Here is a 57,671-nt window from a genome sequence, read left to right on the forward strand (position 1 = left end):
CGATCGCCATCACGTCGTTGTCGTAGATCACCGCGGTCGGCCGCCGCGCGGAGCTGAGCAGCCGCCGGGTGGCCCGGGCGCCCTCCTCGCCGGTGTAGTCGGACGGCACCGTGACGATCTCCCCGGACAGGCCGAGGCGCGCGCCGACCGCGAGGAACGCCTCCGTGCGCGCCCGCGTGTGCTCCAGCTCCGGCAGGCCGCCGACCCGGGCGATGCGCCGGTGGCCGAGCGCGACCAGGTACTCCACGGTCTCGGCCAGCGCGGCGGTCTCGTCGGACCAGACGCCGGGCAGCGCGCCGGTGCCGTCCGGCCCGCCGATCACCACCGCGGGCAGTTGCAGCCGCTCCAGCTCGGGCACGCGCCGGTCGTCCACCCGCAGGTCGCAGAGGAGCACGCCGTCCACCCGCCGCTCACCCCACCAGCGCCGGTAGACCGCGATCTCCGCGTCCGGGTGCGCGACGACCTGCAGGGTGAGCGCGTACGACCGGGCGGACAGCTCGGCCTCCACGCCGCTGATCAGCTCCATGAAGAACGGCTCGATGCCGAGCGTGCGGGCCGGCCGGCAGAGCGCCAGCCCGACCGCGCCGGCGCTGGCGCCGGAGAGCGCGCGGGCCGCGCTGCTCGGGCTGAAGCCGATCTCGTCAGCGATGTCCAGGATTCGCCGCCGGGTGGCGTCGGAGACGCCGGGCTGCCCGTTCAGCGCGTACGAGACCGCGCCCTTGGACACGCCGGCCCGGCGTGCGATGTCCGCGATGGTGGGTCGCTTCACGGCTGTTGAGCTTGCCCGGTTAAGTGCACGCCCGTCAATGCGTCCTACTGGTGGTATTGGCGACCTTCGCTGCGTTCAATACGGTGGCGTCGCTTACGCGCTTCAGTAACCCCCATCGATATTCGCCCGCTCGATCGGAGGCACCCGTGCACAGACGGTCACTGGTTGCGGCGGCCGCGGCGGCGATGCTCCTCGCCGCCGGCTGCACCACCACCGGCACCGCCACCACCCCGCAGCAGGACGCGGCCGGCCCGGCCGAGCTGCTGTTCTGGAACACCGGCAGTGACGAGCAGGCGGCCGCGATGCAGGTCGCCGCGGATCGCTACAAGGAGCTGCACCCGGACGTCACGATCAAGGTGCAGGCGATCGCCTGGGACGACGGCCGGGCGAAGGTGCTGACCGCCGCCACCTCGCGCAGCGGGCCGGACATCGTCTCCGGCGGCCTCTCCTGGGGCATCGAGCTCGGCGAGCTCGGCGGCATGATCGACCTGAACCGGTACGACGTGACCGCCGCCCGGCAGCAGACCCGCCCCGAGCTGTGGAGCTCGATCACCTCGCCCGGCGGCGCGGTCTACGGCATCCCGATGGACATGACGCTGTACGTCTTCTACTACCGCCCCGACCTGCTCCAGCGGGCCGGCCTCGGCGGCCCGCCCACGACCTGGGCCGAGTTGTTCACCGCCGTGGACCGGCTCAAGGCGTCCGGCGTGCCGACGCCGCTGGTCGAGGAGTGGGGCACGTTCGAGTGGCTGCCCTGGTTCAACTACCTGAAGCAGGCCGGCGGCTCGCTCTACTCGCCGGACTGCACGGAGGTCACGATCGCCTCGGACGCGGCCGTGACCGCAACCACCGCCTGGGCCGACCAGTACCGCAGGTACGGCGTGCCGAAGGCCACCGTCGACGTCGGCGCCGGGCTGGCCAAGGGGGAGTACGCGATGGCGATCGGCGCGTCGTACCTGGCCGGCGGCTTCGACTCCGGGCACCCGGAGCTGAAGGGCAAGTGGCAGACCGCGCCGCTGCCCACCGGACCGGCCGGCGCCGGCTCGTTCGTCGGCGGCAAGATCGTCGGTGCCATGTCGTACACGAAGTACCCGCAGGCCGCGGCCGACTTCGTGAAGTGGCTCTACACGGACGAGGCGGTGGAGATCCTCCAGCGCGAGGTGTTCACCCGCGGCGGCGAACTCTACATCTCCCCGCGCCCGGAGCTGCTGGCCAAGGCCAACGCGAGCGACAACCTCAAGCAGACGCTCCAGGCCACGCTCGGCACGGTGACCGGCCCGCCCAACTGCAAGGGCTGGGAGACCAGCGGCGCCGAGGTCAGCAAGCGGCTGCAGGCGGTGGTCAACGACGGCGCGGACCCGCGGGCCGCGCTGACCGAGGCCGCCCAGATCATGCGGGACAACCTCGGCTGAGGTTCCGGTTCGGGCCGCCGGCCGGCACCGGCCGGCGGCCCCGCGTCGCGAGGGAGGGACCGTACCCATGACGGCCGTGCTGACCGAGCCGCCGCTGACCAACGGCCGGACGGCGAGCCGCCGCCGGGCGCGGCTGCGCCGGGCCGTACCCGGATATCTCATGCTCCTGCCGTTCGCCGGGCTGTTCCTCGGCTTCCTGATCTGGCCACTGCTCAACGCGCTGTACTTCGCGTTCACCGACTTCAACGGCGTGCGCCCGCCCTCCTGGGTCGGCACGGAGAACTTCCGCCGGCTCTGGCTGGACGATCCGCGCTTCCGGAAGGCGCTGGTCAATTCGCTGATCTACGTGGCGCTCGCGGTCACGCTGACCACGGCCGCGGCGCTCACGCTCGCGCTGGCGTTCCGCGGCACGTCGTGGCGCGACCGGGTGATGCGCACGATCTTCTTCCTGCCGTCCGTCACGTCCACCATCGCGGTCATGCTGATCTGGCGCTGGATCTTCTCCGGCGAGCGGTTCGGGCTGGCCAACACGGTGCTGTCCTGGTTCGGCGCGGAGCCGGTGTCGTGGCTGTCCACGCCGCGCTGGACCATCCCGCTGCTGGTGCTGATGGCGGTCTGGGGCGGCTGCGGGTACGGCATGGTCATCTTCGTCTCCGGGCTGAACGCGATCCCGGAGGAGCTCTACGAGGCCGCGCGGCTGGACGGCGCGGGCGGGTGGCAGCAGTTCCGCTACGTCACGCTCCCGCAGCTGCGCCCGGTCACCACCTACGTGGTGATCACCGGCCTGATCGGCGCGTTCCAGGTGTTCGAGGCCGTCTACATCGTGTTCCGCGCGGTGAGCAGCGTCGGCGGCGTGCAGGACGGCGGCCTGATGCTGGTGCCGTACCTCTACGACATGGGGTTCACGAAGTTCCAGCTCGGCTACGCGTCCGCGATCGCGTGGACGCTCTTCCTGATCATCTTCGTGATCAGCATGATCCAGTTGCGGGTCACCCGCGCGCTGAGGGAGCTGTGATGACCCGACTTCGGGGCGAGCTGCTGCGCCTGCCGCTCTACCTGGCCGGCCTCACCATGCTGGTGCCGTTCTACTGGATGGCGTCGGCCGCGTTCAAGCCGGTGCCGGAGCTGACCAGGAACCCGCCGAGCTTCGTGCCGGGCGACCCGACGCTGGACGCGTTCTACGAGCCGGCCTGGGACCCGGGCGTGCGCGCGGACCAGCTCGTCGCCGGGCTGTTCCAACGCTACCAGGACGTACCCGGCGGCTTCCTGCGGTTCATGGGGAACAGCCTGTTCGTCGCGGCCGCGATCACGGTGCTGTCGCTGCTGATCGCGGCGCTGGCCGCGTACGCGCTGACCAAGATGGACCTGCCCGGCCGCCGGGTGATCTTCGTGGTCGTGGTGGCGTCCATGATGATCCCCTGGCAGGTCACGCTGGTGCCGAACTACCTGATCGTGCGCAACCTGGAGTGGCTCAACACCTACCAGGGCTACATCGTCCCGGCGCTGGCCAAGGCGTTCGTGGTGTTCTTCCTGGTGCAGTACATGCGCTCGATCCCGGACGACCTGGTGCACGCGGCGCGGGTGGACGGCGCGGGCGAGTTCCGCATCTGGTGGCGCGTGGTGATGCCGCTGATGCGCCCGGCGCTGGCCGCCATGGCGATCTTCGTGGTCCTGGCCGAGTGGAACAACTTCCTCTGGCCACTGATCATCGTGCAGGACGACACGATGGCCAACGTGCCGGTCGCGCTCTCCCGGCTGAACGCCTCGAACGCCTTCAATCCCCACAACATGGCCGTGATCATGGCAGCATCGCTGTTGACGTCGCTGCCGACGGTGATCTTCTTCCTGGCCTTCCAGAAGCACTTCACCCGGGGCATCGCACTCTCCGGCATCAAGGGATGAGGCACATGGGTTCGTACCGCGCGCTGCACGACGGCTGGACGCTGACCGGGGCCGGGCACTCCGTGGACGCGAGCGTCCCCGGCTGTGTGCACACCGACCTGCTCGCCGCCGGCGTGATCGACGATCCGTACCTGGACGACAACGAGCTCCGCCAGGAGTGGATCGGCCGCACCGACTGGGTCTACGAGACCACGTTCGACTGGCGGCCCGATCCGCTGGTGCCCCGCGCCGACCTGGTCTGCGACGGCCTGGACACGATCGCGGTGCTGACGCTCAACGGCACCGAGATCGGCCGGACCGCGAACATGCACCGCGGCTACCGGTTCGACGTCGCCGACCGTCTCGTGCCGGGGGAGAACACGCTGCGCGTCGCGTTCACCTCCGCCAGGAACCACGCGGAGGCGGAGCGCGACCGGCTCGGCGACCGGCCGAACGCGTACCCGGAGCCGTTCAACTTCATCCGCAAGATGGCCTGCAGCTTCGGCTGGGACTGGGGGCCCACGCTGATCACGGCCGGCATCTGGCGGCCGATCGGCCTGCACACCTGGGCCGGCGGCCGGCTCGCCCGGGTCCGGCCGCTGGTCACGCTCACCGAGGACGGCGACGGCCGGATCGAGTTGCACGTGGACGTGGAGCGGGCGAGCGCGGACCCGCTGGTCCTGACCGCCGCCGTGGCCGGCGTCCGGGTCGAGCACACCCTGCAACCCGGCGAGGGTACGGCCGTGCTGGTCCTCGACGTGCCCGCGCCCGCGCGGTGGTGGCCGCACAGCCTCGGTGACCAGCCGCTGCACCCGGTGGACGTGGCGCTCACCACCACCGGCGGCACCTCGCTGGACGAGTGGCACCGCCGGGTCGGCTTCCGCGACGCGTGCCTGGACACCACGGACGGCGCGTTCACGCTGGTCGTCAACGACGTGCCGGTCTTCGCCCGGGGGGTGAACTGGATCCCGGACGACGCGCTGGTCACCCGGATCACCCGCACCCGGCTGGCGGAGCGGCTGGGCCAGGCCGTCGAGGCGAACGTCGACACGATCCGGGTCTGGGGCGGCGGCCTCTACGAGTCGGACGAGTTCTACGAACTCTGCAACGAGCTCGGCCTGCTGGTGCTCCAGGACTTCCCGTTCGCCTGCGCGGCGTACCCGGAGGAGGAGCCGCACGCGAGCGAGGTGGCCGCCGAGGCCCGGGAGAACGTGGTCCGGCTCGCCCCGCACCCCAGCCTGGTGGCCTGGACCGGCAACAACGAGAACATCTGGGGCTGGCACGACTGGGACTGGCAGCCCGCGCTCGGCGACCGCACCTGGGGCGCCGGCTACTACTTCGACCTGCTCCCGGGCATCGTCGCGGAGCTGGACCCGACCCGGCCGTACTGGCCGGGCAGCCCCTGGTCCGGCGACCACGACACGCACCCGAACGAGCCGTCCCGCGGCACCATGCACATCTGGGACGTGTGGAACCGCGTCGACTACTCGCACTACCGCGACCACCGGCCGAGGTTCGTGGCCGAGTTCGGGTTCCAGGCGCCGCCCGCGTACGCCACGCTGCGCCGCGCGATCAGTGACGACCCGCTGACGCCGGAGTCGCCCGGGCTCGCGCACCACCAGAAGGCGGCCGACGGGAACGTCAAGCTCCGGCGCGGCCTCGACGACCACCTCCCGGCGCCCCGCGACTTCGACGACTGGCACTTCCTCACCCAGGTCAACCAGGCGCGGGCGATCACGCTGGGCGTCGAGCACTTCCGCTCGCTGCGTCCGTACTGCATGGGATCGGTGGTCTGGCAGCTCAACGACTGCTGGCCGGTCACCTCGTGGTCCGCGATCGACGGCGACGGGCGCCGCAAACCGCTCTGGTACGCGCTGCGCCGCGCCTACGCGGACCGGCTGCTCACGGTGCAGCCGCGCGAGCACGGACCGGCCGTGGTCGCGGTCAACGACGGCCGCACGCCGTGGACCGGCGAGATCGAGGTGACCCGCCGCGCCCTGGACGGCACGATCCTGGCCGAGGCGGTCTTCCCGCTGGACCTGCCCGCGCACGCCGCGACCACCGTCCCGCTCCCGCCGGACCTCGCCACCCCCGGCGACCCGTCCGCGGAAATCGTCGTGGCGTCGGCCGGCGACACCCGGTCCCTCTGGTTCCCCGCCGAGGACAAAGAGATCAACTTCCCGGTCCCGCGGTACGACGCCGAGGTCACCGCGTTCGACGGCGGCTACGACGTGACGGTCACCGCGCGTACCCTGCTGCGGGACCTGACGCTGCTCGCCGACCGCCTCGATCCCGGCGCCGTGGCGGACCGGGCGCTGGTTACGCTCCTACCCGGTGAGACCACCACGTTCCGGGTACGGACCGACGCCACGCGCGACGCCGACGCGCTGACCGCGAGGCCGGTGCTGCGCTGCGTGAACGACGTCCGGCCCGGAAAGGCACCCGCACCATGACCACATCCGTCCCGGGACCGGTACTCGCGATCGACGTCGGCGGCACCAAGCTCGCCGCCGCCGTGGTCGACCCCGACGGCACGCTCCGCGACCGGGCGGTGGTGCCCACCCCGGCGTCGGACGATCCGGACAAGGTCGGCGGCGCGCTGGTCACGCTCGCGCACCAGGTCGCCGCCGCCGGCCCGGCCCCCGCGCTGCGCGGCATCGGCGTCGGCTCGGCCGGCCCGCTCGACCCGTACGCGGGCACGGTCAGCCCGGTCAACATCGGCGCCTGGCGCGGCTACCGGATCCTGGACGCGCTGCGCGACGTGCTCCCTGGCCGTCCCGCCTACCTGGGCGGCGACGGCCAGTGCATGGCGCTCGGCGAGTACCGCTGGGGCGGCTACACCTCGGCCGCGTTCCTCGGCATCGTGGTCTCCACCGGCGTCGGCGGCGGCCTGGTCCTGGACGGCCGCGTCTACCAGGGCCCGACCGGCAACGCCGGGCACATCGGCCACATCCCGGTCTCGCTGGACGGCCCCGACTGCCCGTGCGGCGGCCGCGGCTGCGTCGAGGTGCTCGGCAGCGGCACCTCGATCGTCCGGTGGGCGCTGGCCAACGGCTGGCAGCCCACGCAGCCCACCCCGGACGCGCGCCTGCTGGCCGCGGACGCGCGCGCCGGCCACCCGGTCGCGCTCGAGGCGTTCCAGCGGTCCGGCCGCGCGGTCGGCGCCGGCATCGTGGCCACGGCCGGCCTGTTCGACCTGGACGACGTGGTGATCGGCGGCGGCGTGGCGAACGTCGGCGACCTGCTCTTCGAGCCGGTCGACGCCGCGATCTCCGCGCTGGCCGGGCTCGCCTACATCAAGCGGGTACGCGTCCACCGCAGCACGCTCGGCGGCGACGCCGGGCTGCTCGGCGCCGCGGCGCTGGTCATGTCACACCTGTAGCGGGCTTCCGCTCCTCCCGGTGGCTGAGTTAGGTTAGCCATGCCTTACGTGCAGACATCGGGAGGAACCGTGACCCAGACCGCCGACCCCGTGACGACGGTCCGCCCCTGGCGCTTCTTCATCGCCGAGGTGTGCCGCGTCGAACGGCTCAGCCCCAGCTTCCTGCGCGTCACGCTCACCGGCGACGACCTCGACCGCTTCGCCTCCACCGGCTACGACCAGCGATTCAAGCTCCTCCCGCCGCTCCCCGGGACCGGCTTCGACACGCTACCCACCGGCGAGGACTGGTACGGCGAGTGGCGCGCCCTCCCCGAAGCCCGGCGCAACCCGATCCGCACCTACACCATCCGCGCCGTCCGCCCCGCCCTCCGCGAAGTCGACGTCGACATGGTCCTGCACGGCGACCACGGCCCCGCCTCCCGCTGGGCCCTCAACGCCCGCCCGGGCTCCCCGATCGCCCTCCTCGGCCCCAACGCCGACCACCCCGGCCCGCACGGCGGCTTCGACTTCCGCCCCCCGGCCCACGCCGACTTCCTCCTCCTCGGCGGCGACGAGACAGCCGCCCCCGCCATCGCCGCCATCCTGGAACAACTCCCGCCCGACACCCGCGGCGAAGCCTTCATCGAGGTCCCCCTCACCGGCGACCACTTCCCGGTCACCACCCCCGCCGGCGTGACCCTCACCTGGCTCCCCCGCGACGGCGCCGCCCACGGCACCCACCTCATCCCCGCCGTCGAGGCCGCCACCGCCCGCATCCTCGGCGACTCCCCGGCACCCCCGGCGGACCTGGAAGACGTGGACGTCGACCACGAGATGCTCTGGGAAGTCCCGGTCGACGCGACCGGCGCCCCCTTGACCGACGCCAGCCGTCTGTACGCATGGCTGGCCGGGGAAGCGGGCGTCATCAAGACGCTCCGCCGCCACCTCGTCGCGGGATGCGCGGTGGACCGGCGGGCGGTCGCCTTCATGGGCTACTGGCGCCTCGGCCGCGCCGAGGGCAGCTAACCCTCCCACCGATCCCGTCGCCCGGGGCGAGCGTTCTCCGCGGGCGCGCGATCGTGGCGATCCCGCCGGTCGGCGCCGGCTGTCTCTGTTGCGTCGGTAGCTGCCTCCGGACTTCGGCCTCACGACGGGACGAGGCGTCCTGCTTTCCATTACCCAGCCCGGCCGATCGGCCGATCGGGCGCTCCGCGCCCGAAATTTCGGTGTTTAGCAGGTGGCCTCGCCTGCAGGTGCCGGGGATCAAGTGGCTGCCTCCGGCGGGTCTCGGGCTCCGGGGAATGGGCGTGCGTTTCGGCCGGGGAAGGATTCGTCGGCCCCGCTGGCTTTCGCGGGTGGCGGGGTTGCGTGTCGTGGGCCTGGATGCCCCGTCTGCCGTCGTCCCGGGACAAGCCGAGCAGATCATCGGCAGGGCCGCCAGCTTGGTGACCTGGGCTGCGGTTGGTGGGTGGTGGCGGCCCTGCCGATGATCTGCACCCCAAGGGCGGGTCGACGGCAGACGGGGCATCCAGGCGGTTGCGGTATGCGCGCTCCGCGCGCCAGATGCCGGATCGGACGTGACCGGTTATCGATCTTGCGTCGAGCATTAAAGATGCGTAGAGCACGTTATGAGGACCTCATAACGTGCTCTACGCATCTTTAGTCAAGATCCGCGCGTCTCGCCCGGGCGCCTTAATATGATATTTCGGGTTCTCGCCGCATGGTGCCTGCCGACACCGGCGCCTGCCGCGCCCGCGCTTGCCGGCGCCTGCCGCGCTCGCGCTTGCCGGCGCCTGCCGCACCCGCGGCTGCCGGCGCCTGCCGCACCGGCGGCTGCTGCGCCGCGCCTGCCGGTACCGGTGCCTGCCGCGCCGACCCGCCGCACCGGCGGCTGCGGCGCCGACCCGCCGGTACCGGTGCCTGCCGCCGCGTCCACCGCCACCGGCGCCTGCCGTCCCAGGCACGCCGGTACCGGCGCCTGCCGGTACCGGTGCCTGCCGCCACCGGCGCCTGCTGCGCCGCGTCGCTGTATCGGCGACCTGCCGTGCCGACCCGCCGGTACCGGTGCCTGCCGCCGTGCCACCGCCACCCGCGCCCACGGGCACCGGTGCCTGCCGCGCCGAGCCGCGTCCCGCGGTCTACACCGCCCGGTGACCCAGCCCAACGCGCGTCAGGGACAACCGGCACCACCGGAGTCGGAGGCCGCGGCCCGGCAGGAAGGCGGCACGAGAACGCCCCGGTTCCGCCGCAAGGAATCATGCGGCGGAACCGGGGCGCGAAGCCGGTGAAAGACTTCGGGTCAGGGAACCCGTCGGTAGGCCCCGTCCGAGGCGGACGTCGCCATCGACGCGTACGCGCGCAGCGCCGCCGACACCGGGCGGTCGCGGTTCACCGGCGTGTACGGCCGATCCCGCTTCTCCTGGGCGATCCGCCTCGCCTCCAGGACGTCATCGGCAACATTGAGCCGGATTGACCGGCCCGGGATGTCGATGACGATCTCGTCCCCGTCCTCGACCAGGGCGATCAAACCGCCCGATGCCGCCTCCGGCGACACGTGCCCGATGGACAGGCCCGACGTACCACCGGAGAAACGGCCGTCCGTGATGAGTGCGCACGCCCGTCCGAGGCCGCGCCCCTTCAGGAACGACGTCGGGTACAGCATCTCCTGCATCCCCGGGCCGCCGCGCGGGCCCTCGTAGCGGATCACCACGACGTCGCCGGCCACGACCTGCTTGCCGAGGATGCCGGTCACCGCGTCGTCCTGGGACTCGAAGACGCGGGCCGGTCCGGAGAACTTCCACACCTCCTCCGGCACGCCGGCGGTCTTGACCACGCAGCCGTCGGGGGCGATGTTGCCGAACAGGATGGCCAGGCCGCCATCGGCCGTGTACGCGTGGTTGAGGTCCCGGATGCAGCCCTCGGCCGCGTCCGTGTCCAGCGTCGACCAGCGGTTCTCGGTGGAGAACGGCTGGGTGGTACGGACCCCGCCGGGCGCCGCGTGGAACAGCTCGACCGCCTCCGGGCGGGGGGAGCCGCCGCGCACGTCCCAGTCGTCGAGCCAGGACTGCAGGGAGGGGGAGTGCACCGAGTGCACGGAGGTGTGCAGCAGGCCGGCGCGGTTGAGTTCGCCCAGGATGGCGGGGATGCCGCCGGCCCGGTGGACGTCCTCCATGTGGTATTTCTGGCTGTTCGGCGCGACCTTGGCCAGGCAGGGGACGCGGCGGGAGACCTCGTCGATGTCGGCGACGCCGAAGTCGAGCTCGGCCTCGCGCGCGGCGGCCAGCAGGTGCAGGATCGTGTTGGTGGAGCCGCCCATGGCGACGTCCAGCGCGACCGCGTTCTCGAAGGCCTCGCGGCTGGCGATGGCGCGGGGCAGCAGCGACGTGTCCTCGCCGTCGTAGTAGCGCTTGGCGATGTCCACGATCAGGCGGCCGGCCTCGACGAACAGGTCCTTGCGGGCGGCGTGCGTGGCGAGCGTGGAGCCGTTGCCGGGCAGCGCCAGGCCGATCGCCTCGGTCAGGCAGTTCATCGAGTTCGCCGTGAACATGCCGGAGCAGGAGCCGCAGGTCGGGCACGCGGAGCGCTCGATCGTGTCCAGCTGCTCGTCGGTGACGGCGTCGTTGACGGACGCCACCATGGCGTCGATCAGGTCGAGCTTGGAGTGGACGACGCCCTCGACCGCGACGGTCTTGCCGGCCTCCATCGGGCCGCCGGAGACGAACACGGTCGGGATGTTGAGGCGCAGCGCGGCCAGCAGCATGCCTGGCGTGATCTTGTCGCAGTTCGAGATGCAGACGAGCGCGTCCGCGCAGTGCGCGTTGACCATGTACTCGACCGCGTCGGCGATCAGCTCGCGGCTGGGCAGCGAGTAGAGCATGCCGGCGTGGCCCATGGCGATGCCGTCGTCGACCGCGATGGTGTTGAACTCGCGCCCCACGCCGCCGGCCTCGGCCACCGCGTCGGCGACGAGGCCGCCGAGGTCCTTGAGGTGGACGTGACCCGGTACGAACTGCGTGAAGCTGTTCGCGATGGCGACGATCGGCTTGCCGAAGTCGTCGTCGGTCATTCCGGTGGCCCGCCAGAGAGCGCGGGCGCCGGCCATGGTTCGGCCGTGCGTAGAGGTCCTTGACCGCAGCTGGGGCATGACCCCCAGTGTTGCACCGGTGTAAACGCCATGGCAGCGTTAGGCGCCCCTTACGTCCACCACGCGGGACGACGTGGCGCGGCACACCCGGCAACCCGCAAACGAGTGACCGGAAAAACACGCTTCGCACACGGTGTCCCCCACGTGAAGCATTTATCCGGCACAGTGAATGCGTGCACCTACCCCCTGGTGTCTGGATCGCCGCTCTCGCCGCCGCGCTGTCGGCCGTACCGGCCTCGGTCATGCTCGTCTCGTCCGCCCGCCGTCGCGACGGCCGCCGCCGGCACGCGCACCATCTGCTGGCCGCCGGCAGCGCGCTGATCGCGCTGGCCGCGGTGGCCGGGCTGGGCGTGGCGCTGACCGCGTACGGCCCGGACGCGGCACGCCTGATCGCGTTCGGCATGGTGGCCGGGGCGGTGACGCTGCTGGCCGGGATGCTGATGCTGCCCGGCGCCGCGGACACCGGGACCACGGCGCTGCAACACCTGCTGGACGGGCTGGCGATCGCCGGCTCGATCTGGTTCCTGGGCTGGGTGCTGGTGACCGAGCCGACCCGGATCCTGGGCGGCAGCACGCCGTACCCGTGCTGGTCCTCGATGTTGCCCCTGGCGGTCGGCGTGCTGGCGCTGGGCCTGACCACGATGGTGTCCGTGCGCATGCCGCGGCCGCGGGGCGGTTCGGTGGGCGTGGGTGCCGGCATCACCGCGGCCGGGCTGGCCGGGGCCGGCGTGTCGGTCGGCGTGTGCCAGGGGTGGGCCGGCCTGGTGCTGGCGTGTGCGCTGGTGCTGCCGGCCGGGCTGACCGTGATCGCGCTGGCCGCGCGCGCCACCGACCGGGAGCCGGAGCCGGTCGAGGTGGACACCACGCGGCGCGGTGCCGGGTTCGTGTTCCTGCCGATGGTGCTGCTCACCGGCGCCGCGGCCTATCAGGCCCTGATGACCGGCTCCATCGGTACGGTCGGCGTGCTGGCCGGCGGCCTGGTGCTGGTCGGGCTGGTCGGCCGGCAGTACCTCGCGCTGCGCGACGTGCGGCGCGGCGCGCAGCGGCTGCGCGAGCGGGAGGCGCACTTCCGCGGCCTGGCGCACACCGACCCGCTCACCGGCCTGGCGAATCGGCGCGGCATGCTGCGCGTGCTGCACCAGGAGGTGTTCTCCGGCGACGCCGGCCCGTGCGTGCTGCTCGGCATCGACATGGACGGCTTCAAGAGCGTCAACGATCTCCGCGGGCACGACGTCGGCGACGAGGTGCTGCTGGAGGTGGGCGGCCGGCTGCGCATGCACCTGCGGCCCGGCGACGCGGTGGCGCGGCTCGGCGGCGACGAGTTCGCGGTGCTGATGTGGGCCACCGAGGACGAGGCGGAGGCGGGCGCGCTGCGGCTGCTGGAGGCGCTCGGCGCGCCGTACGAGCAGGGCGGCGGCGTGGTGTTCCTGTCCGCCAGCATCGGGCTCGCGTCCGCGGCGTCGGCCGGCGACGTGGAGACGCTGATGCGCAACGCGGACCTGGCGCTCCGCTACGCGAAGATGAAGGGCAAGAGCCGGGTCGAGCGGTACGAGCCGGCCTACGACCACCTGCTGCGCCGCCGCACCACGCTGGAGCACGAGCTGCGCGGCGCGATCGACCGCGACGAGTTGCGGGTGGTGTTCCAGCCGGTGGTGTCGCTGCCCTCGGCCCGCCCGGTCGGCGCGGAGACGCTGCTGCGCTGGACGCATCCGCGGCTGGGCGCGGTCGGGCCGGACGAGTTCATCCCGGCCGCGGAGGAGTCCGAGCTGATCGCGCAGCTCGGCCGGTGGGTGCTGGACCAGGCCTGCCGCCGGCTCGCCGAGTGGCTGGCCGACGGCCACGACGTGTGGGTCTCGGTCAACGTGTCACCGCGCGAACTGCACGCGCCGGAGTACGTGGCGCGGGTGGCCGAGGCGCTGCACACGCACCGGGTGCCGCCGCAGCGGCTGGTGCTGGAGGTGACCGAGCACGCGGTCGCGACCGACCTGGACGAGCTGTGCCGCCGGCTGCGTGCGCTGCGGGACACCGGTGTCCGGATCGCGCTGGACGACTTCGGCGCCGGCTACTCGTCGCTGGGCCAGCTCCGGGACCTGCCGGTGGACATCCTCAAGATCGATCGCAAGCTGGTGGTGGCGTCCGAGCCGCTGGTCGACGTGGTGGTCCGGCTGGGGCACCGGCTCGGCCTGGAGGTGCTGGCCGAGGGGATCAGCACGCCCGGTCACCTGGCCGTGGTGGAGGCGTCCGGGTGCCGCTTCGGCCAGGGCTTCCTGTTCGGCGGCGGCGTCCCGGCCGAGCACCTGGAGGCCCAGCTCAAAGCCGTCTCGCCCGGGCGGCTGGTCCCGGCCGGCGCCGGGCACGGGCGGATGGCCATAACCGCAGGTCAGATCGCTCCCGCGGTGGACGACGACGCCTCGTCCGGGTGAAACGGCCGACTCCGTGAACCAATATGTGGGATAGGTTGACTCAGCGCGTGAGATGAGCGAAGCTGTCCCCATGTCCCTGCGCCAGACCGCCTCGTTCGCGATCACCCGCGACCTTCGGTCCTCTCGAGTACTTACCTGAGCGCACTCCCCTCGATTTGGGAGTGCGCTGGCCCCGTGTGAAGTTCGCACGAGGGCCGTTTTTATTGGCCAGGACTTGAGCCTGCCAAGCGACCAGGCGCCTTCGGGCGGTTTCACCACATTCGAGAATTCAGCAGCACCGAAGGTCCGAAAGGTCCGAGCAGCCATGACCAGACCCACGCCCGAGACTCTCGCCCACCGAGCCCACAGCGCGTTCGCCGCGTCGTCCTCGGCGGCCACGTCCGCCACCCCGGCCGCGCCGGCCGTCGCCCCGATCCAGGTCACCGGCGCCGGCTCGCTCGTCAAGTCGCTCGAGGCGCTCGGCGTGGACGTCGCGTTCGGCATCCCCGGCGGTGCGATCCTGCCGGCGTACGACCCGCTCTACGACTCGAAGGTCCGGCACATCCTGGTCCGGCACGAGCAGGGCGCCGGCCACGCCGCCACCGGTTACGCGCAGGCCACCGGCAAGGTCGGCGTCTGCATCGCCACCTCCGGCCCCGGCGCGACGAACCTGGTGACGCCGATCGCCGACGCGTACATGGACTCGGTGCCGATCGTCGCGATCACCGGGCAGGTCGGCCGGCCGTACATCGGGACGGACGCCTTCCAGGAGGCGGACATCCAGGGCATCACGCTGCCGATCACGAAGCACAACTACCTGATCCAGCGCGCGGAGGAGATCCCGCGGATTCTGGCCGAGGCGTTCCACCTGGCGATCACCGGCCGCCCCGGCCCGGTGCTGGTGGACATCCCGAAGGACATCCTCCAGGCGCAGACCACGTTCAGCTGGCCGCCCACGCTGGAGCTGCCCGGCTACCGGCCCACGCTGCACCCGCACGGCAAGCAGATCCGCGAGGCCGCGCGGCTGATGACCGGCGCGCGCCGCCCGGTGCTCTACGTCGGCGGCGGCGTGCTCAAGGCGCACGCCACGGAGAGCCTGCTCAAGCTGGCGGAGCAGACCGGCATCCCGGTCGTCACCACGCTGATGGCGCGCGGCGCGTTCCCGGACTCGCACCCGCAGCACATGGGCATGCCGGGCATGCACGGCACGGTCTCCGCGGTCTACGCGCTGCAGAAGTCGGACCTGCTGGTCGCGCTGGGCGCCCGGTTCGACGACCGGGTGACCGGCGACCTGGCCTCGTTCGCGCCGGACGCGGCCGTGGTGCACGCGGACATCGACCCGGCCGAGATCGGCAAGAACCGGGCCGCGGACGTGCCGATCGTCGGCGACGCGCGGCACGTCATCGACGAGCTGATCACCGCGATCGCCGCGGAGCACGCGGCCGGCCGGACCGGCGACTACTCCGCCTGGCGGGCCACGCTGGACGGGGTGCGCGAGCGCTACCCGCTGGGCTACGAGGAGCCGGAGGACGGCACGCTCTCCCCGCAGTACGTGATCAAGCGGATCGGCGAGATCGCCGGCCCGGACGCGATCTACGCGGCCGGCGTGGGCCAGCACCAGATGTGGGCGTCGCAGTTCATCTCCTACGAGAAGCCGTACACCTGGCTCAACTCCGGCGGCGCCGGGACCATGGGGTACGCGGTGCCCGCCGCGATGGGCGCGAAGACCGGCAAGCCGGACACCGTGGTGTGGGCGATCGACGGTGACGGCTGCTTCCAGATGACGAACCAGGAGCTGGCCACCTGCGCGCTGGAGGGCATCCCGATCAAGGTCGCCGTGATCAACAACGGCAACCTGGGCATGGTCCGGCAGTGGCAGACGCTCTTCTACGAGCAGCGCTACTCCAACACCGAGCTGGGTACGCACAAGCACCGCATCCCGGACTTCGTGAAGCTGGCCGACGCGCTCGGCTGCGTGGGCCTGCGCTGCGAGTCCGCGGCCGACGTGGACCGGGTGATCCAGGAGGCCATGGCGATCAACGACCGCCCGGTGGTCATCGACTTCGTGGTCGGCAAGGACGCCATGGTCTGGCCGATGGTCCCGGCCGGCACCAGCAACGACGAGATCCTGTTCGCCCGGGACATGCGCCCGGACTTCCCCGACGACGCGGTCTGAGAGGCACCTCCAGTCATGACCAAGCACACGCTCTCCGTGCTCGTGGAGAACAAGCCCGGCGTCCTGGCGCGGGTGGCCGGTCTCTTCTCCCGTCGCGGCTTCAACATCGACTCGCTGGCCGTCGGCGAGACCGAGCACCCCGAGGTCTCCCGGATCACCATCGTGGTCAACGCGGACGAGTCGCCGCTGGAGCAGGTCACCAAGCAGCTCAACAAGCTGGTGAACGTGCTGAAGATCGTGGAGCTGGATCCGGCCACCGCGGTCCAGCGCGAGCTGCTCCTGGTGAAGGTGCGCGCCGACCGTACCGTCCGATCACAGATCCTCGAGACGGCGACGCTGTTCCGCGCGCGCGTGGTGGACGTCGCACCGGACACCCTCACGATCGAGGCGACCGGCACGGCGGACAAGCTGGACGCGCTGCTGCGCGACCTCGAGCCGTTCGGCATCAAGGAGATGGTCCAGTCCGGGCTGGTCGCGATCGGCCGCGGATCCCGGTCCATCACCACCGGTCCGGCGTTACGCGCCGCCTGAGTGCTTTTCAATCCACAACCGGCTCCGGCCGTACGAAAGGGAAGTTGATGTCCGCAGAGGTCTTCTACGACGACGACGCCGACCTGTCGATCATCCAGGGCAAGAAGGTCGCCGTCCTCGGGTACGGCAGCCAGGGCCACGCCCACTCCCTGTCCCTCCGGGACTCGGGCGTCGAGGTCGTCATCGGCCTGCCGGAGGGCTCCAAGAGCCGTCCCAAGGTCGAGGAGCAGGGCCTGAAGGTGCTCACCCCGGCCGAGGCCTCCGCCTGGGCCGACGTGATCATGGTGCTCGCGCCGGACACCGTGCAGCGCAAGCTCTACGCCGAGTCGATCGCGCCGAACCTGACCGCGGGCAAGGCGCTGTTCTTCGGCCACGGCTTGAACATCCGGTTCGAGCTGATCAAGCCGCCGGCCGACGTGGACGTCGCGATGGTCGCGCCGAAGGGCCCGGGTCACCTGGTCCGCCGCCAGTACGTGGACGGCAAGGGCGTTCCGGCGCTGGTCGCGGTGGAGCAGGACGCGACCGGCGGCGCGCTCGCGCTGGCGCTCTCCTACGCGAAGGCGATCGGCGGCACCCGCGCCGGCGTCATCAGGACCACGTTCAAGGAGGAGACCGAGACCGACCTGTTCGGCGAGCAGGCGGTGCTCTGCGGCGGCGCCACCGCGCTGGTGCAGACCGGTTTCGAGGTGCTGACCGAGGCGGGGTACGCGCCGGAGATCGCCTACTTCGAGTGCCTGCACGAGCTGAAGCTGATCGTCGACCTGATGTACGAGGGCGGCATCGCGCGGATGCGGTACAGCATCTCGGACACGGCCGAGTTCGGTGACTACACCCGCGGTCCGCGCGTGATCAACTCGTCCACCAAGGAGGAGATGAAGAAGATCCTCTCCGAGATCCAGTCCGGGCAGTTCACCCGCGAGCTGATCGAGGACGACGACGCCGGCCGCCCGGCCTTCAACAAGTACCGCGAGCAGGCCGCGGCCCACCCGATCGAGGAGACCGGCCGCAAGCTGCGCGACATGATGAGCTGGGTCGACCGCCCGATCACCGAGACCGCCTGATTCCGGCGGTCGTGGAAGCGCGCCGGGGGCGACCCCGGCGCGCTTTTTCGTGTCCGGATTGACAGGCTTCTCTACTAAAGATTTTTCACCCGCCGGAACGGTGTAACGCGGGCGTAACCTCACAAGATCGGTGTCTATCGATCATGCGAGGTGTCATGAGGCCCGTCGTGGTCGTCGCGGAGGAGCTCGCCCCCGCGGCCCTGACCCAGTTGGACCAGGACTTCGACGTGCGGCACGTGGACGGCACCGACCGTCGCGAGCTGCTCGCCGCGCTCCGGGACGCGCAGGCGGTCGTCATCCGCAGCGCCACCCGGATCGACGAGGAGGCGATCGAGGCGGCGCCCGGGCTGCGCGTGGTCGCCCGGGCCGGCGTGGGACTGGACAACGTGGACGTCCCGGCCGCCACCGCACACGGCGTGATGGTGGTGAACGCACCCACGTCGAACATCGTCTCCGCCGCCGAGCAGGCCGTGGCGCTGCTGCTGGCCGTGGCCCGGCACACCGCGAGCGCGAGCGCGGCGCTGAAGGCGGGGGAGTGGCGGCGCTCGCGGTACACCGGCGTCGAGGTGTCCGGCAAGACGGTCGGCGTGGTCGGGCTCGGGCGGATCGGCGTGCTGTTCGCGCAGCGGATGGCCGCGTTCGGCACCCGGCTGATCGCCTACGACCCGTACGTGCAGCCCGCCCGCGCGGCCGCGCTCGGCGTGCGCCTGGTCTCGCTGGACGACCTGCTCGCCGAGTCCGACTTCATCTCCGTGCACCTGCCGCGCACGCCGGAGACCGTGGGCCTGATCGGCGCGCGCGAGCTGGCGCTGGTCAAGCCCGGCGTGCGGATCATCAACGCGGCGCGCGGCGGCCTGATCGACGAGCAGGCGCTGGCCGACGCGCTGGCCGAGGGCCGGGTGGCCGGCGCCGGCGTGGACGTCTACGCGAAGGAGCCGTGCACGTCGTCGCCGCTGTTCGCGCACGAGAGCGTGGTCGCCACCCCGCACCTCGGCGCGTCCACCGTGGAGGCCCAGGACAAGGCCGGGCTGGCGGTGGCGCGCAGCGTGCGGCTGGCGCTGCACGGCGAGTTCGTGCCGGACGCGGTGAACGTGCAGGCCGGCGGCGTGGTCGACGAGGACGTGCGGCCGCTGCTGCCGCTGGCGGAGAAGCTCGGCACCGTCTTCACCGCGGTGGCCGGGACGGTGGCGGCGAGCGTGACCGTGGACGTGCGCGGCGCGGTGAGCACGCGCGAGGTGCTGCGGCTGGCCGTGACCAAGGGCCTGTTCGCCGCCGTGACGCCGGAGCGGGTCACCTACGTCAACGCGCCGATGCTGGCCGCCGCGCGCGGCGTCTACGTCACCCTCGGCGAGTCCTCGAAGAACGACGAGCACACGGACGGGCCGTACGAGGTGACGGTGCGCGGCGTGCTCCCGGACGGCCGCGCGCTGAGCGTCTCCGGCACCGTGACCGGCGGCGCGCGCGAGATCCGGAAGATCACCGAGGTGGACGGTTACCGGACCGAGCTGACCGCGGACGGCATCCTGCTGTTCTTCACGTACGTGGACCGGCCCGGCGTGGTCGGCACGGTCGGCTCCATCCTCGGCCGCGCCGGCGTGAACATCGCCGGCATGCAGGTGGCGCGGCGCGCGGCCGGTGGCGAGGCGCTGATGACGCTGATGGTCGACTCGGCCGTCGGCGTGGAGCTGCTCACCGCGGCCGCGGACGCGATCGGCGCCGCCGCCGCGAGCGCGGCGGACCTGCGCGACGACGCCTGAGCGGGCTCAGTGAGGGGGGTACGCCGTGGCCTGCGGCGGATAGACCGATCCGCCCTGGACGTCCAGGAGCATGAGATTGTGCGCGCCGGCCAGCTGCTCGATCAGCAGCAGCACCTCGTCCGGGCACGTCTCCACCAGCTTCATCTCCACGTGGTCACGCGCCACGTGCAGCGGCTTCGTGACGAACGGCGAGGCGTTGCTGGCCGCGCCACGGTCCGGATATCGGGCCGTCAGGTCGGCGTAGAAGGCATTGATGCGCCGGTCGGGTGCGCCCGCGGCGTGGATGCCCGCGACACACCTCTTATGACCGGCCGTCACGTCGGCAGGCTCACCGGTCCGGTCAAGCGCCCAGACCACCAGGTCGAAACTCACCGGGGAAGAATGCCATCCGTTCCACCATCGGTCATCTCGGCCCCGACCGACACGCTGAGCCGCGCTGCTTCCACCCGCCGGCGGGCCTTGTCACGCCCACCGATATCGCTATAGCGTATTTGATTGGTCACACAGGGCGATCGCCTGGCCGGGGCGGCCGCCCATGGGGACCCGTCTTCGGGTGACGGTGTCCCCGGTGTGACCGCCCCGGGTGCGTTCTCCGCGACCTCTGCACGGACCACCACCCGACACCGGTCGGCCCTCGCAGTTCGTTGCCGAGTCCCGCGAGGGCCTGCCCAAACCCCCGGCTCCGCCCGCCACCTCACAGGCGGCCGGTGCGGTCCAGTGCGCGGTACCCGTCCGCCGTGGGGAACCAGCTCAGCGCGGTCGGGCCGGCCGCGTAGAGCGCGATGGCGTAACCGTTGGCGGCGGACAGCTCCGGGCCGACGACCGTGGTCAGCGCGAAGCCCTCGGCCTGCCGCCCGGTGTGCGGGTCGACGACGTGGTCCCGGCGGCCGGCCGCGCCCGTGGTGGCGACCGCGCCGGAGGTCAGCTCCAGCGTCTCGATCACGCGGCGGCCGTCGTACGGGTCGCGCACCGCGATCTTCCACGGCCGCCCGGCCGGCGAGTGGCCGCGCACCGTCACGTCCGCGCCCGCGTGGATCGCGTAGTTCTCGATCCCGGACGCGCGCAGCCGGGCCGCGGCCCGCTCCACCGACCAGCCCTTGACCAGGCCGCTCGGGTCGAAGCCGCCCGGCACCGCCCACGCGTCGAACCAGCCGTCCGTGGCCGCGCGCATCAGGATGCACCGGTCGACCAGGTCGGCGAGCGGCGCGTACAGCTCCGCGGAGATCTCGCCGCGGCGGAACCGGGAGACCAGGCTGCGCTCGCGCAGCGGGCCGAACGTGGTGTCCAGCGCGCGCAACTCCGCGACCGCGTCGGCGAGCGCCTCGCCCGCGCCGCGCCGGTCCATCGCCGGCGGCGCCGTGAAGCAGAAGCCGAACTGGTTCGCCCCGACCTGGACCTGGTGGCGGACCACGATCCCCTCGGTGCGGGCCCGGCCCAGGCCGAGCGCCCCCCGCATCCCGCTGACGACTGTGGTGGTCGTGGTCATGACGTGGTCCCCCGTCGGTGAACGACTGTGTCCAATGATCACCGTAGGCTCGGCGCCTGAACCCCAGATGGCCGCAGCCTATTAGTTTGCTGTGCGTTACCGAACCGGATGCTGGGACTGCCGTACCGATAAACGGGACGTGGGCGTAAGGTCGGCACAGTTCACGACGGTGTGGTGAGGAGTGCAGGCGTGGCACGGATCGCGGTGGTCGGCGGCGACGGCATCGGCCCGGAGGTGACCGCTCAGGCGATCAAGGTCATTCGGGCGGTCCTGCCGGACGTCGAGACCGTCGACTACGACCTCGGCGCCACGCGCTACCACCGCACCGGCGAGGTGCTGCCCGACTCCGTCCGCGACGAACTGGCCGGGTTCGACGCGATCCTGCTCGGCGCCGTCGGCGACCCGAGCGTGCCGCCGGGCGTGCTGGAGCGCGGCCTGCTGCTCAAGATGCGCTTCGACTTCGATCAGTACGTGAACCTCCGCCCCTCCAAGCTCTGGCCCGGCACCACCGGCCCGCTCGGCGCGGTCAAGCCCGGCGAGATCGACTTCGTGGTCGTCCGCGAGGGCACCGAGGGGCTCTACGCCGGCGCCGGCGGAGTCCTGCACCGGGGCACGCCCGCCGAGGTCGCCACGGAGGAGAGCCTCAACACCCGGCACGGCGTCGAGCGCGTCATCCGCGACGCGTTCGCCCGCGCGCAGCGCCGCGAGCGCCGCAAGGTCACGCTGGTGCACAAGACCAATGTGCTCACCCACGCCGGCGGCCTCTGGGCCCGCACGTTCGAGGCCGTCAAGGCCGACTTCCCGGACGTCACCACGGAATACCAGCACGTCGACGCGGCCGCCATGTTCATGGTCACCGCGCCCGCGCGGTACGACGTGGTGGTGACCGACAACCTCTTCGGTGACATCCTCACCGACATCGCGGCGGCCGTCACCGGCGGCATCGGGCTCGCGGCCAGCGGCTGCATCAACCCGGAGCGCCGCTTCCCGTCCATGTTCGAGCCGGTGCACGGCTCGGCGCCGGACATCGCGGGCAAGGGCGTCGCCGACCCGGTCGCCGCCGTGCTCTCCGCGTCGCTGCTGCTCGACCACCTCGGGCACGCCGACGCGGCCGCCCGAGTAACCGGGGCGGTCGCCGCCGAGCTGGCCGCCCGCACACCGGGGGCCCCGCTGCGCACCGCCGACATCGGTGACCGGCTGGCCGCCGCCGCTGCCTCCTGACAGCGCACGTTCCATCCGGTCGTACCCTTCGTGGGGTCGTTCCGGAGCAGTCCACGGCCCTGCGTATCCCCGTGAACGACCGTTCGGGGTAAGTTTCAGCAAACCGTGGATATGGAGGTTCCAGCGCTATGAGCGGTGGTGACAAGCTCGACTTCGAGATTCGTCCGAATCCCGCCCCGGTAGCCGCCGCCGATCGCGCCGCACTGCTGGCGAATCCGGGCTTCGGGCGCATCTTCACCGACCACATGGTCACCGTGCGGTACGCCGAGGGCAAGGGCTGGTACGACGCCCGCGTCGAGGCCCGCGCGCCGATCCCGATGGACCCGGCCTCGGCCGTGCTGCACTACGCCCAGGAGATCTTCGAGGGCTTGAAGGCGTACACCACGGCCGACGGCGGCGTCTCGATGTTCCGCCCGGACGCGAACGCGCGCCGCTTCAACCTGTCCGCCGACCGGATGTCCATGCCCGCGCTGCCCGAGGCCGCGTTCCTCGACTCGCTGCGCGAACTGGTCACCATCGACCGCGACTGGATCCCGACGGACGCGGACGGCAGCCTCTACCTGCGCCCGTTCATGTACGCCAGCGAGGTCTTCCTCGGCGTCCGCCCCGCCCGCGAGTACCTGTACCTGGTGATCGCGTCCCCGGTCGGCGCGTACTTCTCCGGCGGCATCAAACCGGTCACGGTCTGGGTCTCGCCCGACTACACGCGCGCCGCCCCCGGCGGCACCGGCGCCGCCAAGTGCGGCGGCAACTACGCCGCCTCGCTCGCCGCCCAGGCCGAGGCCATCGAGGCCGGCTGCGACCAGGTCGTCTTCCTGGACGCGGTCGAGCAGAAGTACGTGGACGAACTCGGCGGCATGAACATCTTCTTCGTCCTCGACGACGGCACACTGGTCACGCCGCCGCTGACCGGCACCATCCTGCCCGGCATCACCCGCGAGTCGGTGATCACGCTCGCCCGCGAGGCCGGCCACGAGGTCGTCGAGCGCCCGATCAGCTTCGACGAGTGGCGCTCCGGCGCCGAGTCCGGCCGCATCCGCGAGGCCTTCGCCTGCGGCACCGCCGCCGTCATCACCCCGATCGGCACCGCCCGCTTCCCCGCCGGCGAGTTCACCATCGGCGGCGGCGACTCCGGCGACATCACCATGTCCCTCCGCCGCCAGCTCGTCGACATCCAGCGCGGCTCCATCCCCGACACCCACGGCTGGATCCACAAGATCCTCTGACCCCTTCGAGCCCCCCGGAGGGCGCTCCCACCTCGGCAGCGCCCTCCGGCCATCTCCACCGCCCCCGGCGGCCCCCGTCGGCTGTTTCTGCCGCCCCCCGGCGGTGCCCGCCGGCTATGTCTGGCGCGGTGGCGGTGTCCGTGGGCTGTGTCTGGCGCCTGTGGCGGTGTCCGTGGGCTGTGTCTGGCGCCTGTGGCGGTGTCCGTGGGCTGTGTCTGGCGCCTGTGGCGGTGTCCGTGGGCTGTGTCTGGCGCCTGTGGCGGTGTCCGTGGGCTGTGTCTGGCGCCTGTGGCGGTGTCCGTGGGCTGTGTCTGGCGCCTGTAGCGGTGTCCGTCGGCTGTGTCTGGCGCGTCTGGCGGTGTCCGTGGGCTGTGTCTGGCGCCTGTAGCGGTGTCCGTCGGCTGTGTCTGGCGCGTCTGGCGGTGCCCGCCGGCTGTGTCTGCCGCCTTTGGCGGCGTCTTCCGGCTGTGTCCGCCGCCCCGCAGTGGTGTGCGGTTGTATCTCTCGCGTCCCGTCGGCGGTGTGCGGCTGTGTCCGCCGCCCCCGCCGTGGCCTGCGGCTTTGTCTCCGCGCCTGCAGGCGGCGGCCTGCGGTTGTGACCGCCGCCGCGCCGGTGGCATGCAACGTGTCCGCCGCCCTCAGCGGCGCGATCTTCTCTTCCTGTCGCGCGGGCATCGGCTTAACGCCTCGCGTATGCCGAGGCGGCGGGCGCCCCGCCGGGGTCACCGTCCGCGATCTCGTCTATGCGCGCCCTGCGGGCCGTATCTGGCGGCTAGACCTCCGGCGGCGTGTCCCAGAACCGCTGCGGATCGGCTGCTTGAGCGGGCGGTTCTGAACAGCGCGGTCTCTCCCGAGGCGTCGGGCGCTCCGCGCCCGAAATTTCGCCATATTGCGGGCTGGACAGGTTATCCATTGCGACTTTGTGAGGCTCAGGCACGTAATTCTCGCCGAATAAGGTGCCTGAGCCTCACAAAGTGAGCGATGACGCTGGACGAGGTTCACGTCCGCCCAACGCCGGAGTCAGCGCATACCGCTACATCATGAAATATCCGGCGCGAAGCGCCGGCGAAGCCCGGTATTCGACGGACTGCTGAGCCGCAGTGTCTTGCAAAGCCAGCCGCCACGAGCGCTGCGCCGGACCCCGCCGACAGACCTCCGCCGCGCCTTGCCGGTCCGCTGACCCTTGCCGGTCCGCTGGCCCTTGCCGGTCCGCTGGCCCTTGCCGGTCCGCTGGCCCTTGCCGGTCCGCTGGCCCTTGCCGGTCCGCTGGCCCTTGCCGACCCTTGCCGGTCCGCTGGCCCTTGCCGGTCTGCCGGCCTGCCGGTCCGCTGGTCCTTGCCGGTCCGCTGGCCCTTGCCGACCCTTGCCGGTCCGCTGGTCCTTGCCGGCCCGCTCGCCCTTGCCGACCCTTGCCGGCCCGCCGGCCCCGCCAGGCCCCCGCCGGTCAGATGTGCTGGCCGCCCGAGGCCTCGATGCGCTGCCCCGTCATCCACCCCGTGGCGCCGGTGAGCAGTGCCACCACCACTCCCGCCACGTCTTCCGGCCGCCCGATGCGGCCCATGCGGGTGTGGGCGCCGATCGCCGCCCCCACGTGCTCGTCCAGCAGCAGGCCGCCGCCGAATTCCGTGGCGATGGCGCCCGGTGCGACGACGTTGGCGGAGATGCCGCGCGGCGCGACCTCCGCGGCGAGGTAGCGGGTGAAGACCTCGACCGCGCCCTTCATCGCACCGTACGCGGAGTAGTAGCCCTGGTCGACGAAGCGGGCCAGGCCGGTGGAGAAGTTGAGGATGCGGCCGCCGTCCGCGAGCAGCGGCAGCAGCTTCTGGGTCAGGAAGAACACGCCGCGGAAGTGCACCGCGAACACCTCGTCCACCAGGTCGACCGTGGTGTCCGCGATGGTCGCGCCGGGGCCGGTGCCCGCGTTGTTCAGCAGGTGGTCGAAGCTGTCGCGGTCCCAGGTGGCGCGCAGCGCGTCGCGCACCGCGGCCGCGAAGTCGTCGAACGCGCCGATCTCCCGCGTGTCCAGCGGGATCGCGACCGCGGTACGGCCGCGCCGCGCGACCTCCGCCACGACCTCGTCCACGGCGGACTTCGCGGGCGTGCGGTAGGTCAGGATGAGGTCGACGCCGGCGTCGGCCAGCGCCAGCGCGTACGCACGGCCGAGACCGCGGTTGCCGCCGGTGATCAGGGCGATTTTGGACATGGTGGTCCCCTCGAACGGTGATAACGGGAGCTACAGGCCGACGGCCGACAGGAGCGCGAGCTTCTCGTAGCTCGGGCTGCCCGGCACGGCCGTGAACACCAGTAGCGTCTGGGACTGGCCGGGGTCGACCAGCGTCTGGCAGTGCACCTCGATGATCCCGAGCTCGGGATGGGCGATCCGCTTCGCGTCGAGGTGCGTGGCGGTGACGTCGTGCACCGCCCAGATCTCACGGAATTCGTCGCTGACCGCGAGCAGCGCGTCGACGAACTCGGCCGCGCGGGAGGCGCGGCCGTCGCGGGTGAACGCGGCGCGCAGCTGGGCGGTGAAGACCCGCCCGTGCAGCGCGTGGTCCTCGGCCGGGTAGTAGCGCCGCGCCTCCGGCTCCGTGAACCAGCGGTAGACCGTGGCGCGGGCCCGCCCGGTCCACCGGGAGTCGTCGCCGAGCAGCGCGATCGCGGGCCGGTTCTGCAGCAGCGTCTCGCCGAGCCCGTTGAACACCATCGCCGGTGTGTCGGCGAGCCGGTCCAGGATTCGCATCAGCCCGGGCGTGACGTGGTCGGTGTGCACGGTACGGCGCGGCGTCGCGTGCCCGGCCAGCCGGAACAGGTGGTCGCGCTCGTCCAGCGTGAGCCGCAGCCCGCGCGCGACCGCCGCCAGCATCTGCTCGGACGGCACCGGCCCGCGCTGCTGTTCGATCCGCGCGTAGTAGTCGGCCGACATCCCGCACAGTGCCGCGATCTCCTCGCGGCGCAGCCCGCCGGTACGCCGGCGCGGTCCACGCTGCAACCCCACGTCCTCGGGTTGCAGCGCCTCCCGGCGGGTGCGGAGGAAGTCGGCCAGTTGGGCGCGATCGGTCATGACACCAGCATGACCTGGAGTCACGCCCCGGATTAAGGGCCTACGTATCCAGGGACGACCTGTCCGTGGAATCGTCCGTGAGCAGGTGGGCCCGCATCGCGGCGACGGCGCCGGGAGAGACGCCGGCGTGCTGGGCGTAGGCCTCGATCGAGCCGTGGCGGTCGCGCAGCTCGGTGAGGAACGCGGCGATCGTGTCCGGGTGGGAGCCGAAGAACGGCGTCGGGTACGCGTCCGTGCCGGCCCAGGTGCTCCGCACGTACGCGGAGAACCGCTCGGACGCCTCCGTGCTCAGGCTGTAGTCGGCGATGATGTCGTCGTCGGAGACGCCGAGCAGGCCGAGCGTCAGCGCGATCACGATGCCGGTGCGGTCCTTGCCGGCCACGCAGTGCACCACCACGGGCGCGGACGACTCCTCGGCGATCAGGTTGAGCGCCTGCCCCCAGCCCTGGGCCCCGGTGGTGACCATGTCGCGGTAGCGGTCGGCCATCCAGCGCGCGTTGGTCAGGCCACTGCCCTCGAACGGCGTCTCGTCCCACTCCGCGTGCTCCGGGTGGATGTGGTGGTACTCCAGGCCGAAGTGCTCCGGCACACGCCCGTCGCGGGTCACCTCGTACGGCCGGCGCAGGTCGATCACGGACTTGATGCCCAGCTCGCGGAACGCGGCCTCGTCCGCGGCGTCCAGCCGGTGCAGCGAGTCGGAGCGGAACAGGCGGCGCCAGCGGACCGTGCGGCCGTCCAGCCCGGCGTAGCCGCCGACGTCACGGAAGTTGAAGGTGGCCGAGAACGGATAGCTGCGGGTCGTCTCCACCCGCGGAGGATAACGGCCGGTGGAGCTGCAGCTCCACCGGCCGTTGGTCACACGCGCCGCTCTCAGATGCGCGGCGGCGCGATCCCGCCCGGCGTCCCGTACGAGTCGCCGTAGTAGCTACCGAGCTTGTCCCGGTACGCGGGGTCGCCGTGCCGCTCGTCGTCGTACTCGGGAGCGGCCTTGATCTGATCCTTGGTGCGGTCCACGTAGACCTTGTGGTCGTCGTGGTCCACGTTGTTGACCACGCCGGCCGGCAGCAGGACCTTCTTGCCGAAGATCCACGGCCCGGTGTCGACCACCAGGTAACCGGCACCGACCTCGGTGCTGGCCGAGTCGACCTTGCCGATGTGGCCGTCGGTCGCCTCGACCTTGTAACCGGACAGCGCCGCGCCGGTCACGCCGGAGTCCTCGCGGTAGTCCCACGGGCTCCAGCCCTCGGCGCGCGACTGTGCCAGCCCACCCGGGTCCGGGGTGCGATACGTACCCGTCTCCGGACTGGTGGCGGGGTCGTACGCGTGCTGCGGCGTCTGAGGCGTAGGGCCAGTCATGATGGCTTTCCTCCTCGTCATCGACCCTGTGTTGCCCTGTCACGGATCGACATACCCCGCTGCGCCGGGCTCTAACCAAGCGCCTCCACGGCGTCGCGGGTGACCGCGGCCGCGTGCACGACGGCGGCGATCCGCAGCGCCTCGTGCACGTCCTGCGCGGTCAGCCCCGCGCGGCGTACCCCCTGGTCATGGTTGTGCAGACAGACCTCGCAGCCGGCGATGGCGGAGACGGCGAGGCACCACAGCTCGAAGTCGGCCTTGGTGACGCCGGCGGCGGCGAGCGCGGGCGTCGTGATCGCGCGCATGCGCAGCCGGGCCGGCCGGCGCGCGCCGCCGAGCAGGTGCGTGGCGCGGTAGTGCACGTTGTTCATCGCCATGATCGACGCGGCGGCCTTCGCCTGCTCCACCGCGGGCGGCGCCAGCCGCGCGGCCGCCTCCGCCGCGAACACCCGGATCACGGTCGCGTTCCGGGCCGCGATCGCGCAGGCCAGTGCCGCACCCCAGACCCGCGCCTCGGTCAGCGGCGTGTCCAGCAGCACGCGGCCGAGATTCACCCGCAGATCATCCGCGTACGGCGGAAGCGTCTCACGCAGCTCAGAAAGGTTCACCCTGATCGCCCGTCCCGGATTGTGGGTTTCTGCCACCGAGGAGTGGACAGCGGTGGCAAGCTTGCCACCGTGACGTACTCCGCCCTGATTATTGGCACCTAGCGCACCGGCATCCCCTCGCCGAGTGCGCAGACCTCCCGCGACCGCGGGGGGTCTTTTTGTTGGTCCGAACAAAAAGAAGGTATGGCCATGGAATTCCAGGTGTTCGACACGACGCTCCGCGACGGCGCGCAGCGCGAGGGGATCAGCTTCTCGGTCGCCGACAAGCTCGCGGTCGCCCGGCTGCTCGACGAGTTCGGCGTCGGCTTCATCGAGGGCGGCTGGCCGGGCGCGATGCCCAAGGACACCGAGTTCTTCCGCAGAGCCCGGGACGAACTGGACCTCACGCACGCGAAGCTGGTCGCGTTCGGCTCCACCCGCAAGGCCGGCGTCGACGTCGCGGACGACCCGCAGATCCGGGCGCTGCTCGACTCGGAGGCGCCGGTCGTCTGCCTGGTCGCCAAGTCGGACATCCGGCACGTCGAGCGCGCGCTGCGCACCACCGGGGACGAGAACCTCGCGATGGTACGGGACAGCGTCGCCCACTTCGTCGCCAACGGCCGCCGCGTCTTCCTCGACTGCGAGCACTTCTTCGACGGCTACCGGTTCGACCCGGACTACACCGCGTCCGTGGTGCGCGCCGCGCTGGACGCCGGCGCCGAGGTCGTGGTCATGTGCGACACGAACGGCGGCATGCTCCCGTCCCGGGTCACCGCCGCGATCTCGGACCTCACCGCCCGGCTCGGCATCGGCGCCGCCCGGCTCGGCATCCACTGCCAGAACGACACCTCCTGCGCGGTCGCGAACACGATCGCCGCGGTCGAGGCCGGCGTGAAGCACTTCCAGTGCACCGCCAACGGCTACGGCGAGCGCCCCGGCAACGCCGACCTGTTCGCCGTGGTCAGCAACCTGCAACTCAAGCTCGGGCTGCCGGTCCTACCGGACGGCTGCCTGGAGAAGGCGGTGCGCGTCGCGCACGGCATCGCCGAGATCGCCAACATCGCCCCCGACACCCACCAGGCCTACGTCGGGGCCGCCGCCTTCGCCCACAAGGCGGGGCTGCACGCGAGCGCGATCAAAGTGGACCCGGTGCTCTACAACCACGTCGACCCGGCCGTGGTCGGCAACGACATGCGCATCCTGGTCACCGAGATGGCCGGCCGGGCCAGCATCGAGCTCAAGTCACGCGAGCTCGGTGTCGACCTGGCCGGCCAGCCGGAGGCGCTGTCCCGGGTCACCAAGCGGGTCAAGGAACTGGAGGCGGACGGCTGGAGTTTCGAGGCCGCCGACGCCTCGTTCGAGCTGCTGGTCCGCTCCGAACTCCCCGGCGCCGAGCCGGCCCGCCCGTTCTCCCTCGAGTCGTACCGGGTGATCGTCGAACACCGCGAGGACGGCGCGGTCATCTCCGAGGCCACCGTGAAACTCCGCGTCGGCGACCGCCGGGTGATCGCCACCGCCGAGGGCAACGGCCCGGTCAACGCGCTCGACGAGGCACTGCGCCAGGCCCTGTCCGCCCACTACCCCGCGCTGGCCACGTTCGAGCTCGCCGACTACAAGGTCCGCATCCTGGAGGGCTCCCACGGCACCTCCGCCGTCACCCGCGTCCTGGTCGGCACCAAGGCCGCCGCCGACGGCGGCTGGACCACGGTCGGCGTCCACGAGAACGTCGTCGAGGCCTCCTGGCACGCCCTCGTCGACGCCCTCACCTACGGCGTCAACCACGCCACCGCGTCACTCACCCGCTGACGATCGCTCCACCGCTTCCGGCGCGGCCCGGTTCCGCACGTCCCGCAGACACCGCGCCGCTCCGGAAGCGGTCCCGCACCCGCTTTCCGCTTCCGGCGTGGCTGGATTCCGCGTCTCCCGGTGGCGCTGTGCAGGCTCCGGGACGAACGACCCGGACCCCGATTCTCCGCTTCCGGCGTGGCTGAGTTCCGCACGTTCCCGTGGGCGCCGTGCCGGCTCCTGGGACAACGACCCCGGCCCCGGTTTTCCCGCTTCCGGCGTGGTCGCGGTCCGCATGCTCCCGCGGGCAAACCTCGCCGCGGGCTCCGACTCCGCTGGCGCTCCGCTCCGCTCGCGGCGACGGAGCCGGTTCCGGCGTGGCCGGGAAAACCCACGGGCCGACGCCGTGGGCCGGGCCACGTCACGCGTGGCGGCCGCTCCGCTAGCGGAACGCCGCCACGCGAACCGCCCGCCGCCTCTGTGCGGGCTCCGTTCCGCGGAACGGAGCCCGCACATATCGCGGCCGGCGAGTACCGGTTCCGCGTTCCCCGCCGGGAAGGCAGGGTCGCGCGGGCCGGCGCCCACGCGGTCCGCTCACTTTGTGAGGCTCAGGCACGTTATTCGGCGCGAATTACGTGCCTGAGCCTCACAAAGCCACAGTGGACGATCATCTGCTGCCCTCGATATGCCGAAATTTCGGGCGCGGAGCGCCCGAAGCAGGGCCAATCGCGGACCGGCACTTAGCCCGGGGGATTGGGACTAGCGGAGATCAGGGCCCGGCGGTGCCAAGACCGGGCCCGGGGCCGGGCCGGGACCGGGCCGGAACCGGGGCCGGGCCGGAAGCCGGGCCGGGGCCCGAAGCCGGGCCGGGGCCGGGCCGGAAGCGGGGCCGCGGCCGGGGCCGGGCCGGAAGCGGGGCCGGTCTTGGCACCGCCCCCGGCGCCGCTACCCCGCGCGCGGCAGGGACAGTTCCGCGAAGACCGGGCGGTGGTCGGAGCCCGGCAGGTCCAAAATTTCCATGGACTCCACCCGGATGCGTTCGTCGACCAGCACATGGTCCAGTTGGACCGGGGGGATCGGGGAGCCGTCGTACGGCCAGGTGCCGGTCAGGCCCTTGCCGGTGGCGTCGGCCGCGTCGCGGTAGCCGGAGGCGATCAGGTCGCGCAGTGGGGAGTGGTCCAGCGTGGAGTTGAAGTCGCCGAGCAGGATCCGTGGCGGGCCGTCCGGCGTGGCGCGGGGCTCGTTGTGCAGGTCCACGCGCCAGTCGTCCAGCACCGGCGCGCCCCAGGGTGCCATCGGGTGCACGGACTCGGCCACCACCGGTACGGCGCCGGGCACGGTCAGCGTGCCGTACGCCTGGGTGAATTCTGACGGGTGCTCGCGTACCCCGGCGTCGGTCATCGGATACCGGGAGTAGAGCGCGGACCCGGCCGCCGAGAAGATCGGGTTGAGTTGCCGGTACGGCAGGATCGCCGCCAGCCCGCGCGACTCCAGGCCCGCCTCCACCTCCGGAGTGAACTCCTGGATCGCCAGCACGTCCACCTGGTGCCCGCGGATCAGCTCCATCAGCGCGTCCAGGTCGGCGCCGCCGCCGAGCACGTTCGTGGCCATCACGCGCAGCGCGGGGCCGCCGCCCGCGCCGCGGTCCGGGTCGGGCAGCGCGCGGGGCAGCACCATCGCGGTGAGCGCCACCGCGGCCAGCACCGCGAGGCCGGCCGCCCACCAACGGCGCAGCGCCAGCGTGAGCGCGGCGACGACCAGGGTGCCGCCGGTGACGTACGGCGTGAACGCGATCAGCTGGATGATCGGCCCGTAGTCGAGGCCGAGCGCGCGCACCAGCGCCCACACCGCGCACGGTACCGCCGCGACCCAGCAGAGCGTGGTCAGCAGCGAGGTCTTCCGGGAAAGATCCACACTCATGTCCGGGACGGTATCGGCGCGGGGCACAGGTCCGCCACGAAACGCCGGTGTGCGTAATGCGACGCAACGATCGCCGCGCGCGGAACGTCAGCCGGCCAGCGCGCGCACCCGCGCGACCAGGTCGGCCAGCGCGAACGGCTTGCTGAGGTACGCCGCCTCGCCGGGACGCTGCTCCGGGCTCTGCCGCGCGGTGAGGAACAGCACCGCGGGCGGCGCCTCCGACGCGCGCATCTCGTCCGCGACGCCCGGCACGGTCAGGCCGAGCACCACCACGTCCGGGCGGGCGGAGGCGGCCGCGGCGACCGCGCGTACCCGGTCCGGCGCGGTGAGCACCTCGAAACCGGCGGCGCGCAGCGTCATCGAGAGCAGCCGCCGGACGTTCGCGTCGTCGTCGGCCACCAGGACCCGGCCGGACGCGCCGGCCCGTGCGTCTGCTGTGGAGCCCATGCGAGGGACCCTGTCAAACGAGGCTGCGGTGGTGATGAAGCCATGCTGAGAGACGGCTGTGAGGGGTGGGAACCGGGCCGGTTCCCACCCCGCACGGGTGAATCAGGCGTCGACGACCTCACCCAGACCGGTGGCGACCAGGTCGTCGCGGATCAGCGCCGCGTCGCCCTCCACCACCATGGTCAGGCCCTCCGGGTGCAGGTGCGTGGCCGCGGCCGCGGAGACCTCGTCCACGGTGGCGGAGAGCAGCGACTCGCGCAGCCGCGGGTAGTAGTCGTCCGGCAGCCCGTGCACGACCAGCGTGGTCAGCGCGCCGGCGATCGCGCCCGGCGTCTGCATCTCCACCGAGAGCTGCCCGGCCCGCCAGGAGCGCGCCACCGCCAGTTCGTCCTCGGTGACGCCGCCGGACCGGGTACGGGACATCTCGCCGATCGTGTCGACCAGCGCCGGGGCGGTGAACTTCGTCTGCACGCCCGCGCTGATCAGCAGCCGCCCGAAGCGCCGGGCCAGCCCGAAGTCGCCGCGGATGCCGTACGTGTACCCGCGCACCTCCCGGATCAGGTGGTTCAGCCGGGACGTGAACGCGCCGCCGAGCACCGTGCCGGTGAGCGTCATCGGCACGTAGTCCGGGTGCGCGCGGTGCGGCGCCCGGTGCCCGAGCCGCAGCGTGGACTGCACCGAGCCGGGCCGGTCCACCAGCAGGATGCGCCGCGAGTCCGCGACCGGAACGTCCAGCGGCCCGTCCGAGGAGAACGGCGCCGGCGTGGTGCCGGCGAACGCGGTCGCGGCCAGTGCGTCCAGGTCGAGCACGTCCAGGTCGCCGACCACGATCAGCACGCCGGGCCGGGTCAGCCAGGTGCGGTGGAACGCCAGCACGTCGTCCACGGTCACGGCCGCGACCGACTCCGGGTCGCCGTGCAGCGGCCGGCCGTAGCGGTGGCCCGCGCCGAACAGGTCCGCGCGCAGCGCCGCGTCCGCGCGCGGGCCGGGCGAGGCCCAGTCCATCTTCAGGCCGGTGACCTCGTCGTCGCGGACCCGCTCCACGTCCTCCGGGCGCAGCGCGGGCGTGCGGGCCGCCTCCGCGACCAGCTCCAGCGCGCGCGGCAGCAGGTGTGCGGGCGCGGACGTGCCGACCAGGAACGTGTCCCAGTCGGCCGAGGTGGACAGCTCCGCGCCGAGCCCCTCCAGCGCCAGCGCGTACGCGGTGGCGTCCCGCGTGGCGGTGCCCTCCTCCAGCGCCTTGGCGACCACCGACGCGAGGCCCTCGCGGCCGGCCGGCTCGTGCCCGGCGCCGCCGTCGAGCAGCAGCGTCGCCACGGACAGCGCCTGCCCGGGCAGGTGCGCGGCGATCACCCGGCCGCCGGCGACCTCGCGCCGGACGATGCGGGGGAACACGTACGGCCGGGGCGCGCCGGTCCCCGGGCGCTCGGAAACCAGCGTCACTTGTCGTTCTCCTCTGCGGGCTCGGAAGGCAGGTAGACCAGCGTGACCCGGCTGCCCGCGGTCAGCGTGGCCGCCGCGGCGGCGAGCTCGTCGCGCGTGACGGAGAGCCAGGACGGCAGCTGGTCGCGGATGGCCGCCGGGTCGCCGAGCTGCGTGGCGTACCGGCCGAGGAGGTCGGAGCGGCCGCCCGCGGTGGAGACCTGGCGCCACCACTGCGTGGTGAGCAGCGCCTTGGCGCGCTCGATCTCCTCGTCCGTGATGTCGCCGGCGGCCAGCTCGTCGAGCACGCCGGTCAGGCCGGCCTCCAGCGCGTCCGCGTCCACGCCGTCCTTCGCGGTGGCCGAGACGATCAGCGGCGCGGGCGCGTGGGCCAGGTCCACGCCGTACGCGCCGACGTTGTCCGGCTGGGCGAGCCGCGCCTCGTCGACGAGCCGCCGGTAGAGGCGGCTGCCGCGGCCGTTGCCGAGCACGCCGGCCAGCACGGTGATCACGTCGTACTCCCGGGTGCCGAACGGCGCGGTGCGGTGCGACAGGTAGAACCGCGGCGCGGGCACGTCCGAGCGGACCACCTCGCGGGCCGGCTCGGGCAGGCCGCCGGGCAGCGCGGAGTCCGGCGGCGGCGGGACCTCGCCCGCCTCGATCGCGCCGAAGTACTTCTCCGCCAGCGCGAACACCTCGGCGGCGCCGGCGTCGCCGGTGACGGTCAGCACCGCGTTGTTCGGCCGGTAGTAGGTGGTGTGGAACGCCTGGAACGTGGCCAGGTCCGCCGCGTTCAGGTCCTCCATCGATCCGATCGTGGAGTGGTGGTACGGGTGGCCCGCCGGGTAGAGCAGCGGCAGCAGGCGCAGCCACGCGTCGCCGTAGGGCACGTTCTCGTACCGCTGGCGGCGCTCGTTCTTCACCACCTCGCGCTGGTTGTCCAGGGTCTCCTGGGTGAGCGCCGGCACCAGGCCGCCCATCCGGTCGGCCTCCAGCCAGAGCGCCAGCTCCAGGTGCTCGGCCGGCACGGTCTCGAAGTAGTTGGTCCGGTCCGGGTTCGTGGTGGCGTTGAGCGAGCCGCCGGAACCCTGGATCAGCTTCATGTGCTCGGTCTTCGCCACGTGCGCCGACCCCTCGAACATCAGGTGCTCGAAGAGGTGCGCGAAACCGGTCTGGCCCTCCGGCTCGTGGCGTGAACCGACGTCGTACCAGAGGTTCACGGCGACCACGGGTGCGGAGCGGTCCTCACTGACCACCACCCGCAGGCCGTTGCCCAGCCGGGTGGTCTCGATGGGCCACGGATATCCGGTGCCGGTTCCACCGGGCGCGTTCGCTGACGGCACGCAGCCTCCCTCTCACAGTCGGGGCAGGCTTCCCAGTATCCCCGCCGATCGTCCGTGGAGAGGGTCAACCGCCGGGGGTACGCGCAGGGCGTACCCCCGGGTGATCCTGGTCTCTAGACGCGGCCGTATCCGGCGCCCGCCCGGACCAGTGCGGGCACGGACGAGGGCGCGTCGAGCGTGTACGCGTAGTACGTGGACGGCTCGACCACGCTGCCGGACGTCTCCAGCGGGCCGGAGTTGACCAGCGTGTTGTTGCGCGCGACGGCCCGGCCGGGGCCGGAGTCGGCATAGCCGCTGGCGGAGAAGAGCGGGTACGGCACGTTCTCGAAGTAGTTGCCCTCCACCACCAGGCCGGCGTTCTCGGTGGACGCGGCGCCGTAGAGCTCGTTGTTCAGGAAGTAGTTGTTGTAGACGTGCACCGGCTCGCCGAAGCGCACGCGCGGGTGCCGCTGCCGGCTGTTGTCGAACCAGTTGTGGTGGATGCTCACCCTCAGGTGCCCCACGTCCGTGCCGGCCGCCCCGTCCGAGTGGCTGATCAGCATGCTCTTGTCCGAGTGGTCGAAGTGGTTCCACGAGACGGTGACGAAGTCGGCGCCGCGCACGACGTCGATCGACCCGTCCACGGCGTCACGGAACGTGTTGTGGTCGATCCAGACGTGGTGCGACTCCTGGCCGACGTTGATCGCGTCGTCCTCCGCGTTGGTGAACAGCAGGTTCCGGACGATCACGTTGTACGACCGGTAGAGGTCCAGGCCGCCGCCGTTGATCCGGCCGTTCGTACCGATGCCGATGATGGTCTTGTTCGGCCGGACGCCCTGCTTGCTGCTGATCTCGATGAGCCCGTTCACCTGGATGACCAGCGGGCCCACGGTGTCGATGTACTCCAGGAACTGGTCCGCGTGCGTCGCGGTGACGACGGTGCCGCCCGCGCCGCCGGTGGTGCCGGTGCCCAGCGAGGCGAAGCCGGTGGGCGCTGACTCGGCCGCGTGCGCGGCGCCCGGGAGCGCGAGGCCCGGTAGCGCGGCGGCGATCGGGGTGGCCGCGGCGGCGGTCAGAAGGGTGCGGCGTCGCATGGTCTGCCTCTCGGTCGGGTGACGGCACGGCGGTGCGCCGGGCCGATCCGCGGGTGGCAGACCCCTCGGTGTCTTCCGCGGGACGTTACGGGGCGCGACTGATAGATGTCAATCGATGAAAAGCCGATGCGTGGAATCCGTCTAGATCTTGCCCACGCCCGCGCCGGCGGAGACGATCGCGGGGACGTCGGCCGCCGGGTCGAGGCGGTACGAGTAGTACGTGGACGGCTCGACGACCGTGCCGCGCGTCTCGATCTCGTGGTTGACGTCGACCAGGATGTTGCCGCGCGCCACCAGCCGGCCCAGATCGCCGCTGAAGTCGACGCGGCCCGGGTTGTTCACGCTCTCGAAGTAGTTGTTCTCCACCACCAGGCCGGCGTTCATCGCGGAGACGATGCAGTAGCTGGCGTTGCGGCAGTAGTTGTTGAACACGTGCACCGGCTCGCCGAACCGCACCCGCGGATTGCGCTGGTCGGAGCCGTCGAAGAAGTTGTGGTGGTACGTGACCCGCAGCCGCCCGACGTCCTGCGCCGCGTTCTCGTCGTCGTGCCCGAGCAGCATGGTCTTGTCGTGGTCGTGCGTGCGGTTCCAGCTCACCGTGATGAAGTCGGAGCCGCGCTTGATGTCGACCAGGCCGTCGTCCCCACAGCACAGGTCGTTGTGGTCGATCCACACGTGGTGCGTGAACATCTGCACGTTGATCGCGTCGTCGGTGGCACCGCTGAACCGCAGGTTCCGGATGATCACGTTGTGCACCGCGTCGGCCGGCGGGGAGGTCACGTCGTCGTCCACCGGCAGCCCGATGTTCAGCCCGCCGCCGCGGATCTCGGCCGTGGCGCCCAGCCCGATCAGCGTCTTGTCCGAGGTCACCTGGTGCATGCCGTCCGAGCTGCCGGTGGGCAGCGTGATCGCACCCTGGACCTGGATCGTGTACGGCCCGGTGCGCGACAGGTAGTCGATCAGCGTGTCCGCGGTGCCGACCGTGACCGTCGGGCCGCCGGCGCCGCCGGTGGTGCCGTTCTGCCCGAGCGCGTTCACGGACGCGAACCCGATGGGCGAGGACTCCGCCATGGGTACGGGCCCGGCGTGGGCGCCACCGGTCGTGGCGACGAGGAACGCGGCCGTGACGAGCGCGACGACCGGCCGGAGACGTGTTCTGGACATGGGTCTGCCTTCCGTGCGAGCGGAGGCTCAGGTGGCAGACCCTGAGACGGAACCCGAATCTAAGCCGGGTCGTCGATCCGTGTCAATCGATGCGAAAACTGTCGTACCCCGGTGTTTGACTGCGGACATGATTCTCGTACTGGGGCCCGGCGGCACGGTCGGGCGACGTGTGGTGGCGCGGCTGCGCGCCACCGGTTCCGAGGTGCGGCCGGCGTCCCGGTCCGCGCCGTCCCGTTTCGACTGGTCCGCGCCGGCGACGTGGGAGCCCGCGGTCACCGGCGCGAGCGCGATGTTCCTGATGGCACCGGACGGCGTGCCCGTCGATCCGGAGCTGGTCGCGCTGGCCGCCCGGTCCGGCGTGCGGCGCGTCGTGCTGCTCTCCAGCCGCTCGATCGACGTGATGGGCGACGACCGGCTGCTCGCGGCCGAGCGCGCCGTCCGCGACGGCGGCACCGAGTGGACCGTCGTGCGCGCCGACTGGTTCGACCAGAATTTCGACGAGGGCTTCCTCCGCCCGGCCGTGGCGGCGGGCACGGTGGCGATCCCGGTCGGCGGCGTGCGCCAGACGTTCGTGGACGCCGGTGACATCGCCGCCGTCGCGGTCGCCGCGCTCACCGGTGACGGCCACGCGGGCGCGACCTACGAGGTGACCGGCCCGGAGGCGCTCTCGTTCGGCGAGGCCTGTGCGATCGTCGCCACGGCCTCCGGCCGCGAGGTGCGCTTCGACGGTACGGAGGGGGCGTACCGTGCCGCGATGTCCTCCTTCGGCGTTCCCGCCGATCAGATCGCGCGAGACGTGGCCGCGTTCGCCGCGCTGGCCGCCCAGGGCGACTCCGTTCCGCTGGACACGGTGGAGCGCGTCACCGGCCGCCCACCGAAGCGCTTCGCGGACTACGCGGCCGACGCCGGGTGGTGAGCCGGCAGCGCGTCGATCGCGGCGATCAGGCGTTCGCGCAGCGGCCGGGCCCGCGCGGCGAAGCTCCGCTGCGCGGCGGCGTACTCGGCACGGCCCTCCGGCGTCTCGATCCGCACCGGCGGGTAGCCGAGCGCCGCCAGGTCGTACGGGCTGGCCCGCATGTCCAGGCTCCGCACGTCGCAGGCCAGCTCGAACGCGTCCGCCACCAGCTCCGACTCCACCAGCGGGCCGAGTTTGTAGGCCCACTTGTAGACGTCCATGTTCGCGTGCAGGCAGCCGGGCTGCTCCAGCTCGGTCTGCCGCTCGCGGGTCGGCTGCAGCACGTTCAGCGGACGGGCCGGTGCGGTGAAGAACCGGAACGCGTCGAAGTGGCTGCACCGCACGCCGCGCTCCTCCACCAGGGCCGCGGTGTCGTCCGGCGACAGGCGCAGCGGCCACGCGTTGTGCCGCACCTCCTCCTGCGTCTGCCGGTAGACCATGGCCCACTCGTGCATGCCGAAGCAGCCGAACTGCGCCGGCCGTGCCGCGGTCGCGGCCAGCAGCGCCCGGATCCACGCCACCGACTCGCCGCGCTTGGCCAGGAACGCGTCGTGGTCGAAGGCCGGCCCGCTCTCCAGCGTCACGCCGTAGCCGGGATGCCAGCGCCGCAGCTGCGCCGGCCGCAGCGAGTAGTACGAGAACAGGAAGTCCAGCACCGGGTGCTTGACGCCACGGCGGCGCCGCTCGAGGTGCGGCACGATCCACGCGTCGACGCGCGCCTCGTGCGCGGCCTCCCGGGCGCGCCAGGTCCGCTCGTCGAGAAGGGGCATCCATCAAGCGTAGGACGATGGGTTGCATGATGATGAGACGGGCCGTGGCGGCCGACCTCCCGGCGATCGTGGAGTTGCTGGCCGACGACGAGCAGGGGCGGAAGCGGGAGACGGTGGCAGACCTCACTCCGTACCGCCGGGCCTTCGAGCTCCTGGACGCCGATCCGGCGCAACTGCTGGTGGTGGCGGAACTCGACGGTGTGATCGTGGGCACGCTGCACCTGACGGTCATCCCCGGCTTGGCGCACCGCGGCCGCACCCGCGGGCTGGTCGAGGCGGTGCGGATCGCGTCGGACCGGCGTGGCCAGGGGCTGGGCGCCGAGCTGATGCGCTGGACCGTCGACGAGGCGAAGCGGCGCGGGTGCTCGCTGGTGCAGCTCACCTCGCACGGCCGGCGCACGGCGGCGCACCGCTTCTACGAACGGCTCGGCTTCACGCCCAGCCACGTCGGTTTCAAGCTGGAGATTTAGGCTCGACGGCATGCGCTTTGCTCGTTTCGTTCACGCCGGTGGGGTGTCGTTCGGAGTGGTCGAGGGCGAGGCCGGCGCCGGCCTCGCCGGACTGACCGTCGCCGAGATCGACCGGACCCCCTTCGAGCCGGTCACGTTCACCGGAAAGCGGTGGGCCGTCGCCGACGTCCACCTGCTCGCCCCGATCTTCTCCAGCAAGGTGATCGGCATCGGCCGCAACTACGCCGATCACGCCGCCGAGCTGGGGAACGCGGTTCCCAAGGAGCCGCTGATGTTCCTCAAGCCGTCGTCGTCCGTGATCGGACCGAACGACACGATCCGCCTGCCCGTGCAGTCCCAGCAGGTCGAGCACGAGGCCGAGCTGGCCGTGGTGATCGGCGGCACCGGCCCGGTCAGCCGGATCGACCGCCGTGACGCCGACAAGGTCATCTTCGGCTACACCTGCGCGAACGACGTCACCGCCCGTGACCTCCAGAAGAACGACGTGCAGTTCACCCGCGCCAAGGGCTTCGACTCGTTCTGCCCGGTCGGCCCGTGGATCGAGACCCGGCTCGACGTCTCCGACCTGGAGGTGCGCTGCGAGGTCGGGCGCGCCAACGAGGTCCGCGAGGTGCGCCAGCTCGGCCGCACCAAAGACATGGTCTTCGATGTGCCGTCCCTGGTGTCGTACGTCTCGCACGTGATGTCGCTGCTGCCCGGCGACATCATCCTCACCGGTACGCCCGCCGGCGTCTCCACCATCACGGACGGTGACATCGTCTCGGTCCAGATCGAGGGCATCGGCGAGCTGAACAACCCGGTCGCGGCGCGCTGACCTGCATCGGGATGCCGCCCGGCGGGCGCGCGGGGAATATGCCCGAACGCCGGGCGGCGGCCCGATTTGGCGGGCACCATGGGGTCAGGTAAAGTTCTTTCCGGCGCCGCAAGCGCCGATGGGGTATGGGGTAATTGGCAGCCCGACTGATTCTGGTTCAGTTAGTCTAGGTTCGAGTCCTGGTACCCCAGCAACGTAACCCGAAAGGGTCACGAAGCTGGATCTGGTAAGGTTCCAGCGGCCGCCAGCCAAGGCGGCTCGGCAAGAGAGCAGGGCAGGCAGGGCCAAGCAAACCAGCTTGGAGAGCCTGGTAAGGTAGTAAGAGCAAGATCAAGAAAGTCCGAGGTCCCGTCGTCTAGCGGCCTAGGACGCCGCCCTCTCAAGGCGGTAGCGAGGGTTCGAATCCCTTCGGGACTACATCGAGGCCCGTCTCACGACAGTGAGGCGGGCCTTTCCCTTTCTCCCATCTTTCCCGATCATGCACGGTCGAGTGGCATCTTTCGGAAAGAAAGACCCGCCATTGCTGCGAGTCGCCGGCCGAACCCCTCACCCGGCCGGATGCGCCGGCTTCGAACGCCTGAGGCGCCGGTCCCGCACGGCTTCCGGCGCGGCCGGTTTTGTGCGGTTGTAGGGGTCGCCGGTTTGTGCGGTTGCCGTCGTGGCCGGTTGTCGACGTTTCCGGCGCGGCGGGTCTTGCGGGGTTGCCGGGGCGGCTGACTTCCGGCCGGTTGCCGACGGTTTCCGGCGCGGCGGATTCGCGCGGTTGTTGGGGTGTCCGGCTTCCGGCGCGGCGGTTGTGCGCGGCAGCCAGGGCTGCCGGTTCTGGACGGCCTCCGGCGTGGCCGGCTTTGCGCGGTAAACGAGGGGCAGCCCGCTCCGCACGGATACCGGCCCGGCCGGCCAGCTGGCTGTCTAATCGGCCACGCAGTCAACAGCTGTCGTCGGCGGCGTGCGGGACGTGAGTGCGGTCACCCGGTTGCGGTCCGCGGCGCGTTCGCGGGTGGACCGCTTGCAGAAAGCCGCGTGGTCTTGCATTTTCACGGCGATCCGGCTGCGGCCCGCCGAAGCCACCGTGGTTCTACGCGTTGTCCCGCCACGTGGACCCCCGGACAAGGCCCGGACCGCCCGCCGCCTTTCTCGACGCCGCGTCTCGCGGGAGAGGCCGGACCGCACGCCTCGATCACGGCGAAGGATTCGCATCCCGCGACCGGGTCTGTACTCCGCACGGTCGCGGCGTCGCGCCGGCCTGCACGACCGATGACGACGTCATGCGGGTCCAGCGGTGGCGTGCCGCTGGCGGCACGCCCGGGACAACCCCGGCAAGCGACCACACCGAAAACGCCTAGGCGACAGGAAGCGCTGCCTGGAGTGGCAGGCCGGCAAGCAACCATGCCGCGTCTCGCGGGAGAGGCCGGACCGCACGCCTCGATCACGGCGAAGGATTCGCATCCGGCGACCGGGTCTGTACTCCGCACGGTCGCGGCGTCGCGCCCGCCTGCACGACCGATGACGACGTCATGCGTGGCGTCATGCGGGTCCAGCGGTGGCGTGCCGCTGGCGGCAAGCCCGGGACAACGCGGCAAGCGACCACACCGAAACGCCTAGGCGACAGGAAGCGCTGCCTGGAGCGGCGGGCCGGCAAGCAACCATGCCGGCAGTAGCAGGACAGGAAGCCACCGATCCGTACCGCTAAGGCGGCACGTGGCCACGCCGGGAGCGGCAAGGCGAAAGGAACCACGCCGGGAGCGGCAAGGCGAAAGGAACCACGCCGGAAGCGGCAAGGTGAAGGAACGCACGCCGGCACCGGTAGGGCGGCGGGGAAACGCGCCGCACGCGGCATGGCGGCCACGCCGGACGTGACCACCCGCCGTGCCACGACCTCCGTCCCGGGTGAGCCGCCAGGCAGGCGGCCGTGCCGGAAGCGGCACGATGCCAAGGCACACGCCGGAGACGCAAGGAGGCGCGCGGGAAGCGGCAACCAAGGCCCCGGAACGTCAAGGCACACGCCGGGAACGCAGACGCGGCAGGAATCCCAGCGGCAATCGAGCCACGCCGCAGGCGGCGTACCGGCCAACAGTCCCGAGAGCCGGAAACCGCGAGGCAGATCCCCGAAACTCCCCGAAACTCCACGCGGCGAGTCACAACCGGCCCACCGCAACCCCGCAAGACCGCCGCGCCTCTACAACCCCGAGAGCCGTTGCCCGGCCCGGACCACCGCCATCGCATGACGGTCGCCCGGGCGCCGTCCCAGTCGCTCGATCGGTCCGGAGATGCTCACCGCCGCGATGACGCGGCCCGTCCGGTCCCGGATCGGGGCCGACACGCTCGCCACGCCCGGCTCCCGTTCCGCCACGCTCTGGGCCCACCCGCGGCGCCGGACCTCCGCCAGCGTGCGGCCGGTGAACTTGCAGCGTGGCAGCAGCGGCATGACCGCCTCCGGCGGCTCCCACGCCAGCAGGATCTGCGCGGCCGAGCCCGCGGTCATCGGCAGCACCGATCCGACCGGAACCGTGTCCCGTAGCCCGCTGGCGCGCTCCGCCGCCGCGACGCAGAGTCGTTCGTCGGCCCGGCGCAGGTAGAGCTGGGCGCTTTCGCCGGTCGCGTCGCGGAGCGCCGCCATCAGCGGCTCGGCGGCGGTGAGCAGCACGTCCGGCGCGGCGTTGGCCAGCTCGCCCAGGCGGGGGCCGGGGCGCCAGCGGCCCTGGGTGTCGCGGACCAGCATCCGGTGGATCTCCAGGGCCTGCGCGAGCCGGTGTGCCGTTGCGCGCGGCAGCTTGGTGCGCTCGACGAGTTCGGCCAGGCTGGCGCCGTCGACACAGGCGGCCAGGATGACCACCGCCTTGTCGAGAACGCCGACACCGCTCATACTGTGTCCCACAAGCCGAAACATACCTCCCAGAATTTAGGATGTCCAGATGGTGGGAGCCAATCCACAGCCCGCTTCGCCGCGGACCCTGGCCGAGAAGGTCTGGGACGCCCACGTGGTCCGATCGGCCGAGGGTGAGCCGGATCTGCTATTCATCGATCTCCATCTCCTGCACGAGGTGACCAGCCCGCAGGCGTTCGACGGACTGCGCCTCGCGGGGCGCGTGGTGCGGCGGCCGGACCTCACGCTGGCGACCGAGGATCACAACACCCCGACGGGGTACGACGACCCGTCGTTCAACGCCCGCCGCGGCGAGCTGATGACGATCCTCGACCCGACGTCGCGCACGCAGATCGAGACGCTCCGCAAGAACTGCGCGGAGTTCGGGGTGCGCCTGCATCCGCTCGGCCACGAGCAGCAGGGCATCGTGCACGTGATCGGCCCGCAGCTCGGCCTGACCCAGCCCGGTCTGACCATGGTCTGCGGCGACTCGCACACCGCCACGCACGGCGCGTTCGGCGCGCTGGCGTTCGGCATCGGCACCAGCGAGGTCGAGCACGTGCTCGCCACGCAGACGCTGCCGCAGGCCCGGCCGAAGACCATGGCGGTGACCGTGGTCGGCGAGCTCAAGCCCGGCGTCACCGCGAAGGACCTGGTGCTGGCGCTGATCACGCAGGTCGGCACCGGCGGTGGCCGCGGCCACATCGTGGAGTACCGGGGCGAGGCCATCCGCAAGCTCTCCATGGAGGGCCGGATGACCATCTGCAACATGTCCATCGAGTGGGGCGCCAAGGCCGGCATGATCGCGCCGGACGAGACCACGTTCGAATACCTGAAGGGCCGGCAGTACGCGCCGACCGGCACCGCGTGGGTCGAGGCCGTGGACTACTGGCGCAGTCTCGCCACCGACGAGGGCGCGGTCTTCGACACCGAGGTGATCCTGGACGCGGACGCGATCAGCCCGTTCGTGACCTGGGGTACCAACCCGGGCCAGGGCGTGGCGCTGGACGGCGTGGTGCCGAGTCCGGCCGACTTCGACGGCGAGACCGAGCGTGCCGCCGCCGAGCGGGCGCTGGAGTACATGGACCTCACCCCCGGCACCCCGTTACGCGAGATCCCGGTGGACGTTGTGTTCGTGGGCTCGTGCACGAACGGGCGCCTGGAGGACCTGCGCGCCGCGGCCGACGTGCTGCGGGGTCACCGGGTGCGCGACGGCGTACGCATGATGGTGGTCCCCGGCTCCGCCAAGGTGCGCGAGGCGGCCGAGGCGGAGGGGCTGGACAGGGTCTTCACCGAGGCCGGTGCGGAGTGGCGCTTCGCGGGCTGCTCCATGTGCCTGGGCATGAATCCGGACACGCTGAAGCCCGGCCAGCGCTCGGCGTCGACCTCGAACCGCAACTTCGAGGGACGCCAGGGCAAGGGTGGCCGCACCCACCTGGTGTCGCCGCCGGTCGCCGCCGCCACCGCCGTCCTGGGCCACCTCGCGGCCCCCGCGGACCTGTAGCCGAAAGGGTTTCCGGACATGGAGAAGTTCACCGTGCACACCGGCTCCGCGGTACCGCTGCGGCGCTCCAATGTGGATACGGATCAGATCATTCCCGCCGTGTACCTGAAGAGGGTGACACGGACGGGCTTCGAGGACGGTCTCTTCAGCGCCTGGCGCGAGGACCCGGCATTCGTGATGAACAATCCCGCCTATTCGTCCGCATCGATTCTCGTTGCGGGACCGGATTTCGGCACCGGGTCATCGCGCGAACACGCGGTGTGGGCCTTGCACAACTGGGGATTCCGCGCCGTGATCTCGCCGCGCTTCGGCGACATCTTCCGCGGCAACTCGCTCAAGGAGGGCCTGCTGCCGGTCGAGTTGGACCAGTCCGCGGTCGAGACGCTGTGGGATCTGGCGGAGCGCGACCCGGCCGCGCGGATCGAGGTCGACCTCGCCGAGCGGCAGGTACGGGCGGACGGCCACGTCTGGTCGTTCCCGATGGACGACTTCAGCCGCTGGCGCCTGATGGAGGGCCTGGACGACATCGGCCTGACGTTGCGGCATCAGGACGCCATCGCGGCGTACGAGGCGAAACGCCCTTCCTTCAAGCCTTCCCTGGCCTGACGGGCACCTCAGGTACGTGCCGGAACCAGCCGGCGAGAACCCCGATAACAGCGGGACTTTCACCCCCGCGAGACCGCCGAATCGTTGCCGCCAGGGCGCTTCAGCCCGGCCGACGAGGTCTCGCGGGGGTGATTCCGTTGCGACACAAGGACTTTTTTCCCACGGATGTTTGTATCTGCTGCTCCCAGGGCATACCGTGCGCGCAGAATCATTGTGTAACAGTCCATTCGCTTCATCGGGAGGGAAATCTCGTGAACAAGGCCGAGCTCATCGAGGCGCTCGCCGCTCGCCTGGGAGACAAGAAGACGGCGACGGCGGCGCTGGACGCGGTTCTCGCGGAGGTCCAGAACGCGGTCACCAAGGGCGACCGCGTCGCCATCACCGGCTTCGGAGTCTTCGAAAAGCGCGTGCGCGGTGCTCGAACAGCCCGCAATCCGCGTACCGGCGAAGCGGTGAAGGTGAAGAAGACGTCCGTCCCGGCCTTCCGGCCCGGCGCCGGATTCAAGGAGCTGGTCGCGAGCGGCAAGGTGCCGAAGGCGACCGCCGCCAAGAAGACCACCGCCGCGGCGACGAAGTCGACCGCCACCAAGGCGACCGCGGCGAAGACCGCGCCGGCCAAGGCGACCGCGACCAAGACGGCCACCGCGGCCAAGACGACCACGCCGGCGGCGAAGAAGACCGCGGCGAAGTCGACCGCCACCAAGGCGACCACGGCCAAGACGGCCACCGCGGCCAAGGCCACCACCACGACGACGCCGGCGAAGAAGACCGCGGCGAAGTCCACCGCCACCAAGGCGGCCGCCACCACCCCGGCCAAGAAGACCACCGCTACCAAGAGCACGACCGCCACCAAGTCGACGGCCAAGAAGGCGCCGGCGGCGAAGAAGACGGTCGCCAAGAAGCGCTGATCCCTGCCCGGCAAGCGCACCAGGGAAATGCCGAGGGCGCCTCACCCCCCGTGGGTGAGGCGCCCTCGGCGTGCGTGGGCCGCGGTCGTCAGGCCGGCGCCGGTGCCTCCGCGAACGCGCCGCCGATCCGCCCGTGCAGCCGCCGCAGCGGACGCGGCGCCCACCAGTTCCAGCGGCCCAGCAGCGTCATCGTGGCCGGTACGAGCAGCAGCCGCACCACCGTGGCGTCCAGCGCGACGGCCAGCACCAGCCCCAGCCCGATCTGCTTGATGGGCGCGAACCCGCCGGTCAGGAAGCCCGCGAACACCACCACCAGCAGCAGCCCGGCGGAGGTGATGATGCGCCCGGTCTGCTGCAGCCCCGCCGCCACCGCACGGTCCGCAGCGTCGCCGGCCAGGTGCCGCTCGCGGATGCGGGACAGCAGGAACATCTCGTAGTCGACGGACAGCCCGAACGCGATCGCGGCCACCAGCACCGGCACGGTCAGGTTCGTGGTGTCCAGCCGCTCACTGCCGAGCAACCAGGCGAAGTGGCCCTCCTGGAACACCCACACCACCACGCCCAGCGACGCCGCGATGCTGAGCAGGTTGGTGAGCACCGCCTTGATCGGCAGCAGCACCGAGCCGGTGAACGCGAACAGCAGCGCCAGCGTGCCCAGCGCGACCAGCACGGCCGCGATCGGCGCGCGCTCACCCAGCATCGCGCGGTAGTCGGCCAGCCGCGCCGCCGTGCCGGCCACCTCGAAGCCCTGCGCGCGCAGCTGCCGTACCGCGTCCTGGGTGCTCTCCTCCGCGGGAAGCGCGGCCGGATGGGCGCGGACGACGCCGTCCGACGACGACACCCGCGCGATCCCCGGCACCGCGGCGATCCGCGCCTCGTCCGCCGGGCCGCCCGGGATCAGCAGCGGGTCCGGCCCGGTCAGCGCCGGGAAGTCGCGGGCCAGCGCCTCGTCCAGCCGCCGGGTGTCCGACGCGGACGGCAGCGAGCGCGAGTCGCCGTTGCCGATGGTCAGCCCGGCCACCGGTAGCGCCAGCACCACCAGCGCGGTCGCGGTGCCGAGCAGCGTGAGCAGCGGCCGGCGCTGCACGCGCGCCGCGAGCCGGGCGAACGCGGTGCCACCGGCGGCCGCGGCCGGCTTGATCCGGTGCCCCCACAGGGTCAGCATCGCGGGGAGCAGCGTCACCGCGGCCAGCATGTTCACCAGCACCACACCGGCCGCGGCCAGGCCGAGCGAGCGCAGGAACGGGTCCGGGAACACCATCAGCCCGGCCAGCGCCACCGCCACGGTCAGGCCGGTGAACAGCACGGTCCGGCCCGCGGTGGCGGACGCGCGCAGCACCGCGTCCCGCACGCCCGGATCCACCGCGCGCTCCTCCCGGAACCGGCTCACCAGCAGCAGCGCGTAGTCCACGGCCAGGCCCATGCTGAGCATCGTGGTCACCTGCACCGCGTAGACGGAGACGTCGGTGACCAGGCTGAACAGGTAGAGCACGCCGAAGTTCGCGCCGATGCCGACGATCGCGACCAGCAGCGGCAGCCCGGCCGCGAGCAGGCTGCCGAACACCACCAGCAGCAGCACCAGCACCACCGGCAGGCTGATCAGCTCCGCGCGCTGCACGTCCTCCTGGGCCTGGTCGTTGTAGTCGGCCATGCTCAGCGGCCCGCCGGAGACCACCACCGAACCGGCCGGCACCGCCCGCAGGATCTCGGCCGCGGGCTCGGCCGCCTCGCCGGCGCCGTCGAGAACCACCGAGACCACGACCACCGAGGGGGTACGGTCCGACGGCGCCGGGTCCGTGACGGAGACGACGCCGTCGAGCGCGCGGACCCGGGTCACCGCGTCCGCGACCGCGGCGGCGGGCGCGCCGTCGACGACCGCGGTGACGGACTGCGGCACCGGGTTCTCGGCGTCCAGGCGGTCCTGCACGACCGCGGACTGGCTGCCGGGCACCACGCCCACCTCCGAGGTGAGGCGGCTGAACAGGTTGGCGCCGGCCGTGAACCCGGCGACGAGCACGGCGGCCCAGAGCAGGATGGTCAGGACGGGGCGGCGCACCGCGGCGCCGGACAGGAGTCGAAGCATGGGAGCACGGTGCCGCGCGCGGTCCTCGTCCCGGATCGCCCGCGAGAGCGGTCCCGGCGCTCACTCCCGCGACGGACGGCCCGGCACGACCAGCCCGGACTCGTAGGCCAGCACCACCGCCTGTACCCGGTCGCGCAGGCCCAGCTTGGTCAGCAGGTTGCTCATGTGCGTCTTCACGGTGTGCTCGGTGACGTGCAGCCGCGCCGCGATCTCCGCGTTGGACAGACCCTGCGCGACCAGCCGCAGCGAGTCCGTCTCGCGCGCGGTCAGCGACGCCAGCGCGGCGGTCCGGCGGGCGACCGGGCCGGTGGCCGTGCCGCGGCCGACCATGTCCGCGATCAGCCGGCGGGTCACGCTCGGCGCCAGCAGCGAGTCGCCGCCCGCGATGGTGCGCACCGCGCTGACCAACTCGGCCCGCCGCATGTCCTTGAGCAGGAAGCCGCTGGCGCCGGCGCGCAGCGCGTCGTACACGTACTCGTCCAGGTCGAACGTGGTCAGCATGAGCACCTTGGCGTCGGTGGCCGCGCAGATGTGCGCGGTCGCCTCGATGCCGTTGCGCCGGGGCATGCGCACGTCCATCAGCACCACGTCCGGGCGCAGCGCCAGCGCGGCGCGGACCGCCTCCTCGCCGTCGCCGGCCTCGCCGACCACCGCGATGTCCGGCTGCGCGTCCAGGATCACGCAGAAGCCGTCCCGGACCAGCGCCTGGTCGTCCGCGACGAGCACCCGTAGCGTCGCCGCTGTGCCGTCCGGGCCGCCGGGGGCCACCGCGTGCACGCCGGGAGCGGATTCGTCAGCCACGGGCGGCCTCAGCGCGCTCCAGCGGCAGCGTCGCGGTCACCGTGAACCCGCCGCCGCCGGCCGTACCCGCGCTGAACTCACCGCCGCAGGCGGCCACCCGCTCGCGCATGCCGATCAGGCCGTGGCCACCCGTCCCGCCGGACGCGCCGCGGCCGTCGTCCGTGATCTCCACCCGCAGTGCGGACGCGGACCAGTCCAGGCCGACCCGCGCGGAGCCGGCCCGCGCGTGCCGGACCACGTTGGTCAGCGACTCCTGCACCACCCGGTACGCCGCGACCGACACCTCCGGCGGGACCGGCACGGACGGGCCGCGCTCGGTGACCGTGACCGCCAGCCCGGCCTCGCGGGCGCGGTCGGCCAGCGCCGGCAGCGACTCCAGCCCCGGCTGCGGCGCGCGGTCGTCCGGGCCGCCGCGCAGCACGCCGAGCGTGCGGCGCAACTGGCCGAGCGCGTCGTGGGCGGTGCTCGAGATCGCGTCGAACGCCCGGGCGGCCCGCTCCGGATCGCGGTGCACCAGCAGCGGACCGGCCTCGGCCTGCACCGCGATCATGCTGATCGAGTGGGCCAGGATGTCGTGCATGTCGCGCGCGATCCGCTCCCGCTCGCGGGCGGCCGCGGCCTCGCGCTCCTCCGCGTGCCGCCGGGTCCGCTCCTCCAGCAGCGCGATCCGGTCACCGCGCGCGCGGGAGACCGTGCCGAGCGCGAACGCGACCAGGAAGATGCCGCCGGACGTGAGCACCGAGCCGGCCGGCTTGTCCAGCGTCTGCTGGGTGAACGCCACCCCTGCCACCGTGCCCGCGACCAGCACCGCCCGGGCCGCGAACGGACTGGCCGCCGCGACCGTGTAGGTGGCGACGAGCTGTCCGTACGGCCAGTCCACCGCGCCGTGCATCGCGATCAGCCCGATCGAGCCGGCGCCGCACACGAGGGCCACCGCGAACGGCGCCCGCCGCCGCCACACCAGCGGCAGCGCGGACACGGCCGCGAACACCACCACCATCGGCCGCGGATCACCGACCGCCCCGTGCCCCGCGATCGTGCCGAGGAACGCGACGATCGCGATCAGCGCATCGAGCGCCGCCGGATACCGCGCCGCCAGCGCCTTCGTCCACTCCCACACGCCACGCAGTATCCGCCCCGAGCCCGTCCCACCGCCTCCCTCTCAGGGACCGGATGCCACGCCCGGGCGGCCTACGGCGTGGGGGGCGTTCCGCCGGGGACGAGGTCAGGAGCGGGAGGCCTGGACCACGCGCGAGTCGGAGGGGAGGAGGCGGTCGGCGCCGGCCAGGCGGTCGCCGGCGAAGGCGAGGAGCCAGCCGGTGCCCTTCGGGCTGTGGAAGTCGCGCGGTGTGCCGTAGCCGGCCACCCGGTGGAGCGCGTCCGGGATGATTTTGCCCTGGCTGCACACCACCGCGGGCTCGCCGGCGGCGGCCAGCGTGAGCAGGCGTTCGGCGGCGATCGCGTGCCGGGCGGCCGGGTCCTCGCCGGAGCGCGGCTCGTCGAAGGACGCGTCCACCTCGACCGGGAGGTCCACGGCGGCGGCCAGCGGGGCGAGCGTCTGCTGGCAGCGGCGGGGGGACGCGGAGATCAGGCGCTGCGGGCCGAGGTGCGCGGCGAGCTCGGCCAGTTCGCGGGACTCCTGCGTGCCGACCTCGTCCAGCGGGCGGGCGGAGTCGGCGCCGGGCCAGGACTCGCGGCGGCCGGCGTGGCCGTGGCGGACCACGGCGAGGACGGTGGTGATTCGCGGCAGCGCGGCGAACGCGTCCACCACCGTGCCGTCGTGCGGGTAGCTGAGCAGCCGTCGCACCTCCGGGATCGGAAGCCAGCGCAGATCGTCGACCTCCGCGTTCGGGACGAAGCGGCCGGGTGGCAGGTCCGGGCGGGGGCGCATCGACCAGTACTCGACCAGCTTGGCGGCGTCCCGGGTCTCGTAGCGGATGGCGGGCAGGCGGACCTGGGGGACCGCCGGCACGGCCGTCTCCTCGCCCACCTCGCGCACGGCCGCGGTGAGCGGGTGCTCGCCCGGGTCGAGTTTGCCCTTGGGCAGCGACCAGTCGTCGTACTTCGGGCGGTGGATCAGGCAGATCTCGGGTCCGCCCGCGGCCGGGCGCCACAGTACGCCCCCGGCCGCGCGCACGGTTCTCAGCGGAGCCAAGCGGTCTTCTTGGGTTGTGCCGCGTTCTCCCACGCCGCGGGGAATGCCCCGCGAACGGCGTGGATAATCGCGCGCTCCCGTTCGGCCAAGCGGCCCGCGGTCACTGCCATGTCATGATCATCCGGCTTCTCGGCCGCCAGGTCCAGCCAGGTCTGCGCGGCCATCGCGGCGTCCTGGTGCTCACCGAGCAGATTCTGCACCTTGGAGAGCGCCTTGCCGAGCGCGGCGGCCTGCCCGCCGAGCACCGGCGCGACCGCCTCGACCGCGTACCGGGCCCGCTTGCCGCTGATCCGGACGCCGTGCCAGCGCTCGTCCGAGTCGCCGGCGTGCAGCTCGGCCGCGCCGGCCACGCCCTTGCCGCCGTTGACCAGCACGTCCCACGGGCGGGACACCAGCCGGGGCAGCACCTCGGTCGCGGGCGCGCCCGCGTCGGCGGACAGCTGCGGCTCGCGGGCGGCCTCGACCAGCAGGTCGACGAGCTTGCGGTAGCGCGGCGTGCGCAGCGCCGCGTCCAGCGCGTCCAGCGCCTTGCGCTGCCGCTTCTCCAGCCGTGCGTCGAGCCGGTCCACGGCCTTGGCGTCCAGCGGCGCCAGCGCGTCGAGCGCGGCCGTGCGGCGCAGCCGGTCGCGCAGCACCTCGGCGTCGCGGGCGGCGCCGAGCACGCCGGCGATCCAGCCCAGCTCGTCCCGGAGCGTACGGGCCCAGGACGTCTTCACCAGCGCGCCGAACGTGCGCAGGTCGCTGCGGAGCCGGCGGCAGCCGACCCGCATCTGGTGCACGGCCGTGTCGCCGTCCGGCAGCGGCTGCCCGAGCCGGACCAGCGGGTCGTGCGCCAGGATGCGCCCGATGCCGTCCCGGATCGCGGCGGTCACCACGTCGCCGGCGGTCGGCGCCTCCGGCAGCGTGCCCGGCGGCACCAGGTCCGGCGCCGCGCTCGCCGCCGCGCCCATCGCCCGTGCGTGCTTGGGCGTGAACGTGCCGGCCGTGGCGCCGGCCTTGACCAGCAGCGATTCCAGCTCGTCGAGCAGCGCCGGGTCGCCGCCCGCGCGCTCCACCTCGACCTCGCGGAACGTGGACCGGACCTTCTCGCCGTCCAGCACCTCCACGGTGTCGTCGTCCAGCTCGGCCAGCGTGGTGCCGTCGCCGGCCTGGAGCAGGTACGCCCGGCGCGCGCTGCGGACGACCACGGCCGGTGCCAGCTCGCCTCCCCGCGCGTACGGCGTGACCAGCGCGGACATCTCCTCCGGCGGCGTCTTCGCCTTCTTGCCCCCGCGGGAGATCTCGTGCCGCGTGCCCGGCACGTCGGCCGGCAGCTTCACGGTCCAGGGCTGGTCGTCGCCCTTGCGGAAGCGCAGCGACACGCCGGCCCGGGCCAGTCGCAGATCCTCGGTGTCGAAGTAGGTGGCGGTCAGGACCTTCGGCTCCTTCGCCACGACCCGCCCGCCGGAGGGCAGCGCACCGGTCAGGTCGGGCAGGTCGAAGTCCGGAGACACCTCGTACTTACGTTCTTCCTCCAGCATGGTCGTCACCATAACCGCCGAAAGTTAACTGTTTCTTCAGAACGAGTTCAGCCGTTGGACCGGATCGTGCGCCTGAGCAGCACGGACTGCAGGTGGGTAAGCGGCTTGTCCAGTGTGGAGATCCGTCGCACCCAGGTGCCGTCCGGCCGCAGGTCGAAGCCCTCGCACTCGTCGCTCATCGAGATTCGCAGCACAGTCTCCAACTCGCGGGCGGCGACCGGGTCGGTCACCTGCACCAGCGCCTCGACGCGGCGGTCCAGGTTCCGGTGCATCATGTCCGCGGAGCCGATCCAGAACTCGGCGGGCTCCTCGTACCGGCCGGCCTCCACGTCCGCGGACGACGGGCCGGGACCGAACCGGAAGATCCGCGAGTGCTCCAGGAACCGGCCCACGATCGACCGGACCCGGATGTTCTCCGACAGGCCGGGCACGCCGGGGCGGAGCGCGCACATGCCGCGCACCACCACCTCGATCCGGACGCCGGCCCGCGACGCGCGGTAGAGCGCGTCGATGAACTCCTCGTCGACCAGCGAGTTCACCTTGATCTGGATGAGCGTGGGGAGGCCGCGCTGGGCGCGCGCGATCTGCCGGTCGATGCGCTCGATCAGGCCGGCGCGCACGCCGTGCGGTGCCACCAGCAGCCGCCGGTACGACGTCTGCCGGCTGTACCCGGTCAGCACGTTGAACAGGTCGGTGACGTCCGCGCCCACCTCCGGGTCCGCGGTCAGCAGGCCGAAGTCCTCGTACAGCCGCGCGGTCTTCGGGTGGTAGTTGCCGGTGCCGATGTGGCAGTAGCGGCGGATCTGCGCGCCCTCCTGCCGTACCACCAGCGCGGTCTTGCAGTGGGTCTTGAGACCGACCAGGCCGTAGACCACGTGGCAGCCGGCCCGCTCCAGCTTCCGCGCCCAGCCGATGTTCGCCTGCTCGTCGAAGCGCGCCTTCAGCTCGACCAGCACCACCACCTGCTTGCCCGCGCCGGCGGCCTCCACCAGCGCGTCCACGATGGGGGAGTCGCCGCTGGTGCGGTACAGCGTCTGCTTGATCGCCAGCACGTTCGGGTCGGCCGCGGCCTGCTCGATGAATCGCTGCACGCTGGTGGAGAACGCGTGGTACGGGTGGTGCACCAGCACGTCGCCGTCCCGCAGCGAGGCGAAGATGCTGCGCGGCACCTCGCCGTCGATCAGCCGCGGGTGGGTGGCCGGCACGAACGGCCGGTCCTTCAGATCGGGCCGGTCCACCGCGCCGTAGATCTGCCAGAGCGCGGACATGTCCAGCAGGCCCGGCACGCGCAGCACGTCGTGGCTGTCCACGTCCAGCTCGCGGACCAGCACCTCCAGCATGTGGTCGGAGATGGACGCGGCCACCTCCAGCCGCACCGGTGGGCCGAACCGGCGCTGCGCCAGCTCCCGCTCCAGCGCCTTGAGCAGGTCCTCGTCCCGGTCCTCGTCGACCTCCAGCTCCGCGTTGCGGGTCACCCGGAACAGGTGGCACTCGACCACCTGCATGCCGGAGAACAGCTGGTCCAGGTGCACCGAGATCAGGTCCTCGACCGGCAGGAAGCGCGCGTTGCCGCCGGCGGAGTTCACCACCACGAACCGCGGCACGTTGTTCGGCACCTTGACCCGGGCGAACAGCTCCTGCCCGTTGTCCGGCGACTTCACCGAGACCGCCAGGTTCAGCGAGCGTGAGGAGATGTACGGGAACGGGTGCGCGTGGTCCACGGCCAGCGGCGTGAGCACCGGGAAGATGTGCTCCCGGAAGTACGTGCGCAGTTCCTCGCGCTCGGTGTCGTCCAGGTCCGCCCAGTGCACCAGGTGGATGCCCTCGGCCGCGAGCTTCGGCTGGACCTCGTCGCTGAAGCACGCCGCGTGCCGGGCCACCAGGCCGGCCGTCTTCTCCAGGATCATCCGCAACTGGGTGCGCAGCGGCACCTGATCGCCGCCGCGGACCGGGATGCCGGCCTGTATGCGCCGCATCAGCCCGGCGATCCGCACCATGTAGAACTCGTCCAGGTTGCTGGCGAAGATGGCCAGGAACTTGGCGCGCTCCAGCAGACGGGTGTCCGGGTCCTCGGCCAGCGTCAGCACCCGGGCGTTGAAGTCCAGCCAGGAGAGCTCACGGTTGAGGAAGCGGTCCTCCGGCAGCGAGTCGTCCATGACCGGTTCGGTGCCGAGCAGGTCCTCTATCGGCATCTCCTCGACCGGCGGCACGTCGGTCGTGGTGTCGGACAGCTGGTCCTGGGTCATGGCGGCCACCTCTGCAACGTCGGTCGTCTCGGGCGATCCGGCTTCGTCGGCGGAGGAGTCGTTGCCCGCGCGCAGCGGGACATGATCCTCGCTGGGCGGTGCCTCGACTCTAGCAGCAGGAACATCGGCGCGAATGAATCTCCCATCCGGCCCTCGGCGTCGGACGGTGGCTGGCGCGGTGTTCACCGAAACATCATCACCCGAGAGAAGGTGCCGAAACGTGAATTCGGCTTCGGAATGTCAGGTCAGGCCGGGAAAGGTGATCGAGATTACCTCTCCCCGCTCGTCACGGGCGATCGTCATCCGCTGGCCGAGCCGCAGCAGCCGCAGCCCCGACGCGGCGAACGCGTCCGCCCCGAAGGCCACCTCGCTCCCGTCGTCCAGCAGCACCGTCCCGTGGTGGGTCTCTTCGTCGAAGCGCGCAACGGTCCCCTGCATGAGACCAAACACTAAACCCCCGCAGCGGTACGAGGGGCCGGGTTGAGCCGGTCAGCAGGGTATGGACCCCGGTCCGCACGGCGCCGCGACCAGGGCACTCGTGTGCGCGCCGACACCCAGGCGGTGCGCGGCGGACAGGTCCGCGCCGGTGTCCACGTCCCGCCGCAGGCTCGGCCAGTCGCCGGTGAGCGGCACCGCGCCGGACGCGGCGTGCGCGGCCGCGGACGGCCCGCCGAAGCGCGGGTCCAGCGGCACGCCGGGCGGCGCGGTCAGCAGCACGGTGCCGACGCCGGGCGCGTCCGAGGCGAACCGGCGCCGCTCCGGCGCCACCGACGCCGCGCGCAGCGCCGCGCCCAGCTCCTCCGGGCGCAGCGCGGGCAGGTCGGCGGTGAGCGCGGCGCGCCACGACCGGGCGGGCAGGCCACTCTCGCCGTACCGGATGGCGGGGTTGAGGCCGGCGGCCGGCGCGTCCGGCGCGACCCGGGCGCCGAGCGCGGTCACCACGCCGGCCACCACCGGATCGTCCGTGACCACCAGCACCTCGCCCACCTCCGGGCAGGCCAGCACCGCGGCCACGGTGTCCCGGGCGAGCGCCAGCGCCAGGCGCTCGTGCGCGTCCTCCGGGACCGCGCCGCGCAGCCGGCTCTTGCCCACCGACACCGGCTTGACCGGGATGACGACCGACCACGTCTGCACCGATTCATCGTGCCAGCCCGGTACCGCGATCATCGACCGGCGGCCGGGCCGGCGGAAGACCACCGGTGTGGCGCATCCGCCCCGCCCTGGTCTGACGGGGTCGAGGCAGGCATGATTTCGCATCAGGCCGGTGGTGCCGGGTAGGGATCCCCGGCACGCTCTCCGGCCCGCGGGGGCGCGGTACCTTGCCGCCGTATCCGGGAAGGGACGAGGGGGGACTCCGCCGTGGCACCGCGCAGACTCGGGTTCTGGCAGACGCTGGCCGCGTGGATCGTGATACCCACCATGCACGTCTGGACGCGGCCCACCTGGCGCGGCGCCGAGCACCTGCCCAAGGATCGCGGGTTCATCCTGGTGGTCAACCACTCCTCGCACTTCGACCCGCTGCCGGTCGCCGACTTCGTCTACTGCAACGGCGTCTGGCCGCGCTTCCTCGGCAAGGCGAGCATCTTCCGCATCCCGGTGGTCGGCGCCTGGCTGAAGGAGATCAAGCAGGTCCCGGTCGAGCGTGGCACCCTGGACGCGGCCCGTTCGGTGGAGGTCCTGGTGGCGGCCGTCCGCGAGGGCGGCGCCGTGGTCGTCTACCCGGAGGGCACCACCACTCGGCAGCCGGACCTGTGGCCGATGCGCGGCAAGACCGGCGCGGCCCGGATCGCGCTGATCACCGGCGCGCCGGTGATCCCGGTCGCGCAGTGGGGGGCACACCGGGTGTTCGACCCGCGGGACGGGAAGTTCCGGTTCGGCCTCCGCATGCCGGTGACCGTGGTGGCCGGCCCGCCGCTCAACCTGAGCCGGTGGGCGGGCGTGGAACCGACCCGCGCCGTGCTGGACGAGATCACCGACACGATGATGCTGGCGATCCGGGACCTGCTGGCGGAGATCCGCGGTGGCACCCCGCCGCCGCTGTGGCAGTACTCGGCCGCGCCGCGTGGCGGGCGGGCCGGGGCGGCGAGCGAGCCCGCGCCGAGCGCGGGCGAGCGGGAGGGACAGGCCTGATGCGGGCAGCCGTGCTGGGCGCGGGTTCGTGGGGAACCGCGTTCGCGAAGGTGCTGGCGGACGCGGGCACCGACGTGACGATGTGGGCGCGCCGGAAGGAGGTGGCCGACTCGATCCGCGACGCGCGGGTCAACCCGGACTACTTCTCCGGCACGCGGCTGCCGGAGCGGATCACCGCCACCGCGCACGCGGGCGAGGCGATCGAGGGCGCGGACCTGGTCGTGCTCGCGGTGCCGTCGCAGACGCTGCGCGGCAACC

Annotated in this window: 47 protein-coding genes and 2 tRNA genes (1 of these 49 running past the window's edge); 24 read left to right on the forward strand and 25 right to left on the reverse strand. The window is 72.2% G+C overall.

All coding sequences use genetic code 11. The features are described 5' to 3' along the window. On the reverse strand, nucleotides 1–769 hold a 769-nt coding region (locus tag J2S41_RS00005; RefSeq protein ID WP_310361329.1), incomplete at its 3' end, for a LacI family DNA-binding transcriptional regulator. Nucleotides 770–915: 146 nt separating this feature from the next. On the opposite strand from J2S41_RS00005, the gene J2S41_RS00010 reads away from it, so the two are divergent. The 6 genes from J2S41_RS00010 to J2S41_RS00035 all read left to right on the forward strand — a co-directional run bounded on the left by J2S41_RS00010 (nucleotide 916) and on the right by J2S41_RS00035 (nucleotide 8,449). Further along, complete coding sequence (locus J2S41_RS00010) at nucleotides 916–2,181, forward strand: extracellular solute-binding protein (protein WP_310361331.1); 1,266 nt, start codon at nucleotides 916–918, stop codon at nucleotides 2,179–2,181. Between the two features lie 67 nt (nucleotides 2,182–2,248). Next, nucleotides 2,249–3,196 carry a carbohydrate ABC transporter permease gene (locus J2S41_RS00015; RefSeq protein ID WP_310361334.1) on the forward strand — a complete coding sequence of 316 codons (948 nt, stop codon included), beginning with the start codon at nucleotides 2,249–2,251 and terminating at the stop codon, nucleotides 3,194–3,196. Further along, nucleotides 3,196–4,083 (forward strand): carbohydrate ABC transporter permease, encoded by an 888-nt coding sequence (locus J2S41_RS00020; RefSeq protein ID WP_310361337.1) that lies wholly within the window; start codon nucleotides 3,196–3,198, stop codon nucleotides 4,081–4,083. The genes J2S41_RS00015 and J2S41_RS00020 overlap by 1 nt, the downstream gene beginning before the upstream one ends. A 5-nt stretch (nucleotides 4,084–4,088) precedes the next feature. Beyond that, nucleotides 4,089–6,515, forward strand: coding sequence for a glycoside hydrolase family 2 protein (locus tag J2S41_RS00025; RefSeq protein WP_310361340.1), 2,427 nt, complete (start codon nucleotides 4,089–4,091; stop codon nucleotides 6,513–6,515). After that, a complete protein-coding gene (locus tag J2S41_RS00030) occupies nucleotides 6,512–7,444 on the forward strand; it encodes an ROK family protein (protein ID WP_310361343.1) in 933 nt (310 codons plus the stop codon). The genes J2S41_RS00025 and J2S41_RS00030 overlap by 4 nt, the downstream gene beginning before the upstream one ends. 69 nt (nucleotides 7,445–7,513) lie before the next feature. Then, a complete protein-coding gene (locus tag J2S41_RS00035) occupies nucleotides 7,514–8,449 on the forward strand; it encodes a siderophore-interacting protein (protein WP_310361346.1) in 936 nt (311 codons plus the stop codon). 1,273 nt (nucleotides 8,450–9,722) lie between these two features. Here J2S41_RS00035 and ilvD read toward each other — a convergent pair. Further along, on the reverse strand, nucleotides 9,723–11,567 hold the full coding sequence (gene ilvD / locus J2S41_RS00040) for a dihydroxy-acid dehydratase (protein WP_310361348.1): 1,845 nt from the start codon (nucleotides 11,565–11,567) through the stop codon (nucleotides 9,723–9,725). 242 nt (nucleotides 11,568–11,809) lie between these two features. Between ilvD and J2S41_RS00045 the strand changes: the two genes are divergently transcribed. From J2S41_RS00045 to serA, 5 genes are all read left to right on the forward strand, one after another. Then, nucleotides 11,810–13,990, forward strand: coding sequence for a putative bifunctional diguanylate cyclase/phosphodiesterase (locus J2S41_RS00045; protein WP_445343945.1), 2,181 nt, complete (start codon nucleotides 11,810–11,812; stop codon nucleotides 13,988–13,990). Between the two features lie 304 nt (nucleotides 13,991–14,294). Beyond that, entirely contained in the window at nucleotides 14,295–16,145 is a 1,851-nt protein-coding gene (locus tag J2S41_RS00050; RefSeq protein ID WP_310361351.1) for an acetolactate synthase large subunit, read from the forward strand. 15 nt (nucleotides 16,146–16,160) lie between these two features. After that, nucleotides 16,161–16,676, forward strand: a complete 516-nt coding sequence (gene ilvN, locus J2S41_RS00055; RefSeq protein WP_310361354.1) for an acetolactate synthase small subunit — start codon at nucleotides 16,161–16,163, stop codon at nucleotides 16,674–16,676. 47 nt (nucleotides 16,677–16,723) lie between these two features. Further along, nucleotides 16,724–17,737 carry a ketol-acid reductoisomerase gene (ilvC, locus tag J2S41_RS00060; protein ID WP_310361356.1) on the forward strand — a complete coding sequence of 338 codons (1,014 nt, stop codon included), beginning with the start codon at nucleotides 16,724–16,726 and terminating at the stop codon, nucleotides 17,735–17,737. Between the two features lie 155 nt (nucleotides 17,738–17,892). Then, nucleotides 17,893–19,494: a phosphoglycerate dehydrogenase gene (gene serA, locus J2S41_RS00065; RefSeq protein WP_310361360.1), complete on the forward strand. Its 1,602-nt coding sequence runs from the start codon at nucleotides 17,893–17,895 to the stop codon at nucleotides 19,492–19,494. Nucleotides 19,495–19,500: 6 nt separating this feature from the next. On the opposite strand, the gene J2S41_RS00070 is transcribed toward serA, so the two are convergent. Next, a complete protein-coding gene (locus tag J2S41_RS00070) occupies nucleotides 19,501–19,866 on the reverse strand; it encodes a hypothetical protein (protein ID WP_310361363.1) in 366 nt (121 codons plus the stop codon). 322 nt (nucleotides 19,867–20,188) lie between these two features. After that, nucleotides 20,189–20,980, reverse strand: coding sequence for an FAD:protein FMN transferase (locus J2S41_RS00075; protein WP_310361365.1), 792 nt, complete (start codon nucleotides 20,978–20,980; stop codon nucleotides 20,189–20,191). A 189-nt stretch (nucleotides 20,981–21,169) separates the two neighbouring features. Here J2S41_RS00075 and J2S41_RS00080 point away from each other — a divergent pair, with 189 nt between their 5' ends. Then, nucleotides 21,170–22,201 carry a 3-isopropylmalate dehydrogenase gene (locus J2S41_RS00080; protein ID WP_310361368.1) on the forward strand — a complete coding sequence of 344 codons (1,032 nt, stop codon included), beginning with the start codon at nucleotides 21,170–21,172 and terminating at the stop codon, nucleotides 22,199–22,201. A 128-nt stretch (nucleotides 22,202–22,329) separates the two neighbouring features. Beyond that, on the forward strand, nucleotides 22,330–23,427 hold the full coding sequence (locus tag J2S41_RS00085; RefSeq protein ID WP_310361371.1) for a branched-chain amino acid aminotransferase: 1,098 nt from the start codon (nucleotides 22,330–22,332) through the stop codon (nucleotides 23,425–23,427). A gap of 1,444 nt (nucleotides 23,428–24,871) precedes the next feature. Here J2S41_RS00085 and J2S41_RS00090 read toward each other — a convergent pair. The 5 genes from J2S41_RS00090 to J2S41_RS00110 all read right to left on the reverse strand — a co-directional run bounded on the left by J2S41_RS00090 (nucleotide 24,872) and on the right by J2S41_RS00110 (nucleotide 28,398). Further along, nucleotides 24,872–25,630, reverse strand: coding sequence for an SDR family NAD(P)-dependent oxidoreductase (locus J2S41_RS00090; protein WP_310361375.1), 759 nt, complete (start codon nucleotides 25,628–25,630; stop codon nucleotides 24,872–24,874). A 30-nt stretch (nucleotides 25,631–25,660) separates the two neighbouring features. Then, on the reverse strand, nucleotides 25,661–26,488 hold the full coding sequence (locus tag J2S41_RS00095) for a helix-turn-helix transcriptional regulator (protein ID WP_310361377.1): 828 nt from the start codon (nucleotides 26,486–26,488) through the stop codon (nucleotides 25,661–25,663). Nucleotides 26,489–26,528: 40 nt separating this feature from the next. Further along, the gene (locus J2S41_RS00100; protein ID WP_310361379.1) at nucleotides 26,529–27,296 is read right to left on the reverse strand and encodes a tyrosine-protein phosphatase; all 768 of its coding nucleotides are present in this window, start codon (nucleotides 27,294–27,296) and stop codon (nucleotides 26,529–26,531) included. A 62-nt stretch (nucleotides 27,297–27,358) separates the two neighbouring features. Further along, a complete protein-coding gene (locus tag J2S41_RS00105) occupies nucleotides 27,359–27,865 on the reverse strand; it encodes a PRC-barrel domain-containing protein (RefSeq protein ID WP_374728094.1) in 507 nt (168 codons plus the stop codon). A 50-nt stretch (nucleotides 27,866–27,915) separates the two neighbouring features. Beyond that, on the reverse strand, nucleotides 27,916–28,398 hold the full coding sequence (locus J2S41_RS00110) for a carboxymuconolactone decarboxylase family protein (RefSeq protein WP_310361381.1): 483 nt from the start codon (nucleotides 28,396–28,398) through the stop codon (nucleotides 27,916–27,918). 243 nt (nucleotides 28,399–28,641) lie between these two features. Between J2S41_RS00110 and cimA the strand changes: the two genes are divergently transcribed. Then, nucleotides 28,642–30,237 carry a citramalate synthase gene (gene cimA, locus J2S41_RS00115; protein WP_310361382.1) on the forward strand — a complete coding sequence of 532 codons (1,596 nt, stop codon included), beginning with the start codon at nucleotides 28,642–28,644 and terminating at the stop codon, nucleotides 30,235–30,237. Nucleotides 30,238–31,161: 924 nt separating this feature from the next. Here cimA and J2S41_RS00120 read toward each other — a convergent pair. The 6 genes from J2S41_RS00120 to J2S41_RS00145 form a co-directional block, all read right to left on the reverse strand. Next, nucleotides 31,162–32,136 carry an endonuclease/exonuclease/phosphatase family protein gene (locus J2S41_RS00120; RefSeq protein WP_310361385.1) on the reverse strand — a complete coding sequence of 325 codons (975 nt, stop codon included), beginning with the start codon at nucleotides 32,134–32,136 and terminating at the stop codon, nucleotides 31,162–31,164. Nucleotides 32,137–32,223: 87 nt separating this feature from the next. After that, a complete protein-coding gene (locus J2S41_RS00125; protein WP_310361388.1) occupies nucleotides 32,224–32,583 on the reverse strand; it encodes a response regulator transcription factor in 360 nt (119 codons plus the stop codon). A 102-nt stretch (nucleotides 32,584–32,685) separates the two neighbouring features. Next, nucleotides 32,686–34,026, reverse strand: a complete 1,341-nt coding sequence (locus J2S41_RS00130; protein ID WP_310361391.1) for a M16 family metallopeptidase — start codon at nucleotides 34,024–34,026, stop codon at nucleotides 32,686–32,688. Beyond that, nucleotides 34,023–35,348: a M16 family metallopeptidase gene (locus tag J2S41_RS00135; protein WP_310361394.1), complete on the reverse strand. Its 1,326-nt coding sequence runs from the start codon at nucleotides 35,346–35,348 to the stop codon at nucleotides 34,023–34,025. The genes J2S41_RS00130 and J2S41_RS00135 overlap by 4 nt, the downstream gene beginning before the upstream one ends. 113 nt (nucleotides 35,349–35,461) lie before the next feature. Further along, nucleotides 35,462–36,421, reverse strand: coding sequence for a pectate lyase family protein (locus J2S41_RS00140; RefSeq protein WP_310361397.1), 960 nt, complete (start codon nucleotides 36,419–36,421; stop codon nucleotides 35,462–35,464). A gap of 141 nt (nucleotides 36,422–36,562) precedes the next feature. Then, nucleotides 36,563–37,585 carry a pectate lyase family protein gene (locus tag J2S41_RS00145; protein ID WP_310361399.1) on the reverse strand — a complete coding sequence of 341 codons (1,023 nt, stop codon included), beginning with the start codon at nucleotides 37,583–37,585 and terminating at the stop codon, nucleotides 36,563–36,565. A gap of 127 nt (nucleotides 37,586–37,712) precedes the next feature. Here J2S41_RS00145 and J2S41_RS00150 point away from each other — a divergent pair, with 127 nt between their 5' ends. Then, on the forward strand, nucleotides 37,713–38,501 hold the full coding sequence (locus J2S41_RS00150) for a Rossmann-fold NAD(P)-binding domain-containing protein (RefSeq protein WP_310361402.1): 789 nt from the start codon (nucleotides 37,713–37,715) through the stop codon (nucleotides 38,499–38,501). On the opposite strand, the gene J2S41_RS00155 is transcribed toward J2S41_RS00150, so the two are convergent. Continuing rightward, a complete protein-coding gene (locus J2S41_RS00155; RefSeq protein ID WP_310361405.1) occupies nucleotides 38,477–39,310 on the reverse strand; it encodes a 3-methyladenine DNA glycosylase in 834 nt (277 codons plus the stop codon). The two genes, J2S41_RS00150 and J2S41_RS00155, sit on opposite strands and share 25 nt — an antisense overlap. A 26-nt stretch (nucleotides 39,311–39,336) precedes the next feature. On the opposite strand from J2S41_RS00155, the gene J2S41_RS00160 reads away from it, so the two are divergent. The 4 genes from J2S41_RS00160 to J2S41_RS00175 all read left to right on the forward strand — a co-directional run bounded on the left by J2S41_RS00160 (nucleotide 39,337) and on the right by J2S41_RS00175 (nucleotide 41,011). After that, nucleotides 39,337–39,780, forward strand: coding sequence for a GNAT family N-acetyltransferase (locus J2S41_RS00160; protein ID WP_374728095.1), 444 nt, complete (start codon nucleotides 39,337–39,339; stop codon nucleotides 39,778–39,780). 10 nt (nucleotides 39,781–39,790) lie between these two features. After that, complete coding sequence (locus tag J2S41_RS00165) at nucleotides 39,791–40,594, forward strand: fumarylacetoacetate hydrolase family protein (protein WP_310361411.1); 804 nt, start codon at nucleotides 39,791–39,793, stop codon at nucleotides 40,592–40,594. Between the two features lie 119 nt (nucleotides 40,595–40,713). Continuing rightward, a tRNA-Gln gene (locus tag J2S41_RS00170) sits at nucleotides 40,714–40,785 on the forward strand. 153 nt (nucleotides 40,786–40,938) lie between these two features. Then, nucleotides 40,939–41,011: transfer RNA gene (locus tag J2S41_RS00175), tRNA-Glu, on the forward strand. Nucleotides 41,012–42,773: 1,762 nt separating this feature from the next. On the opposite strand, the gene J2S41_RS00180 is transcribed toward J2S41_RS00175, so the two are convergent. Continuing rightward, entirely contained in the window at nucleotides 42,774–43,460 is a 687-nt protein-coding gene (locus J2S41_RS00180) for an IclR family transcriptional regulator (protein ID WP_310376203.1), read from the reverse strand. A gap of 49 nt (nucleotides 43,461–43,509) precedes the next feature. On the opposite strand from J2S41_RS00180, the gene leuC reads away from it, so the two are divergent. From leuC to J2S41_RS00195, 3 genes are all read left to right on the forward strand, one after another. After that, nucleotides 43,510–44,964 (forward strand): 3-isopropylmalate dehydratase large subunit, encoded by a 1,455-nt coding sequence (gene leuC / locus J2S41_RS00185; RefSeq protein WP_310361414.1) that lies wholly within the window; start codon nucleotides 43,510–43,512, stop codon nucleotides 44,962–44,964. 18 nt (nucleotides 44,965–44,982) lie between these two features. Beyond that, entirely contained in the window at nucleotides 44,983–45,570 is a 588-nt protein-coding gene (gene leuD, locus J2S41_RS00190) for a 3-isopropylmalate dehydratase small subunit (protein ID WP_310361416.1), read from the forward strand. A gap of 251 nt (nucleotides 45,571–45,821) precedes the next feature. Continuing rightward, nucleotides 45,822–46,478 carry an HU family DNA-binding protein gene (locus tag J2S41_RS00195; protein ID WP_310376205.1) on the forward strand — a complete coding sequence of 219 codons (657 nt, stop codon included), beginning with the start codon at nucleotides 45,822–45,824 and terminating at the stop codon, nucleotides 46,476–46,478. 88 nt (nucleotides 46,479–46,566) lie between these two features. Here J2S41_RS00195 and J2S41_RS00200 read toward each other — a convergent pair whose 3' ends face one another. The 8 genes from J2S41_RS00200 to cofC all read right to left on the reverse strand — a co-directional run bounded on the left by J2S41_RS00200 (nucleotide 46,567) and on the right by cofC (nucleotide 56,417). Next, the gene (locus J2S41_RS00200) at nucleotides 46,567–48,561 is read right to left on the reverse strand and encodes an MMPL family transporter (protein WP_310361418.1); all 1,995 of its coding nucleotides are present in this window, start codon (nucleotides 48,559–48,561) and stop codon (nucleotides 46,567–46,569) included. A gap of 60 nt (nucleotides 48,562–48,621) precedes the next feature. Continuing rightward, entirely contained in the window at nucleotides 48,622–49,329 is a 708-nt protein-coding gene (locus tag J2S41_RS00205) for a response regulator (protein WP_310376206.1), read from the reverse strand. Between the two features lie 25 nt (nucleotides 49,330–49,354). Further along, the gene (locus J2S41_RS00210; protein WP_310361421.1) at nucleotides 49,355–50,482 is read right to left on the reverse strand and encodes a sensor histidine kinase; all 1,128 of its coding nucleotides are present in this window, start codon (nucleotides 50,480–50,482) and stop codon (nucleotides 49,355–49,357) included. A 105-nt stretch (nucleotides 50,483–50,587) separates the two neighbouring features. Beyond that, the gene (locus J2S41_RS00215) at nucleotides 50,588–51,517 is read right to left on the reverse strand and encodes an NUDIX hydrolase (RefSeq protein WP_310361423.1); all 930 of its coding nucleotides are present in this window, start codon (nucleotides 51,515–51,517) and stop codon (nucleotides 50,588–50,590) included. Continuing rightward, complete coding sequence (locus J2S41_RS00220; protein WP_310361426.1) at nucleotides 51,505–53,037, reverse strand: CYTH and CHAD domain-containing protein; 1,533 nt, start codon at nucleotides 53,035–53,037, stop codon at nucleotides 51,505–51,507. Before J2S41_RS00220 ends, J2S41_RS00215 begins: the two co-directional genes overlap by 13 nt. Before the next feature lie 47 nt (nucleotides 53,038–53,084). Continuing rightward, on the reverse strand, nucleotides 53,085–55,469 hold the full coding sequence (locus J2S41_RS00225; RefSeq protein ID WP_374728096.1) for an RNA degradosome polyphosphate kinase: 2,385 nt from the start codon (nucleotides 55,467–55,469) through the stop codon (nucleotides 53,085–53,087). A gap of 54 nt (nucleotides 55,470–55,523) precedes the next feature. Further along, nucleotides 55,524–55,721 carry a cold-shock protein gene (locus J2S41_RS00230; RefSeq protein WP_310361430.1) on the reverse strand — a complete coding sequence of 66 codons (198 nt, stop codon included), beginning with the start codon at nucleotides 55,719–55,721 and terminating at the stop codon, nucleotides 55,524–55,526. 51 nt (nucleotides 55,722–55,772) lie between these two features. After that, nucleotides 55,773–56,417, reverse strand: a complete 645-nt coding sequence (gene cofC, locus J2S41_RS00235) for a 2-phospho-L-lactate guanylyltransferase (RefSeq protein ID WP_310361432.1) — start codon at nucleotides 56,415–56,417, stop codon at nucleotides 55,773–55,775. Nucleotides 56,418–56,642: 225 nt separating this feature from the next. On the opposite strand from cofC, the gene J2S41_RS00240 reads away from it, so the two are divergent. Continuing rightward, complete coding sequence (locus J2S41_RS00240; protein ID WP_310361435.1) at nucleotides 56,643–57,413, forward strand: lysophospholipid acyltransferase family protein; 771 nt, start codon at nucleotides 56,643–56,645, stop codon at nucleotides 57,411–57,413. Beyond that, nucleotides 57,413–57,671, forward strand: partial view of an NAD(P)H-dependent glycerol-3-phosphate dehydrogenase gene (locus tag J2S41_RS00245; RefSeq protein WP_310361437.1) — the beginning only. The gene runs 740 nt beyond the window's last position; the window shows 259 of its 999 coding nt (coding positions 1–259); it begins with the start codon at nucleotides 57,413–57,415; the stop codon falls past the right edge of the window. The genes J2S41_RS00240 and J2S41_RS00245 overlap by 1 nt, the downstream gene beginning before the upstream one ends.

The organism is Catenuloplanes atrovinosus (genome assembly GCF_031458235.1).
Classification (GTDB): domain Bacteria; phylum Actinomycetota; class Actinomycetes; order Mycobacteriales; family Micromonosporaceae; genus Catenuloplanes; species Catenuloplanes atrovinosus.

What these genes read in the sequence shown, in the direction of transcription:
- J2S41_RS00015 (WP_310361334.1), top strand. Translation starts at nt 2,249, where the DNA reads ATGACGGCCGTGCTGACCGAGCCGCCGCTGACCAACGGCCGGACGGCG.
- J2S41_RS00020 (WP_310361337.1), top strand. Translation starts at nt 3,196, where the DNA reads ATGACCCGACTTCGGGGCGAGCTGCTGCGCCTGCCGCTCTACCTGGCC.
- J2S41_RS00025 (WP_310361340.1), top strand. Translation starts at nt 4,089, where the DNA reads ATGGGTTCGTACCGCGCGCTGCACGACGGCTGGACGCTGACCGGGGCC.
- J2S41_RS00030 (WP_310361343.1), top strand. Translation starts at nt 6,512, where the DNA reads ATGACCACATCCGTCCCGGGACCGGTACTCGCGATCGACGTCGGCGGC.
- ilvD (WP_310361348.1), bottom strand. Translation starts at nt 11,567, where the DNA reads ATGCCCCAGCTGCGGTCAAGGACCTCTACGCACGGCCGAACCATGGCC.
- J2S41_RS00045 (WP_445343945.1), top strand. Translation starts at nt 11,810, where the DNA reads ATGCTCGTCTCGTCCGCCCGCCGTCGCGACGGCCGCCGCCGGCACGCG.
- J2S41_RS00050 (WP_310361351.1), top strand. Translation starts at nt 14,295, where the DNA reads ATGACCAGACCCACGCCCGAGACTCTCGCCCACCGAGCCCACAGCGCG.
- ilvN (WP_310361354.1), top strand. Translation starts at nt 16,161, where the DNA reads ATGACCAAGCACACGCTCTCCGTGCTCGTGGAGAACAAGCCCGGCGTC.
- ilvC (WP_310361356.1), top strand. Translation starts at nt 16,724, where the DNA reads ATGTCCGCAGAGGTCTTCTACGACGACGACGCCGACCTGTCGATCATC.
- serA (WP_310361360.1), top strand. Translation starts at nt 17,893, where the DNA reads ATGAGGCCCGTCGTGGTCGTCGCGGAGGAGCTCGCCCCCGCGGCCCTG.
- J2S41_RS00075 (WP_310361365.1), bottom strand. Translation starts at nt 20,980, where the DNA reads ATGACCACGACCACCACAGTCGTCAGCGGGATGCGGGGGGCGCTCGGC.
- J2S41_RS00085 (WP_310361371.1), top strand. Translation starts at nt 22,330, where the DNA reads ATGAGCGGTGGTGACAAGCTCGACTTCGAGATTCGTCCGAATCCCGCC.
- J2S41_RS00090 (WP_310361375.1), bottom strand. Translation starts at nt 25,630, where the DNA reads ATGTCCAAAATCGCCCTGATCACCGGCGGCAACCGCGGTCTCGGCCGT.
- J2S41_RS00095 (WP_310361377.1), bottom strand. Translation starts at nt 26,488, where the DNA reads ATGACCGATCGCGCCCAACTGGCCGACTTCCTCCGCACCCGCCGGGAG.
- J2S41_RS00105 (WP_374728094.1), bottom strand. Translation starts at nt 27,865, where the DNA reads ATGACGAGGAGGAAAGCCATCATGACTGGCCCTACGCCTCAGACGCCG.
- cimA (WP_310361382.1), top strand. Translation starts at nt 28,642, where the DNA reads ATGGAATTCCAGGTGTTCGACACGACGCTCCGCGACGGCGCGCAGCGC.
- J2S41_RS00120 (WP_310361385.1), bottom strand. Translation starts at nt 32,136, where the DNA reads ATGAGTGTGGATCTTTCCCGGAAGACCTCGCTGCTGACCACGCTCTGC.
- J2S41_RS00125 (WP_310361388.1), bottom strand. Translation starts at nt 32,583, where the DNA reads ATGGGCTCCACAGCAGACGCACGGGCCGGCGCGTCCGGCCGGGTCCTG.
- J2S41_RS00140 (WP_310361397.1), bottom strand. Translation starts at nt 36,421, where the DNA reads ATGCGACGCCGCACCCTTCTGACCGCCGCCGCGGCCACCCCGATCGCC.
- J2S41_RS00145 (WP_310361399.1), bottom strand. Translation starts at nt 37,585, where the DNA reads ATGTCCAGAACACGTCTCCGGCCGGTCGTCGCGCTCGTCACGGCCGCG.
- J2S41_RS00150 (WP_310361402.1), top strand. Translation starts at nt 37,713, where the DNA reads ATGATTCTCGTACTGGGGCCCGGCGGCACGGTCGGGCGACGTGTGGTG.
- J2S41_RS00155 (WP_310361405.1), bottom strand. Translation starts at nt 39,310, where the DNA reads ATGCCCCTTCTCGACGAGCGGACCTGGCGCGCCCGGGAGGCCGCGCAC.
- J2S41_RS00160 (WP_374728095.1), top strand. Translation starts at nt 39,337, where the DNA reads ATGATGATGAGACGGGCCGTGGCGGCCGACCTCCCGGCGATCGTGGAG.
- J2S41_RS00165 (WP_310361411.1), top strand. Translation starts at nt 39,791, where the DNA reads ATGCGCTTTGCTCGTTTCGTTCACGCCGGTGGGGTGTCGTTCGGAGTG.
- J2S41_RS00180 (WP_310376203.1), bottom strand. Translation starts at nt 43,460, where the DNA reads ATGAGCGGTGTCGGCGTTCTCGACAAGGCGGTGGTCATCCTGGCCGCC.
- leuC (WP_310361414.1), top strand. Translation starts at nt 43,510, where the DNA reads ATGGTGGGAGCCAATCCACAGCCCGCTTCGCCGCGGACCCTGGCCGAG.
- leuD (WP_310361416.1), top strand. Translation starts at nt 44,983, where the DNA reads ATGGAGAAGTTCACCGTGCACACCGGCTCCGCGGTACCGCTGCGGCGC.
- J2S41_RS00200 (WP_310361418.1), bottom strand. Translation starts at nt 48,561, where the DNA reads ATGCTTCGACTCCTGTCCGGCGCCGCGGTGCGCCGCCCCGTCCTGACC.
- J2S41_RS00220 (WP_310361426.1), bottom strand. Translation starts at nt 53,037, where the DNA reads ATGCTGGAGGAAGAACGTAAGTACGAGGTGTCTCCGGACTTCGACCTG.
- J2S41_RS00230 (WP_310361430.1), bottom strand. Translation starts at nt 55,721, where the DNA reads ATGCAGGGGACCGTTGCGCGCTTCGACGAAGAGACCCACCACGGGACG.